Raw genomic sequence first — 57,671 nt, 5'->3', positions numbered from 1 at the left:
AAATCTACTCCATTGAGTTTGGCATTGCGCAAACTTGCCCCGGTTAAATTCGCTCCTTCTACACAAGCACCATCCAAATTAGTCCCCCACAAATAGGCGCCTTGAAGATTAGCTCCGGTTAAATTGGCGCCGGATAAATCGGCTAAATTCAGATTAGCTTTACTCAAATCTGCATTTCTCAAATCGGCATCCCGGAGGTCAGCTTTCATTAAATTGACCAGAACAAATTGCGCTCCTTTTAATACACTTTCATGCAAATCTGCCTGTTGTAAATTTGCCCCTTCCAGATTGGAAAATCGCATTTGAGCAGCCTGTAATGCTGTTCCCATGAAGTTTGCGCCAGACAATTTTGCCCCACTCAATTTAACATCATTCAGGTCTAACCCACTAAAATCAATTCCTTCTAAGTTTAATCCATTGAGAAACGCACTATTCAAGGTGACTCCATTTAACTGCGCCCCTCTTAAATTCGCCCCGCTTAATCTGGCTCCAGTTAAATTTGTCCAGTTTAAATTGGCTTTTTCTAGGTTGGCAGACCGGAGATTAATTCCCTTTAAGTTCGCCCCACATAAATTCACCCCGGTTAAATTGGCACGGAATAAATTTACACAAAATAGAATCGCACCACTCAGTTTTGCATTAGTCAAATCAACGCCATTTAATTGCGCTCCTTGGAGGTTGGCTTTAGTTAAATCTGCTTCAATTAAGTGGCTGCCTTTTAGTTTAGCATAGGTTAAATTGGTTCCATATAAAAAGGCTCCGTTCAGGTTAGCATTGAGTAAGAAACAACGTTCTAAATAGGCTCTTGCTAGGGAAGCATCTTTTAAATTTGAACTCGATAGATTGGCTTGATTGAGGGTAACTCCAATTAAATTTTCCGCCGTGAGATCTAACCCTCGAAAATCCCGTTCTCCCCTAAGATATCGGTCAACAATTTCACTACTTTTCATGGTATTATCCTCGAAATTCTAATTAAAAAATAATTCAGAGAAAACAACCTTTTTTCAGAAAACTTGCTGGGGATATTTTTTGACTTAATCAGGGTTCAATTTTAATTCGCTAAGTTTTGATTAAGATTTATGAAATACCCAATATTTTCTTAAAAAAAGTTAGTAGATTTAGGAATAATGCTGAGATTACTTGAACTCCGACTTTGATCGCTTCGACAGAGATCACCCTTGAAATTTTTATAAAAACCGATCTAGCTTTTGTTCAATGTCAGATTTATCTTGTCTCTATTATTCAGTATACAACAACAATTGTAACTTAATGCTTTATAAATTTTTGTAACCTTTTTGAAAGACTTAAACATCTCAATTCTTAGATTTTCCTCGGTTTGGGAAAGGGGGAAGTGGACAGTAGCCTATCTATCGTTAAAAATAGCATGGCTAGGTTCCACCCTAGAAATTATAGGTAACTTTACTATCTGTAGATCCAGAATTTGTTGTCTGGGAGATTTAGGAAATGAGAAAAATAAGATAGCGATCGCACCTTTTTTGGTACAATGGCGGTGATTTGTTTGGTGCAACTAACAGCCACTATTAACCGTGAGTAAAGATTTATTTGCCCGTGAAGCGTTAACTCAAATTCCTAAAATTTTAACATTATTGGATCGAAATCCCCATAGTCCAACCTATGGCTGTTTTGATCGAAATTTTTGGCATTATAAAACTAAAGATTTTGCCAATGGTAGAATGCAAGAATTAGTATTACCCCTGGCCTTAGTTTATGATCTGCCTATTTCTGATAATCCTTATTATCAACAACCTGCAATTAAAACCTGGGTAGAGGCGGGTATTATTTATACCACTGATAGTGTTCATACTGATAGTTTTTGTGATGAAAATGTACCCTTAGAACATTCTGCTAGGGCAACGGCTTTTTCCCTGTTTGCCAGTTTAGAAAGCTATCATTTATTGGGGTTAATGAATTATGAAGCCTTACAAGGTTTTGAACGTCAAGCCCATGGTTTAGCCCATTATAAATTTAGTCAGAGTGCGAGTCAGGAAGCTCTAATTCTTTTGTGTTTAGAACGTTTAGGTCAAATGTTACAAACCTCTAAATGGCATCGAATTAAAGCTTCTCGTTTAGAAAAATTATTATCTTTACAAAGTCAGGAGGGATGGTTTAAAGAAAGTGATACTTTTGATCCCGGTTATCATAGCTTAACTATTTCTTTTTTAGCTCAATTAGATGATTTGAGATCGGATTTACGGTTGAAAGAATCTTTAATAAAAGCGGTAGAATTAGTCACCTATTTTATTCATCCTGATGGGTCGTATGGCGGGGAATATGGGAGTTTAAATACCTATCAATTTTTCCCCTATGGGTTTGAATTAGTGGGGGAATGGCTACCGGATGCGTTGAGAATTAATGACCGATTTTTACTGGGAATTAAAAATGGTTTATCCGCTTGTTATGGGGATGATTATTCGTTAGGAAATCAGGTTTGGAATTATTTACTAGCTTGGCGAGATTTTATCCCTGGAAGACCCCAACCTGTGCCGCGAGACGTGGCAAGTATTTGGTTAAAAGAAGCGGAAATTTTAATTAAACGTCGTCCCCATGTGGAATTATATGTAGCTCTAAATAAAGGGGGAGTTTTTAAGTTATTTAGAGAAAATAAACTGATTTTATCGGATACTCATTTTTCCTTACAAGTTCGTCAGGGTCGTCAAATTAAAAATGCTGTAGCCCATCTCATGAGTGATTATACCATTCATGTCGAACAGGATGAAATTTTAATTGAAGGCGGATTAAGTTGGGTTAAATCGCATCCATTATCTTCGTTAAAATTGGTTTTTATGCGAGTTTTAATGTTAATATTGGGTAAGTTTTTCTCCAAGCAAATTCAGAGGTTAAATTCTGCTGAAATTGTTCTGGGAAAACAAGATACACCCTTTAGATTTACTCGGCGATTTCGTTGGGAAAAAAATCAATGGCAGATTATTGATGAATTATATGCTGATTCTTGGCGAGGGGTAATTTCCGCCGGAATAGGTTGTGATCAAACTTCGATGGATATTCCCCTAAGTCGCACGTTTCAACGGGGACAATTACAACCATGGTTAGATGTAACGGATGAGATTAGAAAGTTAACTCCAGGTCAATGTTTGAAATTAGAAAGACGGTTTTAGGGGATTATTTATTTTTATAATAGGGGTTTAAGCTGTTAATTATCTAAATTTTCGAGACGATCCAAGCCAGTAAGGGGTTTCAGCCTCTAAAATATACAGTTTAAATGCTCAACAGCTTACTATTTGTGAGGATTGTTTTCAGTGATTAAAATAACGAATAACCAATGGTTTCATCCAGGTTTACTATTATTTTGGGTAGGACTAGGGATTTTATTGCGCTTTCTGGGTTTAGGAAATAAGTCAGCATCCAGTATTGAAATTTCTACTTTGGTTTTTAGTTTGGGTCACGGTCTGAAAACTATTCCTTTAGATCAAATTATTTCAGCAGATATTTTATTATCGCCTTTGCGGTTTGAAACTGCTAGTCAACCATCGGATGTTATTTATCATTTGTTTACTGAAAGTAATCATCCGCCGTTATATTTTTTGCTGAATCATTTCTGGATGAATTTATTTTCTCAGGAGGGAGAATTAGTTTCTTTAACGGTGGCGCGCGCTCTCAGTTCTATTTTAGGGGTTTTATCGATTCCGGCTATTTTTAGTTTAAGTTATTTTGCCTTTAGATCGCTGATTTTTGCTCAAATTACAGCCGCATTAATGGCGGTTTCTCCCTACGGAATTTATTTGTCACAGGAAGCCAGGCACTATACAATAACCATACTTTTTATTATCGCATCTTTAGGCTATTTAGTCAAGGTAATTAGAAGTTTAGAGGGAGAAAAACCTTTATCTATTATTCAAGTCATGGGTTGGATTATTGTGAATGGATTAGGAATCGCTAGTCACTATTTTTTTATTGTGTTATTAGGGGCAGAAGGGTTGGTTATAGCCGGATTTTGGTTAAGGGATTGGCGAAATAAATTAGGACTTTTTAGCAGATCTTGGTTAAGGATTTATGCGGTAATATTCGGAACATTAATTAGTGGATTAGTTTGGATTCCAATTTTAAAAGCTCTCCCCAATGATCAACTCACAGACTGGATTGCAACCCAATTTAAGGGATTAGGATTTATAGAGCCTTTATTTCGTTTATTTGCCTGGTTAATGACCCAGATATTTCTATTACCCGTAGAAGGAACTCCTCCAATTATAACAGCAATTTCAGCATTGATTTTATTGACGGTTTTAGTTTGGATCAGTCCCGGGATAATTCAAGGCATTAGGTTAAATCTTCAATCATCTGAAACTCAACTTGAAACTAAAATTTTTGGCGGTATTTTAATTAGTATTTTGACCCTATTTTTGATTATAATTTATGGATTACAAAAGGACGTATCCCTGGCGGCGAGATATCAATTTGTTTACTTTCCTGTATTTATTTTAATTTTAGGCTCTGGATTAGGCGTTATTTGGAGACAACCCACAATTCCTAATTATTCTTGGGTTTCACTTCCGCCTATTTTACAAGCTAACGGAAAAAAAATTGTGATTTTCACCTTAATTATGGGATGTTTGGGTGCGTTAACAGTAGGAGGAAATTATGGGTTTCAAAAATCCCAAGGAGCGGATCGTTTAGCCAGTTATATTATTAATGAAGCGAAAACACCTGTGATCATTGCTACAACTCATCAAACTCATGCAGAAACTCGATCTTTGATGGGATTAGGATTAGAATTTAAGCGTCAGCAGGCTAAAAAGTTACCTGAATTTATGTTAGTGAAAAAAACAGATACTCCTTCCCCTACTTTTACAATGGTTTTAACTCAAGTTCAACGTCCCTTTGAATTATGGGCGGTGAATTTAAAAGATAATACGGATTTTAGTCAATTCCGGTGTCAACAAGATCCCCGTCCTCAACCTAAGTTGAATGGATATCGATATCGACGATATTATTGTCGATAGTTGGGTTATGATTTGAGTTTGATCAAATAGGATAAGTTCAAATGCAATTATATCTAACCCTTTCTCCGATAAAATTAGCTAAACGCCTAACGATGGGAGTAGGATTTTTTACTTTTACCAGTATTCTGATACAAATTGGTCGGTTTGGATTTAACTATCGAAAAGATTGGACAGCGATGTTTAATGTTGATCGAGAGATGAATTTACCCACTTGGTTTAGTGCGTTTATGTTGGCGTTTTGTGCTTGGTTATTGGGGGCGATCGCCTCGGCAAAACAAGCTGAACTTGAACAACAAAACTCCTTAACTGATCCCAATGATAATTCTTCGGTAAAATATCGTTATTTCCAACAATGGAAATGGTTATCGATTATTTTTTGGTTATTTGCTATTGACGAAGTAGCTACCATTCATGAAATTTTAATTATTCCTGATATTGCCAAAGGGTTGAATTTACCTCCCTTTTTACGTTCGATGTGGGTAATTCCGGGAATAATTTTAGTAATAGTTTTTCTGCGTAAATATTGGAAGTTTTGGTTACATCTTCCTAGAAAAACCCGTTATCACTTTATTTTAGCTGCCTGTTTATATATTGGCGGAGCGTTATTCATGGAAATGGTCGGGAGCGTTGTGGCGTTTTATAACCATCAACAAAGTCTAATTTATTCATTAGTAGCCATTGTCGAGGAAATCATGGAAATGATGGGAGTAATTGTGTTTATGTATGGATTGTTAGTTTATATTCGAGAATGGCAAGAAAAGATTAATCTTGAGATTAAAATTTTGCCACAATAGGCTATATAATAAAAGGATATGATCTAAGTAGGAGAATAATATGGTTATGCAAGTGAAACCACTCCTCTATTCTCCAGAGGAGTATTTTAAACTCGAAGAAACCGCAGAATTTAAACATGAATATCGAGACGGAAACATTATTCCTATGACGGGAGGTACGACGAATCATAATCAAATTGCTGGAAACGCTTACTTTCAAATCAAATTAGGATTAAGAGGTCAAAAATATAGATTATTTATTGGGGATGTCCACCTATGGATGCCTGATTATCGGTTATATACCTATCCCGATTTAATGGTAATTAAAGGGGATGTTATTTATCACGAAAATCGCACGGATACGGTTTTAAATCCCTTAGTCATTGTGGAAGTTTTATCTCAATCAACGGGAAGTTACGATCGCGGGGATAAATTTAAGTATTATCGTTCCATTTCTGAATTTCAAGAATATATTTTAATCGATCAATATCAATATTCCGTTGAACAATTTGTAAAAACAGAAACGGGAAAATGGCAAGTTAATTTTTATGAGTCGGCGGATTCTGTTTTAACATTGAGTACGATTGATTTTTCCATCAATTTAACCGATCTCTATGAACAAGTGAATTTTGAAACCTCAGAAGCATAAAATTCTAACGTCACATATTCCGTTTCAACTGTTCTAATTCTTCGTCCATTTCCCATTGTTTGAATTTTGCTTCCAAGGAATCATTAAAAGAATTAGAACTACCATAGGATTTACTCTGATTCCAACCCTGGGTTTCCCTAGAATTTTGAGAGTTTTGTTGCGCTTTCGATTTCGCGCGGTTAGCTTCCACTTCTGCGGCTTTGAGTTTAACTTCTTTGTGACGTTGTTGAACTTGATAATAGACTTCTTTAGATTTTTGAATCCGTTCTTTCACCCCTTGCATCTGTCCCCAAAGTTGATTCCCCTGACGCAAAAATCCCGCTTCCCGTTCTTGAGCCGCCGCTACTAAATCTAAACGATTAGCCACCTGTGCTTTTTGCACCCATTTATGCCATTTCTGGACATCCTGAGCCACTTCTAAAATTTCCGCTTGCAGCTTTTTTTCCTCTCGGTTCAACTCAGCAATTAACCTTAAGGTATCCTCCTCCTGTTCCCGTAATTGTTCTTCTAAAGCCTGCAATTCTAAATGGGGATTCTCCTTGAGAAACTCCTCTAACCGAGTCTCCAGAAATCGACTAAAATCTTCAAATAAACCCATAATTAAACATTAAATATAAGAGAACAGTAGAGACGTGCCACGGCGCGTCTCTCTCCCAAGATTAACTGGAGTAACCCATTTAGAATTGTTGTCCCACAAAGATTGTTCGCACTTCTCCATTCCGACGAATCACAGCCTCCTGGTTCACCACTTCCACCAGTGACCAACCACTCGCGCCAATAGTTTCACCCACATAGATCCGACGGGCTACCCCATTAATTTCAAACAGAGCCGCGGAACGATCACCCAATTCCAGAATTCCCACTAAGGTATGGGCCGTTATCGGGGCAGGGTTTGCTGCCGTTGGCTGTTGTGCGGGTGTTTCCGTCACCGCAGGTGAGGGGGGTAATGGCATCCCTTCCGTGACTCCCCCCCGAACTTGAGGAGTTGGGGGAGTGACTTGGGTTGGTGTTGCGGGTTTGGGTTGGGTTGTCGGTTTAGGGGCTGTTGCGGGGACAGAACTCGAACCCCGGCCACCGGGAACCGTAACCGGAGCAGGGGGTGGGGTTTGTTGTCCCTTGGCCAAGCTGTTCATCACCTGTTGAGACAGAGAGGCGGTTTGATTTGAGGCATCCTGGATCGCCCCGGCCACTCGGTTAATGGCGGCGACGAGGTTATTGGTATCCACCACGGGAGCCACGGTCGCCACGGGGGGAGTCCCAGGAACGGGCAGGGTCGGTAAGGGGGCGTTCGCCACGGGAGGGGGTAATAGGGGCAAACCTAGCCCTGTTTGTTGATTCTGTTGTTCAATATTGGTTAGCGATCGCTCAATATAATTGGAAAATTGAATATCCGCTTTTGTCTTGGCATCTAATACGGGTTCGGGGGACACCGCCACAGGTTCCGGGGCAAATAAACGCCCCAAACCTCCCCGGGTGGCTAACCATAATAATAGGGTGATAAATAACGATGAAAACGCCGCAATTAATAGAATCCGATCCAAGGAGGGAGAGGACTTTTTAACACTCGCATCGCGTAATTTGTCTGGGTCTTCTTCCTCCTGCCGTGGCATCGGAGGTAAAATAATTTGAGGGACTTTAATCGATTTGAGGGAGACAAATTCTGGTTTTACGGCTTCTTTGGGCAGCCGTGGTTCCCCTTGGATCACGCGATCAACATCGGAAAAAATGTCATCCATCAGTTCATCGGCATAGGCTTCTACCGATATCGGTGCTTTGGCGATCGGAACTTCTGAGAATTCTAATCGGGTTTTATTCATTGTTTCTTGAGGCATTGATCGCTCCTTGTATCCGTAAATCGTTAACCTCGATTTATTGATGATACAGCTATTTTATTGATATTTTTATATCATTTGTGGCGTGGAATCTGATCTCTATTGACAAGAAATTTTAGACAAATTTTAGAATAACTGAAAATCCCAACAAGTCTATCACATAATTTTAAATTTGTCAACACCTATCAGATAGAGGTGTCTGATTATGGAAAACTCTTGAGAAACCAATTGTTTTTTAGGCGATCGCTACAAGATTATTTTTTAAAATAGCTACAAAAATACTTTTCTAGGCTTTAAATATAACAGTCTGCGAAGCGTCAACCCCATTCAGCGACCATCCTAAAAAGGTGGCGTGGTGAGGAATCCCCGTCCGTTTACGGCGGGGCGGATGTCAATATCTTAAAATAAAAACCTTAAATCATCGTACTCGGAAAGTGATAAAAGAGGGATATATTGGGGAATGTGGACAGAAATTGGGTGTCTGAAGAAGTCTTGATTAGATTCCCCAGATACCCGGTTTCTTGATTAACGGGTTAATTCAATGGTTTGTGGGGCATCCAGATCGACCTTTTTTGGCGTAAATGTCGATCCTGTATGAGCTCCATCGCAATGGGGATAATTTTTAGATTGACCGCAGGTACACAGCCAATGGGTTCCAGCAGGTAAAGTGACCGTAACGGGGGTTTTCTCTGAGTTCGGGTTCATAGTAGTGTTCTCCAAGTTGAATCTTGCTCAATAGTTCTAACTAGAACTGTATGAATACAGAATAACATAGCCTGACGAGAAATGACAAGAGAAAATCTAAATTTTTGGCAAAAATCCTAGAAAACCTGACGAAGACGATTAAGTAAAACCCTTAGTAGTTCTAGTTCTGAGGCTTCAAGCTGTTCAAACCGTTGTTTGAGTTGGGCAATATGTTGAGGAAATACCCGTTCAAAAGTGGCTTCTCCCTCTGGAGTGAGCTTAACAATAACAGTTCGACGATTATCTGATGGGACTTCCCGCAGCACGAGATTTTTTTTCTCCAGGCGGTCAATCACCCCGGTCAAAGTTCCTTTCGTAATTAAAGTTTTCTCTCCAATTTCTCCCATACTCAAACCCGAGGTGTTTCCCAGAGTGGCAATGACATCAAACTGGGAGTGGGTTAGGTTATATTGTCGAATCAGAGTTTCATCATAATTATAAAAGGCTTGATAGGTGCGTACCAGTTCCCGCATGGTTTTCAGGAAGGGTTCATTGGTGGCGGTTTTAGAGGAATAGCTGGAAGAATCGAACATTTCTGGATTAATAAGACAGACTATCCTAATTAGAATATCTCATATTTGATCGGGAATTTTAAACACAACTCAAATAGGATTGCTATATATTCCCATTAATCTTTAAAAGATCTCTAAAAAATTACTCCGAGATGCTTTATCAGTTGCCAGTCATGTTCTCAAAAACAAAGCTGATATTAGGGTTTAAATCATTATCAATTAGTCAATTATTGCTCCAGGAAATTCTGGGAGTGATTGTAAAGTTTTAACAGAATCTAATATTTTCCTTAAATTTTTGATCATTGACCCAATTTCAGGAGTTTTGGTGTTTATATATTCTCAGGTTGTGGGATAATTCATTCCGATGTTGAATTGCTGGAACGACCGCATCCATGAGTTTAGGAGGGAATACCAATGAAAATTATAAAAACTCAAACCCTATCAGGGCCTAATTATTGGAGTATTGATGTTCACAATCTGATTATTATTCATCTCGATTTAGAAAAAGATAATCGCTACACCCATGAAATTCCCGATTTCTCCGATGGACTTTGTGAAATTTTACCCCATTTAACTCAACCAAAATATCAAGATTTCCTGACAAAGCTAAAAACAGGAATTTTGATCAGTGATGTCATTCTACAAATTGTCCTAGAATTGCAAAGATTAGCCGGAATGCCCGTGGATTTTGGCTGTACTCGTGGGAGTTCTCAACCCGGAATCCATAGAGTGATCTTTCAATATAAAATCCCGGAAGCGGGACGCTATGTGGCTAGGGCTGCTGTCAGATTATGCCATCGTTTAATTGATCATGGATTTTACCCTGAAACCGAACTGCGACACGATTTAGAAGACTTACAAGAAATTTTCTTAGGAGCTCAACTTGGCCCGACAACGGAGGCAATTGTTCAAGAAGCCGAAGCCCGTGGAATTCCCTGGAAAGAATTACCTGCCCGCCATGTAATTCAACTCGGTTATGGCAAAAAACAACGGCGAATTCAAGCCTCCCAAACCGACGGCACCAGTATTTTAGGTATTGAATTTGCCGGAGATAAGGAAGGTACTAAAACCCTCCTGGATGCAGCCCGTTTACCCGTACCCAAAGGAACCGTTATTGATAGTTTAGATGATTTAGAAAAAGCTATTGATGATATTGGTGGATTTCCCATTGTTTTAAAACCCCTAGACGGGAATCATGGTAGGGGCATTACCCTGGATATTCAAACTTGGAATGAGGCAGAAATAGCCTACAAAATGGCTAAAGTTGAGTCAAAAATCGGCACTATCATTGTTGAACGATACTATAAAGGAAATGATTATCGGGTATTAGTTGTGGGTGGAAAAGTAGTAGCGGTGGCGCAACGAATTCCAGCCCATGTTATGGGAGATGGGCGTTCAAATTTAGTAGAATTAGTGGAAGATACAAACCGTGATCCCCGTCGAGGTAGTGGTCACGAAAATATGTTAACTCGGATTGAAATTGATCGCCACAGTATTGATATTTTAAAACAACAGGGCTATCGCTTAGAAAGTATTCCCAGAAAAGGAGAAATTTGTTATCTCAAAGCAACTGCTAATTTAAGTACGGGTGGAATTGCTATTGATAAAACCGATGAAATTCACCCGGAAAATATTTGGATTGCTGAACGTGCAGCCCAAATTATTGGCTTAGATATTGCCGGAATTGATATTACCGCTCCCGATATTAGTCGCCCCCTGCGAGAAGTGGACGGGGTGATTGTGGAAGTTAACGCCGCCCCCGGGTTGCGGATGCACATTCACCCCAATCAAGGTAAACCCCGAAACGTGGCGGTTCCGATTGTGGATATGCTGTATCCCCCCGGAACTCCCAGTCAGATTCCGATTACCGCCATTACCGGAACTAATGGTAAAACCACAACCACCCGTTTAATCGCTCATATCTTTAAAGAAACTAAAAAAGTTGTAGGTTTTACCACTACTGATGGTACTTATATCGGAGACTTTTTGGCGGAAGCCGGAGATAATACCGGGCCTCAAAGTGCTGCCTTAATTTTAAGTGATCCCACCGTGGAAGTAGCAGTATTAGAAGCGGCTCGGGGGGGGATTCTCCGCTCAGGATTGGGGTTTGGTCGCTGTGATGTGGGGGTGGTGTTGAATGTTTCCGAAGACCATCTAGGGTTACAGGATATTAACACCGTGGAGGAGATGGCAGAGGTGAAAAGCGTTGTGGCAAAGGCGGCTAGTGAATATGCGGTATTAAATGCCGATGATCCTTTAGTGGTGGCTATGGCATCACAGGTAAAAGCGAAAATTGCTTATTTTTCACTGAATGCTGATAACCCAATTGTGAGTGAACACGTTGCTCAGGGGGGAGTAGCTGCGATTTATGAATCGGGTTATTTATCCTTTTTAAAAGCAGACCAAATGATTCGGGTGGAACAGATGGCGAATGTTCCCCTCACCTTACGGGGGTTAGCTCCGTTTATGATTGCTAATGCCCTCGCCGCCAGTTTAGCCGCCTATATCCAGGGAGTGACCATTGAGGAGATTAGTCAGGGGTTACGGACATTTCAAATGTCGGTGGAACAAACCCCTGGACGGATGAATTTAATTCCTTACCAGTCTTTCCACATTCTACTCGATTATGCCCATAACCGTGCCAGTTTTCAAGCAATTCTGGAATTTGTTCGCAATTGGCCCGACGGTAAACGCATTGGGGTGGTCTGCGCGCCCGGAGACCGTCGCCCAGAAGATTTTATCGAATTAGGACGATTAGCAGCCCAAATGTTCGAGCGGATTATTATTAAGGAAGATGAGGATAACCGCGGATCTCAACGGGGAGAAGTCGCTAAATATATTGAGATCGGAGTTAAGCAGGAAAATCCCGATTTTGACTATGAGATTATTCTCGAAGAAGCAACAGCGATTAAAACTGCTCTCAGGGAAGCGACCCCTGGTAGTTTGGTGGTGATTTTCCCCGAAGGAGTGAAGCAAGTTCTGGCTCTACTCCAGTCAATACCTGAGAATTAAAAGCGGTGCGTTGGCGTCAGCCCCGCGTGATTCTGCGCGTCCTCGCTCGCTGAAATCTATATCAATTCCCCCATTCCCCATTCCCCAAAAATGAAATTGAAGACAATTCCTGATAAAATGTTATAAAACTTAAAATTATTCACAACTCAAATTAGCGGGAGGGCAACATGGCATTATTTGGTTTGTTTGGCAAAAAAGGGAATTCTGAGTCCGGTGAAAAAACCGGAAGTGGTTTCTATCTCGAAGGTAATGTAGCCCAAGGTATGGGAGATATTGACAGATTCAAGGATTTACCTCCGGTGAAAAAAACCTTCCCCGTTGAAGTTGAAGCCCCTAAATCTACAACAGCAAAGGCACAGAATAATAGTTCAACAGTTTCTGATACTGTTGCTGAGGAATCATCCAGTAAGACTGAACGCCGTCGTGCGGATAAGAGCATGGATATGTATCGTAATCTTGCCCGGGAAATCAAGAAACCGTAACCTCCAGCCACCAGCAATTTAACTTTGAATAGGGTTTAGAACTTGTCTCCAGTTATAGTTCTAAACCCTATTTTAGTTTTATGGGAGAGAAATCTCCCCTAGATCAGTGTAATAATCGATACAAATAATAGATCAATAAGTTTAGACAATTGACATATAGGGAATCAGGATTAGTCTTTGTTTAGTTAATTCAAGGATGTAACCAATATGTTATCAAGTGAGGAACGGTTAGCTATGATTAAGCTTAATGATTATTTTAATCTCGATGAAATTCATGCTGTTCAAAATATTAGTGCGGCGGTAATTAATCTGAGTGGTCGTCAACGAATGTTATCCCAACGAATTGCTTTATTTTGTTTGCGGTTAGTCAATCATAAAAATTTAGCAGAAAGAGAGCAAGTTATCACGATTTTACAAGAGAATCTCCGAAGTTTTGAAGAATCTCATCAAATGTTGATCTTTGGTCAGTTTAATCACAGTTTACAATCTAATTTATCCTCTGCCATTCATAAAATATATTATCTACCTCCCTATAACTTAGATCAACAGGTTAGGAATTATATTGCTGCGGTTAAATCCCTTTTAAGTACGCCAGATCAGGAGTTGGAACTGGATAATTTAGATATGAAATTGATTATGATAGCAGCTTCGGGTAAATTATTAGATGCCTTAGATGCTGTTGTAAGTCAATATCAGTTTGAAAGTGAGGTAGAGCAATTAGAATTAGAAAAACAACAAATTTTATTATATAAAAAAAGCTGTGAAACCACGGCGATCGCCTATGCTCAAGCCCAAAAACTCTCTCATACCTTAAAACAACTCAAGGAAACACAAGCGCAGATGTTTCATCAGGAAAAAATGGCTTCTTTGGGTCAACTGATTGCCAGTTTAGCCCATGAAATTAATAATCCTGTTAACTGTATTTATGGAAATATCAATTGTATTGATAACTATATTCAAGATTTAATTTACATCCTGCAACTGTATCAAAAACAATGTCCTCAACCCATTGCAGAAATTCAAGCCTATATGCAAGGGGTGAGTTTGGAATTTCTAATTGAGGATTTACCTGAAGTTTTTAATTCCGTCAAAATATCTGCGGATCGAATTTTTGAAATTGCCCGATCCCTGAGAAATTTTTCGCGTAAAGATGAATTAACAATAAAACCAATTAATTTACATGAAGGGTTAGAAAGTACGTTATTAATTTTAAAAAGTCGTTTAAAAGAAAAATCTAATCGCCCGCAAATTATCATTCAAAAAGACTATGGGAATTTGCCTTTAGTTGAATGTTATAGTGGCAAAATCAATCAAGTGTTTATGAATCTTTTAGGTAATGCTATTGATGCTTTAGAAGAAGCGACACAAAAATGGGAAAATGGTCAGGAAACTCCTATAATTCATATTAAAACAGAGGTGATCCAACCCGATAGAGTTAGGGTGAAAATTACCGATAATGGGTTAGGAATGGATGCGGATGTAAAAATGAGGCTATTTGAACAGTTTTTTACAACAAAAGCCATCGGAAAAGGTACGGGACTCGGACTATTTATTAGCCGTGAAATTGTTGAAGATTATCACGAAGGAATGCTATCATTTCAATCTGAATTTGGCAAAGGAACCGAATTTATGATTACAATTCCGATTCAATTTAGTTCCTCAGCATCCCTAAATTGTTGCTTAGATTCTATGACCTGTTCTTAACTGAAATAGATATAATTGTTTAACGGATTTGCGATCGCCCAATTCCGCGACGTGGGTTTTGGGTTGACCGATGATCGGCTAAAGAAATCACCGGGGCTTGATTTTCTTCTCTAGCTACCCGAATTAATAACCCAGCTAAAGCTAAACTAGCAATCATGGAACTTCCCCCATAACTAAATAGGGGTAAAGGTAAACCTGTAGTTGGTAAAACGCCCGTTGCTACCGCAATATTTAATAAAGATTGTCCTACCATCACCACCATCACTCCCACCGCTACTAATTGATGTTCAATTTGTCTGGCTTTCATCGCCACTCGTAGGGCTAGGGTGGCATAAATTGTTAACAATAATAACAATAATATTCCCCCAATAAAGCCAAATTCTTCCGCATAAACCGAGAAAATAAAATCACTATATTGAATCGGTAAATAATATAATTTTTGGTGAGATAATCCTAATCCCGTTCCCCAAAATCCACCGGAACCCACCGCCAAAAGACTTTGAACTAACTGATATCCGTCTCCCATCGGATCAGACCAAGGATTTAAAAAAGATAAAATTCGTCGTCTTTGATATTCTTTAATAGTAACACTTAAAATAGCTAAAAATATCCCACCTAAAGCCGTTCCTCCTAAATAGGAAAAAGGCAGTCCCGCCGCTAAAGCAACTAACCAAAGAGTCATCCCACAAAGGGCGGTGGTACTGAGGTTTGGTTGGGTAAGAATAGATAATAAAACTATCCCAAAAATTCCTAACCAAATTAACCGAATTTGCCAATTTAAACGATACCAATTGGCAAAAAAACGAGCGCTTTGTAAGACTAAAAACGGCTTCATTAACTCCGAAGGTTGAATCGGAATTGGCCCAATTGAAATCCAGCGTGTGGCTCCATTAATAGTAGTTCCTAACCCCGGAACTAAAGTCAGAAATAATAGTCCCAGAACAATTAAAACCCCCCATTGGGCAATTTTCAACCAAAATCTCAGGGAAGATTGAACAATAAAACTAAATCCGACTAATCCTACGGCTGTCCAAATTAATTGACGTTTAAAATAATATAATCCATCTCCGGTGTTCGCGTAGGCAATGGGATAGGAAGCGGAAAACATCACAATTAAGCCCACAAATAACCAGAGAAAGGTTATCCAGTGTAACCATCGGGCTTCCACTGACCAATGGGTTACAGAAGATTCCAAAAAGGGGAAAATTTTCCTTAAGTTCATCCCAAAAGTATAACCGTAATAATTAACAATTAACAATTAACAATTATTAATTATTAATTATTAATTGTTAATTATTAATTAAAAAGGTAGGTCTAGCCCACCTTTTTAATCAGATTAAATTCCGATTTAACCTAATAACGCCTTCACTTTAGCCAAAACATTATCAACGGTGTAACCGAATTTCTCCATCAACACACCACCCGGAGCAGATGCCCCAAAGGTTTCAATGCTGATGGTGTCACCTTCGCTTCCGGTGTAACGTTGCCAACCGAAACTACAACCCGCTTCCACCGCCAGGCGTTTGGTCACAGCTTTAGGTAACACAGATTCTTTGTAAGCAGCATCTTGTTCTTCAAACAGTTCCCAACAAGGCATAGAAACCACCCGAACTTTTGTCCCTTGATGGGTTAATTTTTCGGCAGCTTCCACACACAGAGAGACTTCGCTTCCAGTTCCGATCAGAATTAAATCGGGAGTTCCGTTACTGTCGGACAGAATATAGGCCCCTTTGCTGACCGCATCAATCGAGCTACCGTTTAAATTCGGTAACGCTTGACGAGTTAAAGCCAACAAAGTCGGACGATGACGGTTTTCCACCGCGATTTTATACGCACCAGAGGTTTCGTTACCATCAGCCGGACGCATTACCAACAAGTTAGGAATCACCCGCAAGGAGGCAATGGTTTCCACAGGTTGGTGAGTGGGGCCATCTTCCCCAAGGGCGATCGAGTCATGGGTCATCACATAGATCACACCGACTTCCGATAACGCCGATAAACGAATCGCTGCCCGCATATAGTCAGCAAAGACTAAGAAGGTAGCACAATAGGGAATTAATCCCGAACCGTGCAAGCCAATCCCATTACAAATCGCCCCCATTCCGTGTTCCCGAACACCGAAACGCAGGTTACGATTTTGATATTGTCCTTTTTGGAAATTACCAAAACCCTTGATCTCCGTTAAGTTTGAGTGGGTTAAGTCCGCCGAACCCCCAATTAATTCAGGAATAGCCGGAGCTAAGGCATTCAGACAGCCTTCAGAATATTGACGAGTGGCTTTACCTTTTTCTGCGGGAGTGAATGTGGGTAGGGCTTTTTCCCAACCTTCGGGGAGTATTCCACTAGTGCGGCGTTCAAATTCCGCGGCTTCTTGGGGATATTTGGCTTTATAATCTTCCCAAGTTTTATTCCATTCGGTTTCCAGATTAGCCCCGCGTTCAACAGCTTTGCGGGTATGGGCTAAGGCATCTTCAGGAATTTCAAAGGGTTCATAGTTCCAACCCAGGTTTTTCCGAGTCGCGGCAACTTCATCCGTACCCAAGGCAGCACCGTGAACTCCGGCGGTATTTTGTTTATTAGGAGAACCGTAACCAATGATGGTGGTGACTTTAATGAAAGTGGGTTTATCTGTGACAGCCTTGGCTTGAGCAATGGCGTCAGCGATGCCATCTAAATCGGTATTCCCATTTTCAACGTGCAGAACGTGCCAGCCGTAGGCCTCGAACCGTTTGCTCACATCTTCGGTAAAGGAAATCTCGGTATTTCCATCAATGGAAATATGGTTATCGTCATAAAGGGCAATTAATTTACCCAGTCCCAGGTGTCCAGCTAAGGAACAGGCTTCACCAGAAACCCCTTCCATGTTGCAACCGTCACCCAGGATCACATAGGTATAGTGGTCTACCAGTGTAGAATCAGGTTTATTGAAGGTCGCCGCCATGTGAGCTTCAGCCATCGCTAACCCAACGCCATTGGCAATCCCTTGACCCAAGGGGCCAGTTGTGACTTCCACACCCAAGGTTTCAAAGTTCTCCGGGTGACCGGGAGTCACAGAACCCCACTGACGGAATTGTTTAATATCATCTAAAGTGACGCTATCATATCCCGTTAAATAAAGGAGGGCATACTGCAACATACAGCCATGACCTGCGGACAGGACGAAGCGATCGCGGTTATACCATTTAGGATTTTTGGGATTGAACCGCAGAAACCGATCCCACAACACAAAGGCCATCGGCGCGGCACCCATGGGAAGTCCGGGGTGGCCGGATTTAGCTTTTTCTACCGCATCAATAGCTAGGAAGCGAATCGAATTAATGCAAAGTTCTTCAAGTGATTGGGCTGCAACAACCATAATTATGTTATCTGTAGACTTTAGTGAGTGCGTGAGCGCGGATTGTATAGAATAGATTCTATGCCATAAGTCGCTCTGGAATTACCATTAGACCGCACCACAATCATCTCACCACTTGGGACACGCAAGCAACCCAATTCTTAATTTTCTGTCAAAGTTGATCATTTAGCTAACGCATAAGAGGTGAATTTTGTCAATACATCGACCCGTTAATTGTCATGCTCTCCCAAAAACTCTGACGTTGCAGTGGCAACAAACCGCTTAATTTTTGTCAATCTCCCAGGATTTTTCAGGGTTTCGACTATTATTTTTGTCCATCGTCACAACAATCCTCTGGGAGAGTTTTTTCTAGCATGGCTCAAAGCCTTCGGTTTCCTCAAGTAATTGCAATCTATTTTCAATAAAAAATTCGATTTTTCTCTAATTCTTTTAAAATTCAAAACAAATAGATATTATTTGTCGGTTTTATTGATTAAATGTTATCAAATTATCCGGCAAATAAGGTTTCTGAAAAAAGTCAGAAGTTAAAACAGAAACCCTATTTCTTTCAGCTAGGTGTTTGATGTTCTTTTTGTTTCTTCTGTAAATTGTGCCTGATTTCTTTGATCTCCCCTTTCCCGAATTCTTTTAAAAATGTTGCTCAATTAATCCTGAAATTTTGTGCGGTTCAACTTTACTATAATGGGTTTTATCGGGTAACATCACAATATTAGGGCCAGACTTACATTTTTTCAGACATCCTGTTTTTTGAATAGTCACTTGATCTTCTAATCCCCGTTGTACTAACTCTTTTTCTAAGATTGCACAAACCCGATCTCCCCCCCGTTTTCGACAATCTGATTTTTGACAAACTAAGATTTTTGCGGGTTTAACAGTAATAACTGAAGGCTCAGTTAAAGGAATTTCGCCGTCTTGATGAATTTGAGAATTAAAAGCAACTGATGGGGTTAGAGTTGATATCGGTTTTGAACTCGAAAGCACCCGCGTAGCTTTCAGCTTAATTTTTCCGGTTTTAAAATCTTGTTTTTTCTGACCTGTAACCTTTACTTGATAACCCGGGGCTAAATCAGAAATCCCGATAATTCTGGCTTGTTTGGAAATTTTAATTAACAATAATCCCAAAGAAGTCATCAGGGTAATTACTTTAGGTTTTCCATCTTTAATCCCAACATTTTGAATCGTCCCGGTGAGATTGAATTCCATATTTAATGAATGGGTTGACATGATTGAACTCTATTTTGAATCATGAGGACAAACCAGCCCACGGATCAAGCCCTAGACTCTGATCGGTGAACCTATGTTGACCAGGATACCTCAAATAAAAATTATTCTCAATAGGTTAAAGGAAATTTTTCTAAAAAGAGGGCGAGAAGACCTCACCCCTAAAGTTTTTTAATGTTCAAACTATTGAGACAACTGATTTAGACTTGCTATAGATTAATGACCATTAACAATAATCCGATGGTTAAAAAAAGAAATGCACCCTGAACTAAACTAGCAATTAATCTTGAATAAAACTGTTGATTTTAATTTAACTTCCGACCCGACAAACATAGACTAACATATCTTGAGTTGCTTGACTTTGGGGAGAATAAGTGGTATCATATCTCAGGACGTACCAAGTATTGTTATTACAGTTAGCCGCCGCCTGAAGGGTTTCATTACCGATACTGTAAACAAATCTGATTCCTTCTCGGGCTGAAGAAATACTATCCGCATCAACATAAATTTCTTCTCCAGTTGTTGCTTTCCCAATATATACCCAATTCTCGGCCCAGGCTGGATAAACAGCAGTAACTAGGCTGACCATTGCACCCATTAGAACACCGACCATGGATTTCTTCACGATTCTTCCTCTATAGATGAGTTTCGTTACAGATTAGCCGAGAATTGGAGATGGTGGGATAAAACTTTAGATAAAGTTAATCTTTTTATATATCAACTTGATACGGGGTTAGACATCAATGTTTCGACTTCTAACTTCTGTTTATCAATTAAATACAGTTGATCTAATTGTGTCCAAACTTCCTGCAATAAAGCATCTAAACCCATTCCAGCCACGGCGGAAATCATAAAAATAGGGCTTTGATTTAACTCTTGCAATTGAGAGGCAAGGGCTTGAATTTCTGAACTTTCAGTATCAACCGCATCCACTTTATTAAAAGCCACAATTTGAGGACGTTCTCCTAATCCTCTGCCATAGGCTTTCAATTCCTCTTGAATCGTATGATAATTGCCAATGGGGTCACTATCGGTAATATCAATTAAATGTAATAAAACCCGAGTTCGTTCAATATGTCGCAGGAATTCGTGACCTAGCCCCGCCCCTAAATGGGCACCTTCAATTAACCCCGGAATATCAGCAAAAACCGTCCCGTCTCCCGTGGGTTTTCTGACCACTCCCAAGTTAGGAATTAAGGTGGTAAACGGATAATCGGCAATTTTAGGACGGGCGGCGGATAAGGCAGAAATCAAGGTGGATTTTCCGGCATTAGGTAAACCAATAATTCCGACTTCTGCTAATAATTTTAATTCTAATCTTAACCGTCGGTTTTCCCCTTCTAATCCAGGTAAAGCATATTCGGGGGCGCGATTTCGGTTACTTAAAAAATATTTATTTCCTAAACCTCCTTTCCCTCCAGCTGCGACACAAAATTGTTGATTTTTTTCGATTAAATCCCCTAATATTTCATCGGTATTAGCATCATAAACCACTGTTCCCAAGGGCACTTCAATTATACAATCCTCTCCCTGTGCCCCGGTCATGTTTTTCGGGCCGCCTCGTTTGCCATCATCGGCTTTAAATTTATGGTTATATCGAAAATCTAAGAGGGTTTGGAGGTTTTCCACCGCGACTAAGATCACCGAACCGCCTTTCCCGCCATTGCCTCCGGCTGGCCCCCCGGCGGGAACATATTTTTCTCGTCGAAAAGCAACGACTCCATCGCCTCCTTTTCCGGCTTCGACTTCAACTTCAACCTGATCAATGAATTGCATTTTATTTTATTGTATTTGAGATGAGTAAGATATTTGAGTCTCCCATTATTCCTTAAAAAATGGGGAGTTTTACCTCCCTCCTGTTCCCCCCTTATTAAGGGGGTTAGGGGGGATCTGAACCATTGCTAAAAATATTGATTTTTAGCTCCGATTTGCCTGGAAATAATAATAAGTTGCCATCGGAACCACCGTCGCCACGATTAACAAGACCACTACTATAATTGTAGCACTGGCATCGTCAGTTTCTTCGGCGGATTTAAAGGTGCTTTCCACACTAATATTATCTTGTTCTATGGGGGGGCCGGGATCGGGTTCTCCCGATAAAACAGTAGAGATGCGATCGCTCGCTGCAATAAACGCCTCATTATATTTATCGCCTTTGCGAAGCGGATATTTTAGGGTTTTTTCCACCACACTTTCCGCTATTTCATCGGTTAATAAGGATTTAGTTTTTTCTCCGGTTTGGATCGCGGCATTATTGGTGAGTAAATCCAAAACTAATAGGGTTTGATTAGTTGCAACTTCAGGAGTCGGATACCATTTTTGAAAGACTTTTTCACTAAAAGTTTCAATGGTTTCTCCATAATCTAAACGGCGAATAGTTAAAAACCGAACTTCATATCCGGTTTTTTTAGCTAACTCAGATAAGCTATTATTTAAACGTCCTTCCGTACTGCGGCTAAGAACGCCATCGAGTTCCACAACCCAGGTTTGATCACCGGAGGATACGGTGGGAACTTGATAAACTCCCGTGGCTAAAGCAGGAGTTGCTGAAAATCCCAGAATTACTGTTAAAATCAAGGAAATTATGAATCCTGGTAATAAATTTCCCCGATTTAATATTGTTTTAAGCTGTTGTATCATGGTCGAAATTGATGATATAAGTACAGTCTTGGGTGATACTAACTATACAAGATCCTGGGGGTAAGTTGACGGTTGAGCGGTTGACGATTAAGACCGGTAAAAAATCCTATTTGCCAAAACCCAGATCCCTAACCTATTGTCAATCCCACCGCAACCATGAACAATGAACTTAGAACTGATCTCTCCCCTATCACCTTATGTCAAGTTTGTTTGATGTTGAACATCTGAGGGTCGCCTATCCCCACTCCCGATCTCCTCAAATTTGGGCGGTGGATGATGTCTGCTTTTCCCTACAACCGGGAGAACGTCTGGGACTGGTGGGGGAGTCCGGTTGCGGAAAATCCACCATTGGCCGGGCGGTGATGCGGTTGTTACCCACCACCAGCGCAATTGAAGGACAGGTGCGGTTTGAAGGACAACCGGTGTTTGGGATGGATGAAAAACGGTTGCAAAAGTTTCGCGGGGAGGCGGTGGCGCTGGTTTTTCAAGACCCCATGACTCGCCTTGACCCGTTGATGACTATTGGTGATCATTGTTTAGAAACTCTCAAAGCCCATCGCCCTCAATTATCCAATTCCCAAGCTAAAAATAAGGCTTTAGAAGTATTAGAATCGGTGAAAATTCCCGCTAACCGTTGGTCACAATATCCCCATGAATTTAGTGGGGGAATGCGTCAACGGGTGGCGATCGCTTTAGCTTTATTACTTGACCCGAAATTAATTGTAGCCGATGAACCGACCACCAGTTTAGATGTGACGGTTTCGGCTCAAATTTTACAGGAGTTAACTCGACTGTGTGAACAACGGGGAACGGCTATTTTATTAATTTCCCATGATTTAGCCATGGTGGGGGAATATTGCGATCGAATTGCGGTGATGTACCAAGGGAAAATGGTGGAAATGGGATCATCAGAAACGGTGTTTCAAAATCCCCAACATCCCTATACTCAATCCTTATTAAAGTCGGCTTTACATTTACAGGATATTGAAAATAAAGCGGTTAATCCTGGCTTGGAAACAAGTACATCTGCGACTAAACCCTTATTATCAATTAAAAATTTACAACAATATTATACCCTAGAAGCCGGATTTATTCAACAACTTTTTTCTAAGCAAAAAAAATCGGTGATTAAGGCAGTAGATGGGATTAATTTAGAGTTATATCCTGGGGAAATATTGGGTTTAGTGGGAGAATCCGGTTGTGGCAAAAGTACCCTCTCCCGAACAATTTTACAACTGATTCGGGCGACCCATGGAAGTGTAGAATTTTTGGGCACAGATTTAACTCAATTATCCTCCGAACAAGTCCGAAAATATCGCCGTCAAATGCAGATGGTCTTTCAAGATCCCAATGCTTGTTTGAATCCGATGATGACGGTGGGAGAAAGTATTGCTGATCCGCTTTTTATTCATAAATTAGCAACTCCAGAGCAGGCAAAAACCCAAGTTTTAGCCATGTTAGAACGGGTGGGATTAACGCCAGCAATGGAATATTATCAACGGTATGGGGGGGAATTATCGGGGGGACAACAACAACGGGTAGCGATCGCCAGAGCTTTAATGACTCGTCCTCAATTATTGATTTGTGATGAACCTGTAAGTATGTTAGATGCGAGTATTCAAGCCCAAGTTTTAGATTTAATGTTAGAATTAAAAGCAGAATTTAATTTAACCTATTTGTTTATTACCCATGATTTATGGGTAGCTCGGTTTTTATGCGATCGGATTGCGGTCATGAATGGTGGTAAAATTGTTGAATTAGGAGAAACAGAATCCATATTTACTAATCCCCAACATCCCTACACCCAAACCCTATTATCTGCTATTCCTTCCCTCGCCAAAACAATACAATAATCATTTGTAGTGAGGCGTTTACGCCTCTATTCTATCTTTGTTAACCACCTAAATTATTATGAAAAAATTAGTTTTAATCGGTGGAGGACATAGCCATGTGATCGCCTTAAAACAACTAGGGATTAACCCTTTATCAAATGTTGAATTAACCTTGATTTCCGATGTGATTCAAACCCCCTATTCAGGAATGTTACCCGGGTATATTGCCGGGTTTTATAGTTTCGATCAATGTCATATTGATTTACCGTCCTTAGCTGAATTTGCTCAAGCTAAACTTTATATTGATTCAGCAATTGGTTTGGATTTAGCAAAAAATCAGGTTATTTGTAAAAATAATTCTCCCATTCCCTTTGATATTTTATCTATTGATATTGGTAGCACTCCCAAAACCTCAACAATTCCTGGGGCGATCAAATATACAATTCCTGTTAAACCCATTTCTCAATTTTTGCAATACTGGGATCAATTAATTCAGGAAATTAAGCAAAATCCGCAAGAAAAAATGAGATTAGCGATTGTCGGTGGCGGTGCGGGAGGGGTAGAATTAGCTTTAAATATTCATAGCCACCTAACGCAAATTTATCAACAGTTTAATCAACCTTTAAATCAGTTAGAATTACATCTGATTCATAGCGGTAATCGGCTATTATCTGAACGTTTAAGTCAAAAGGTAGAAACTATTCTAAAAAATCGTAATATTCATGTACACTTAAATCAAACTGTTAATCAAATTGAGCAGAATCAGGTTAAAATAATTAGCTGTACATCGGGGTTAACCCTCGAATGCGATCGCATTTTTTGGGTAACACAAGCATCAGCGTCTCCCTGGATTCAAGAAACAGGACTAACAACGGATCAAAGAGGATTTATTCTCGTTAATCATTACTTACAATCTATTTCCCATCCCCAAGTTTTTGCCGCCGGAGATATCGCCACAATGGTTAATTATCCTCGACCTAAAGCGGGGGTTTTTGCCGTGCGTCAAGGTCAACCTTTATTTGAGAATTTAAAACGAAGTTTACAAGAAAAACCCCTAAAACCCTTTATCCCTCAAAAAGAATTTTTAATTTTAATTGGCACAGGAGATAAAAAAGCGATCGCATCGAAAGGAGGGTTGAATCTTGGGCCTAATTCTTTATTTTGGCGATGGAAAGATTATATTGATCAAAAGTTTATGAAGCAGTTTTGAAATTTAATATTAAAGATTAAACTTTTTTATAGAATAAAAAATTTAAAAATTAAATGATAATTCAGAAGTTGGCTATGCCATCGTATGTTATTTCTAACTGGAGAGTCCAGTATTGGCAGAAAAATCAAGCCCCGCTAAAACATCAGGTTCAGAATGATTTTCGACCCAGTTCAGAAAACTTTCTGGGGCTGTTTTAAACTGAACTAAGAGGCGTAGAGTCGCGGCGGGAATTTGATGTAGGAGTTGGGGAGAAGTTAAACATAAAGCTTGAAATTGAGGATTACTCAAAACAGGTTTAGGAAACTCATTAAGTAACTCAATTAAGGTTTCTTTAGGAGTATTCGGGTTGGTAGCCACCAAATGACGAGTGGCAACATCCGCACTAATTCCTAAGATTTTTAAGACCTCGGAAGGGGCGTTAGAATTATTAGCAACCAGTCGGGATAATTCCGTACTTCTTTGACTCAGTTGAACTAAACGTTCACAGGAAGTTGCCGGGTTGGCGGCTTCTTGTTGCAGAATAATGCACTCTGGTAAAATCATAATTTTCGACCAAGGTTGAGTTTATGACATTAAAGTTTTTTTATTCATCTGCGGGTAATTTGGATTTAATTTGTGCAACAAAATCTTTATGATCAACGACGGGTTTAGGAATATAACCATCGGCTCCACTACGCGCTAAAAAGTTTTCCCGATCGCCCGTGGTCGCATGGGCAGTCACTAAAATAACTGGAAGTTGAGCGGTGGCGGGGTTCGCTTTTAACATTTGGGTAATTTTAATCCCATCAACGGCTTTCCCTTCATAATAACTATTGGTTAAAGACACATCCATTAAGATCAGATCCGCTTGTTTGTTTGCCGCCATTTCCATGACGGTTTCCACATCTTCAGTATGTTTTGCCAGTAACCCGCCACGTCTGGTTAAAATCCGTTCAAAGACTTTCCAGTTAACGAGATTATCTTCAACAACTAAAATGGTTCTCATCATGGTCTTACCTCTTGGGGAAACCCTATGTCATCTATCTATAGTTCAAGTGTGTTCGATATCAGCTAAACTGTCGATAGGGATAAGTTCAGGAGTTCTGAAACCTTCTCTATGACTGAATAAAACCTGTTTGATGCCAGTTAGGATAAAAAAGGATGGAAAAGTTCAGTGTTGCGTAGTGAGTCCTTCAGGACTCAATCTTATTCCAAAAACTGGGGAAATAAAGAAAGCCCTGAAGGGCTTACTACGGGGAGGGACGACGGGGAATTGTATGGGTGAGGAAATCATAAGCCATGTCTGTATGGGGAAAAATGGCTCTAGCTTCCGTTAATAAATCCTCTAAAATAATTGAATTTCCGGGGGCATAACGGGGGCTAAAATGAGTCATAATTAATTGTTTGACCCCGGCAGCTAGTGCTACCTGTGCCGCCATGGTGGAGGTAGAATGTAATCTTTGAAAAGCCATTTCTGCATCTTGATGGGAGAAAGTGGCTTCATGAACTAACACATCTGCATTTTCCGCTAATTCTACCGCCCCATCACAAAATACCGTATCGGTACAATAGACGAATTTGCGACCCACTTGGGCTTCGCCACATAATTCCTTACCCCGAATTACTTGACCATTGGCCAGGGTTACAGCCTGTCCCTGTTTGAGTTGAGCATAAATTGGCCCGGGGGGAATCCCTAATTTTTGGGCTGTTTCCACATCAAATCGTCCGGGTTTATCCTTTTCAATAATTCGATAACCAAAGGCTGGGACTCGATGTTTCAACGGGCCACAAACCACTTGATATTCTTCATCTTCAAAAATCATCCCGGGTTGAATGGTATGGACTTTAACCGGATAAGAAAAATGGGTTTGGGAATAGCGAACACAACCCTGTAAATATTCGGATAATCCCGATGGCCCATAAATATCAATCCGTTTGGGATTTCCTGCTAACCCACAACTGGCTAATAACCCCATTAACCCAAAAATATGATCGCCGTGTAAATGGGTAATAAAAATTCGGCTAATTTGACTAATTTTTAAGTCGCTGCGGAGGAATTGATGCTGCGTCCCCTCTCCACAATCAAATAGCCAAATTTCAGCCCGTTGCGGTAGACGCAAAGCTATACTGGAAACATTACGCGATCGCGTGGGAACCCCCGAGCTAGTACCTAAAAATGTAATCTGCATTTACCTCTACCTATTGTCAACAAGCCTAATTTTGATATCCTCCCCATGGGTTAGCCACGACTCCTGGAGTAAGCCCTGAAGGGCTCACTACTAGAGGTTTATTCTTGATTCATTTGAGCATCTTTAACAGCAGCAAAAAATAGAAATATACTTAACGGAATACTCAATGCCAAAATCACACTGGTGGTTAAACTTCCCAGTTCTGGATCTCCCGAAGATAATTCAAAAACTGAACCAACAGAGGCGATCGCAGCTACACAAGAACCCAATAATAAAACCATGCTTTTTGGAGTACCGACCATCTTTAATTATCCTATATTATTTAACGAATTTAACAGCTTTGGGTGAGAATTTATGTTTGGCCAATTCTTCATTTAAAGCCAATTTATTCTCCACTCGATCCACAAATAAAACCCCATGCAAATGATCCATTTCATGTTGAATTGCCCGACCTAATAATTCCGTCGCTTTTAGGGTGCGCGGTCTGCCATTTTCATCTTTAAAAGACACTTCCACGACTTCCGGGCGAGTCACATCCATATAAACCCCCGGAATACTCAAACACCCTTCTTGAAACGGTGAAATTTCCGTACTGGATTTAATAATAGTCGGATTGATCAAGACTAAAGGGGGGTTAGCAGCATTATCCGGTTCGCAGTCAATCACAATCACCTGTTTATTCACGCCGACTTGAGGCGCGGCTAAACCAATACCGTCGGCACTATACATGGTTTGTAACATCTCCCGCACCAGTTGACGAATTTCATCATCAATGCGAGAAACTCGTTTTGCTGGGGTTCTCAAGGCGCGATCGCCTAAATAGTGAATCTCAAAGGGAGGTTTTTCTAACTTTTTCTTTTCAACTAAAACTTGTGAGGTCATAGAAGGGTTGCTCTTAACTTCTGAAACAATATTATCCTCCCTATATCTTAATGTATTTTAACAATTAACACCCATTTCTCCGGTGTTGAGGTGTTAACCAACAACCGATCACCAACAATTATCCCGAATCAACTTGACATTTAATAATTTTTATGGTAGAGCAAGTTAATCATTAGAATTGTCGATTACTACCAAAACCCATGACCGTTGAAATCAAAGTTACTTCTATAGTTTGTCAAGCCTGTGCCAATACTGTTACTAAGGCGATTAAATCTTTGGATGCTGAGGCTGATATTAGTATTGATTTAGAGACAAAAATAGTGAATATTAACGGTAAACCCTCGGAAACCGAGATTAAAGAAGCGATTATAGCCGTTGGTCATACCGTAGAATAGGGAATTTTGGGGTCATAAGTAGTAAGCCCTTCAGGGCTTTCTTCCCTAAACTTAGCCGCAAAACCTAACACCAATAACCACCAGATTAAATTTATTAGTGTTAGGTTTAGGGGATTAAGCCCAGCAAGGGCTTACTACAGGAAATTTCCGGTGTTAGGTTTAGGGGATTAAGCCCTGAAGGGCTTACTACTTTGCCTAATATTCGTTACCCTAGACTCAGGAGCAAAATAGTTACATTTCCGTCATAGATTTTTATGACTCAGGAATTCCATATTTCCGTGACCCCGGTTGGAGATAATGAATATTTGGTGCGCACCGAAAAAGTCGCATCCGGTGTTCCTTTAGCCGAAGAACAAGTTAAATGGCCTGTGGACGAATGGTTAGCCCAGGCTCGTCAATTAATGAATGATCCCCTGTTAGGTCTATTGGAGGGCCAAACAGTTCGTCGTTCTCGGGGTTTGGGCCAAACAATCGAAACTCAACCCACCAGTGATCCGCCTCTATTAAGTTTAGTCGAATTGGGTCAACAGCTTTATCATGGCTTATTTCAAGGAACTTTACATGATAGTTGGACTTGCGCCCAAGCGATCGCCCAAAATCGTCAAGAATTATTACAATTACGCTTAGGCTTAAAAGGCAAACGGTTATCGAGTTTACCTTGGGAAGTATTACACGCCGGAGATCGTCCGATGGCGACGGGAACAGATGTGGGATTTTCCCGTTACCAACCCGGGATAAATTCTATTCTTCAAACCCAAGTTAGAAAACCAAATCAACCCTTAAAAATTTTAATTGCTATTGCCGCACCCACCGACCAAGAAACGCTACAACTAAAGCGGGAAGTATTGCATTTACAAGAAGAATTGCGACGGGAAAATAGACGAAGTAACGGCAATTTTATAGAACCCATCACCCCCGATATTCAACTAACTATTTTAGAACAACCCGACCGAGAACAACTCACCCAAGCCCTGGAACAAGGAGAATATCAAGTCTTTCATTATGCCGGACATAGTAATTTAGGTGTATCTGGGGGAGAATTATATTTAGTCAGTCGTCGAACCGGATTAACGGAAACTCTAAATGGCGATGATTTAGCTGGATTATTAGTTAATAATGGCGTACAAATGGTGGTGTTAAATTCCTGTCGGGGAGCCTATGGAAACATACCAAATGTTGGCGATGAAACTGCCCCATTAAATTTAGCTGAATATGCCGTTAAGCGCGGTATTCCAGGGGTGTTAGCCATGGCGGAACGGATTCCTGATGATGTAGCACTGACCTTAACGCGATTATTATATAGAAATCTAAATCAGGGTTATCCGATTGATTTAAGTTTAAGTCGAGCCAGACAAGGATTAATTTCTGCCTATGGTTCCGATCAATTATATTGGGCATTGCCCATTTTATATTTACATCGGGAATTTAATGGGTATTTAACCGCCAGTCAAGCTAATAATTCGATTCTCGAAGAACAGGAATTTTTACCTTTGCCTTCTGCTTCAGCAGAACAAGATTTGAAGCCAAAATCTACCACTAAAACTCTATCATTATCCGAATTGGATAGCATGAATGATGATAATATCGAAGGTCTATTAGATGATATTGTTTATGAAGATAATTTAGATAATGATTCAGATGGTCTTGATTTTATTGGAGATTTTCTAAGTAAATCAAAGGTTGAAAATCCCCCAAAAAAAACCGAATCAATACCCAATTTAGAATCAGAAAAAACACCTTTTTTATCTTTAAACTCACCGTCAAAAACCATTACAAATAAGTCTTTAACCTCTGATTCTAAAACCTTTCTATCGGGTTTAAGTGCGGTTAATTTATTTAAGGGAAAACGATTATTCTGGGTTTTACCATTTTTGCTAATTCCCTTGGGTTTTGGGGCTTTGTGGTGGCAAAATATGGCTTTACAATCAAAGAAATTAGCCAGTGATAGACAAACTCCTTCAGTTACTGTTAACTCAAATCAACCTCAAGCTACGGATTTAAAAACAGCAAATACTGATTATGTTTTAGGAATTGCCGTTGAACAATTTTATCAGAGAAATCTATTATCGGCAGAAGAAGCAACTACAGAATTATTAGATAGAGGAGCCTTACAAAAAGCTAAAGCCGCCTTAGCTGCGGTGCAGGTTCAAGATTTGAATAATCCTATTGTTAATTTTCTTCATGGTCGGTTAGCTTGGCAATCTATTCAAAGGGGAAGTACGGAATATAAAATTGATGACGTGCGACGACATTGGGCAAAAGCAGTTCAACAAGATCCTAAATCTATGAAGTATAAAAACGCCTTGGGTTTTGCCTATTATACCGAAGGAAAGTTAGAAAATGCCTATCAAGTTTGGATGCAAGTTTTAGAGGTTGAGGAACCTACTTTATCAGGGAAAATTATACCAGGAACTGCTAATAATATCCAGTCTCAAGTTCAACAACAGGATAAGTTAACTGCTTATGCGGGAATTTCTTTGGTTTGGTGGAGATTTGCTCAAACTTTGCCTAGTAAAGAAAAAGAGTTTATGTTGAGTAAAGCGGTTAAATTTAGTAATAAGGTGATGAGTGAAGCACCTACTAAATTTGAACCTAATGAATTATCTCAAAATTGGATGTGGTCTAAGGAGTTAATTCGAGATTGGCAATTATTATTGAAAGAAGAAAAATAGACGATGAACCCTTCTTCTCAAGGTAAAAATGTAGATTAGTTTGTTAGGAAAATCAAGTTTTAGGGGTTTAGCAAATAGGAAGGGTGCGATCGCATTTTATCGCTTTTGTGGTCTGGCCAAAGCAGCAGAATTATTCCCATTTGAAGGTTGCGAAGATCCTGGATAGTTCTTTTTCTGATCGTCTTTCATCACTTGAGAAGGAGTTGGTAAAACTGGGCGATTTTTATATTCGTTAGCTTTACCATTTTTGCCTAACTCGCCAATACAAGGTTGTTCCTTACGCTCAATTTCCATGTATCGGCTTGAATTTTCTGCAACACCAGGCCAAGACAACATTTTTAAGAGGCTTTGAATTCGTGGCACATCATGTAAATGTTTAAATTGTACCCCAGTATGTTTGAGAATATAATCTTCAAACTTCTGTAAATAAGATTTTCTAACCTCATTAGGCTCGATTTCAAAATTATCTCCTGTTTCCCAATTACGCTCTTGGAATAGGTTAGTATATCGATGATGACGGACACTTAATGAAAATTGGGATGTAATAATCTGCACTGCTCCCATTCCTAAAGGTTTACCCATACCTAGCGATAAGCGGTAATTTTTGTTAGCAGCAATATTTAGAACCCACAACAAAGCACCTAATTCTACTTCGCTTAAATTTTCAAACCAAATGGTAAAATCAAAAGATACATTATCCTTTATAGGCTTAATGTCTGTGCGACTCGATTTTTGATCTTCAATTTTACTTTCTCCTACATTATTCTTATGCCAATAGAGTTTATGACCCCGAATTATTGTTTCTTCAGATGAACTGGCATAATGTTTTAATTCCTCTAGTTTATCACTATTTTGAACTAAGTAATGTTGAAATGTTGTAGGTTTAGGGTTATCCAATATTTTGAGAGCTATTGATTGATTAGAATTACCTGTAAGCCAGATGTATTCATCAGCAGAGTTCTGACACTTGGCATCGCTGACAAATACTCGTCCAGCTTGTGTCTGATTTTCTGTTTGTTTAGTGTCTTTAACAAATCCAAAAATAGCTTCTGTTAAATCGAGAGTTGGAGAATTGTAAGAATAATCTGGAAGAAATTTATAGTTAGGTTCGGAAATAAAGTTTTTGATCGATTCCTTGTAAGGTAAGCGAAACATCATTGTGTGTCCAAAAAATACCAACTTACCTTCCTCTATTAGATAGAAGACAGGGTGTATAGGTTTTAGAACACCATCTTTACCGAGAAGATTTTTCTGCTCTTTTGTTAGCTGTTCTTTATAACTCTGAATCATTGAATCTGGATAATCTGGAATATGGATTAGTTGAGCTTCATCATCAGGTAAACCAATTACACATTCCATTTTTTTCTTTCCTGGCATTCCATCTGTTTCTACCAAGACTCCTTGGCATTTAGACTGATGTCCAAAAGGTGGCACGGCTTTTGCATAGTACAGTTCGATAAATCCTCCTTTATGAGGATGCCAAGTCATTGACTCAACGTGAACAGTTACTTTACTAGCGTGTTTGATGTCATGCCAACGAGATTTCACTAAATTCTTAATTTGCGGTATATCTATCTTGACAAAAGATGTACCTTCAACCAGATTCTTAGCTGGTTGAATTGCCCACCCAGAACCTTCTTGAGTTTTAATTATATAACCAGCTTGCATTAGAAAAGAATACTGACGTTCGCCTTCTTCTTGTAGTAAGCGATCGCGGTAAAATTCACCTAAAGATGTAGTATCCGCAAAAGCTCTATAAATTAGTTGTTTATCAGTAACTTTGTCAATTTTGCTGTAGCTAACTATTTCCACTAAAGTCCTTAGCATACCCCGTAGACTGCTACCAGGGATAGTAGGGTAATGATTAGCAGGATTCTCAAAGAATGGGGCGAGAGTTTTACGCTTGTCCTTTTTTTCTTCATCACTTAAATCTTCATCCGATTTATCATTAAACTTAGCAAAGTCAGTTTGGGACATTCCACAGCGAATGTACAACGGTGAAGAAGTAGTCAAAGTACACTTGATTTTGCCAGTGTGAAGGTTGTCATGGTAGCAGTTATGCGTTGGTATTGGCTCTGCTGGAACTATTGTTTCAGGTAATTCTACAAAGTTATAAGGTGCAACTGCACGACGAGGAATATCGTTCCCTTTGTCATCTTTAATAAATTCTGGAACCTCAGAAATATGCTTAGGATTCATTTATTGCTCCTCCCAATATTTTTTAGATAAAAGTACATCAGTTTGAACATCAAATTGCCAAGTATCAGGAAACTCTGTTTGTTTATACTCAAATCGAACACTCTCTAGCGCATTAGCATAGACTTTAGCTAATATTTCTGCTAGATAAGGTTTGAGACTGGGAGAGTCTTCTAATAAATACCGAATTTGTCGCCGTTGTTCAAGAATAGTTACTTCCCAGCCATTGTAATTTTCTGTGCTATTGACATACATTCGTTTTAGAATATGAGCAAAGAGTACCATCAATCTATTTCTTAATTCTCGGCGATCGCTTCTTCCCAAACTCTCCACCTCCTCAATTAAATTATCAAAATCTAGGTAATCAAGATCCCGCTTTCTAAGTTTAGCCACAGTATCTTCACACCAGGCTACAAAATCTTGCTCATAAAGCGTGTCATTTTTTGGTATTATTTCAGCCATGCTTTTGCTCCTCAGTAACTAAATTAACTACTCTGATTTATTTCCTAATATAACCCCTTCATACAAACTTTCAATCGCGCAGTCAAACTCAATGCTTTCTAATCTGACCATCTCCCCATCCGTATAAGCATAATAAAGCCACATTTTTCCCTCCCCTCGATGATAAACTTCAACAGAAATGGATTCAGAATCTACTAAAATATATTCTTGTAAACTCGGAATCTGACAATAATACTTGAATTTGTCACCGCGATCATAACTTGCTGTACCCGGAGAAAGCACCTCAACAATAACTTTAGGATGTTGAATAAAGTCACGGGCTTTCAAATCTTCTGGGTCGCAAGTGACGACTAAATCAGGATAGAAATAACGACTTTTTTCACTAGCCTGAACTTTTGCATCTGACACATAGGCTTCACAACCCCTTTGACGTAAATGAGGATACAAAGCCCTGTATAAGTTGAGGTAAATTTTAGCATGGGAAAGAGTACCTCCAGTCATTGCCAAAATTTCGCCGTCAATATATTCATAGCGAAGCTCCTGCTTAGATTCCCATTCTAGGTATTCTTCCGCTGTCATTTTTTGAGGATATTGGGGTTCAGCAATCATAATTTTTTCCTCAATTTTTCACTTTCTATTTTAACGGATTCTAAATCTACCAATCGACTTAAATAAATTCTCGCCACTCCACTACTATTATCATAATTAATATAGTGGTGAACTTCCAAACGCACTCTATTTTTAAGTTTGCGATCGCTCTCTAACTCAATATCTGTAAATGGGACAGCGTGCCTCAAACCTTGCTGTCCGTCCCATAGTAAAGTAAACCCGTTTTCTTTATCTTTTTGACCATGAGTTCCCCAAAGTATTTGAGGTTCACAGATAAAGTCTGTACCTTCTGGTTCAATGATCAAACGGCTTTGGGGTTGACCATTTACTTTCCAAAGCATAATCTCAGAAGTTTTACTAAATATTCGACATTGCTGAAGCGTTAACCATCTGAGTTTAGCAAAATTATTTTGTGGAAATAAATGTTGTGGTTCAGTGTGAGTAATTAGTGTTCCATCGGTTTCAAATCTTCCCCAAATGACTCCATCATCAGCATGAGCCAGTAAGTATTGAAGATGATGATCTTTCGCTTTTTCTTCTAACCATCCTTTTAAATTGCTCTCAATTTTGCTAACATCATCGATATTCTGACAAATGGGTTTATTCATTGATCTACCTCATTAACTAAACAGTTGAATTAACCAGCGATTGACTTCACCATCATCAGAGGTTCTACTCCGCTCCAAAGCTTCTTCAACGACTGAAATTTGCAGGGGGGGTAAAACTTGAGAGACTCGTATTTCTCGACTTCCTCCATCAATCATTTTAAAAGCAGTAACACTAGCATTATTGGTGTTAATTACCCAATATTCACCAATCCCTAAGCGCTCATAAAGTAACCGTTTTTCTCCCAAATCATCACTCAGAGTTGTTGAGGAAATTTCTATCACTAAAGTTGGCGGTGTATATTGGTTTAAATCAATCGGCTCGTTACTGCGAGGGGGAGGGTTAGAAATTTCTCCCAGATAAAATGCTGAATCGGGTTGGCTTTCTTGTATAGGAGTTTTTCTTAGAGTAACATTCGTAAACTCGACCACTGGAATATTTTTCAAGGTGGCAAATAAACTAATTAATCGCGCCACTACTGAATTATCTCTGCTGTGATTAATACCAAGGGGACTCATTTCAATTTTCATGTAACCATGATCATAATAAAACCTAGCTTTTTCATATTCAGGTTGATTCTCTAACTGTTGAAAATCTTGCCAACCAATCGGTTGCCAAATTTCAGTTAAAATTTCAGGAGTTTTAAGAATTGCTTTGCTCATTATTATTGTTCTCCTTAATGTATTTTACCAGTTCTGATACATAATCTTTTAGTTTTTCTTTGTCACTTTCTGGAGTTATTTCAAGGGAATCATCACCATTTTGTTTAATCTCCCAGGTTGAATCTTTCCAAGTCATTTTAGCCTCTTTTCCCTTCAGTCGTCCTCTCCCAACACTACTAGAACCACCAACAGGTAAATCTTCTGTCCAGAGATCTTTAAGTAGTAGTAACAGTAAGCCTATTTCGTGTTCTATAGGGTTGCGTAATTCTATTTCTAATTTTAGCTCTGTTTTATCATTTGCAAAAATAGGTTGTTCCTGAAATAAAGCTCCGTGATAAGCACCACCAGTAAAACGATCAATCGCAATCCGAGTTTGTACTAAATCAGTTGTATGATTGATGGTACTCTCATGGACAATTAGACGGCTTGCTTGCGATCGCTTTTTATTGACATCCCCAAAAATACATTGGACAATTTCCGGTTCTTTGTCACATTTCGGGTTTTGACCTGATGAACACTGAAGCGTTTTGACAATCCGTTCAGCACGATGTCGCAATACTCCTGCTAAACTTGTACCAGAGAGAACAGATGTTAAGACTTTTGCTTTTAAAAGATTATGTGCAAAGAAGAATAATTCCAAATTTTCAGAACTCCATAAATCTATTTCTGATGGCAACTCACCTAGAATCTGGATAGCTCGGTCAAACAACCATTTAATTTGTTGATTAATTATTCGGTAAGATTTTAAATGCACAACATCAGGTGCGCGTCCTGTTTCAGCTTGACCAGAACGAATAAGTAAGGGACTGGCTAATTGAAAAGTAGCTTGGATGGTGAAGCGATCGCGTTTATCTTCTTTCTCTAATTCATCGAAATCTACTTTATTAATATTAGCTTGAGTAAATGCGTCTTTAATTGATGAATAACTAGGAAGTTCAGAAAATAAACCTGTGCGCCAATGCTCATATTTTAACCAATTTGTGCGATCGCCTGGAACAGTTAGATCAAAATTCCAAACCTGCCATTCTTTGACATGACAGCGACCAAAACCCCGGCGTTTTTTCATGCCAAGAGAAATTTCTCCACTTTTTGAACTATTATTAGGTTCTAAGCCTTGGAGTGCTAAAGCAAGAGCTTTAATTAATTGTTGTTCATTATCATTTTTCTCAATCAACAATTCAAAACCAAGAGGAAATTCAGTACCAGCTTGTAGTAACTCTAAATCATACTTAGCTTTATCAACAGCAGTCCGAGTAATGCTATTAATTTTTACTCCATCTCTGAGTTCTGATTGTATTGGTTTAGTGCCGATAGCATCATCAATAATCAAATTGCTTTGCTCACCATCATCATCTTTGCGAGTTCCACCAAATAAAACAGTTGCTAAATCATCAGATTTTTCATCTGTCAGATATCCATGTTCGCGTTCCCGTAAATAGTTTCGTAAAGCACCCGCAATAGATGAACCTGTTAATAAAACCTTATTTCTTTCCAGATTATCCCGTGACAATGGCATATCAGTAGGACTATCTGTATCTCCTGTACCTAAGCAAGTTGGTGCATCTAAAACTAGAGTTCCGCGTACAATCACACGGCGAATAATATGACGATGATCGGGTCTGTAAGGTAGTTCAAGCATTGTTTTTCTCCTTCATCATTTTTTTTGTAATTGCCAAAATCAGACGCAATGTATATTGTTGGCATAACTTAGAGTCTAAACCAACAGGCTGACTGGCAATTTTGATAGTTGGTTCTTCGTTTTCTGTGATAAAGTGTCTATATTCAGGTTTACTGCGCCAAGCTAATTTAATCCACTGATTTGAATCCTTCAGCCAGTCACAAATTTGCTTATCAAATGCCTCCCCATTCCTCATTTTAATTTTGCTAAACTGTTCTTTCCCAGCTTTGGTCATTTGGCTAGATTCTCGATCTTTCCCTAAAAAGATATCAAGTGCATGGGGTTGATTATCGGGTAAACCAGCCTGAACTTGATTTAAAGCATTTCTAGTAACAATCATTAACCGTGAAAGTTGATTATTTTGAACAGAATTTAACTGGTCTTTATGTGGTGTATTTTGGCTGACTTGCTCGATCAATAACTCATCTAGTTTCTGGAGCAAGATTCTTTCTGCAATGTCTTTAGCAATTTTTTCTTCTTGATCATTTAATGCTTGTGTATTGATATTTTGTTTAATATCTTCTTGTTCGGCACTAATTTCAATTTCTTCTGGTATCCAATTTAAAACTACTCGACCAAAACCATCAACTCGTCTTTCTCCTATTCCTTGAGTTTCTAAATTTATCACTGCTTGAGGATCAAGTGAATTTTTAGGACATTCAAAAACAAAAACGCTACCTGCTGCAATCGCTTGAAATTGTGGTAATGGTAAACCCCACTTTCGATTAAATCCACCAACAATTGTACTACTTGCGTAGGTATCAATTAGCTTGAGTTCAGTTTTTAGAAATCTTGAAATTAAATTAACAAATTCTTGAGGTTCAGTTGTAATTTGTCCACATTCATCTCGAATGATTGTATCGCTAAGGAGAGTAACCGTTAAATTATTTTGACGCTCACTTCTATCTTGCCAGTTAATTCCTATTTCATTCCAACTCTCTGTTGACTTAATTTCATTAATAGGAATAGTTGCATGACCATACCCTGCACTTTGAGAACCACCAAGCCAAACATTAATTTTGTCTCTATTTTTACTATTTTGTATTTCTTTTTCTGGTTTTAGTAAAGGTTTAATTATTTCGGCATCTTCGTCATAATCACAAAAGATCAACGCTTCAAAAGTTTGACAAGAGTCAATTGTTTCATAACGAAACACTTCTCCCGTAGCTTCAGTTCCTCTGCCTTTTTTACGATCTCGTTTGTTATGAATATTAATCCATCGCTTAGTTTCATAAAGAGAAAGATTTGAATATTCATCAATCCAACAAAATGGCTTTTCTAATCGTTTTGGAGATGCGGGTCGATCTTCTATATCTGTTTGGCTAGAATCAAAAACAGTTTTTAAGGTTTCATCTCCTTTTTCTTTATATAAACATAAAGGAGTTGGCAAAGTTCTCTGTTTTTTCTCTGAATTGAATAGATAAGCATTTAGGTAACGGGTGCTGTCTTCAAAAAATAGCGTTCTAATTGTTTGATCTAAAATATCCAATTCCTGAACTTGTTTCTGGCGACAATAGCGACCAATTATCATTCCCCGAATCATACTACCGGGAATATAGGGATAAGACACATCACTATTCGGATCACCTTGTAAGGAAGTCGCTAAAATAGGTTGTTCAGTATGTAATAAAAAGTGAATAACTTGCATTAATTTGCTCCTAAACAATTAAGATATTCAGCACTAATATTTTCCTCTTGACGGTACAAACTACATTGCACATGACCCCGCCCTCGATTACGATCGCTTCCAATGCGTCTAAGGGCTAAAACTCCTGCACCTAATAGCCCTAACATTTCCCGTGTGGGATCGATATCAAAATATAAGGCGACTGTGTAACTGGGTTGAGCATTCGGGCGATCGCGGATGATCACACGCGCATTTCGCAAACTATGGGGATCGGGTGCGCCTGTTTCTGAATAAATTGCCGTTTGCTGACGAATTCCAGTTAGAGAATTGAGAATATCTACAGGAGTCGGAAAACCATCTTCTTGTTGTTGTACGATCGCATTTCTTAAACCCAAAGGAAGACAAGCATCACCAACGTGCATCTGAGCCATTTTTTCCTGAGTGCTTCCCGCTTGTCCAAACAGTTGATATCTAACCTCAATCCATTTTTGTTGTTGGGATTTTGGTAAGAGTAGAATTAGATTATCACACTCCTCACTCAGCAGTCCTTTGAGAGTGCGTCCTCGCAAATAAGGGAAACCATAGCGATCGTGTTCAATTTCAGCATCAATTAATCCTGCAACACCATCTCCTCTTCCAAAAGTTGTATCACTCAGTAGTTTAATCTTGATTGAGTACATTATCTCCTCCTAGTGGGATATGAAATTTCATGCTTTCAATGGCATCAAAGTAATAACATTTATCATTTAGCCAACCTTGTTGTTTTAGTCTTGAATCTGCTCTTGGAAATTCTGGTAATTCATCCCCACAAGCAATTAAAAATTGCTCGGTTGCTTTATCTCCTTGCCTCAATACTTGACGCAAATTTATTACTTTATTTTGCTTATCTTTCCAAGTTTCCCCTTCCTTAAATTCTTGAATCACTTTTGCCAAATCTTCCCACATCAACCAACTACCTGCATATTCATGCGATCGCATTGGACGTACCGTTAACTTTCCACCCTGGTACTCTCGCTCTCGAACTTGACTAATGTTTCCAAGTACACCACTAGCTGCAATATGCCAGTCTATAGCTGAAAACATTGGTTTTTTATCTGAATAGTCTTCAGTTTCTTTTCGTAAAAACTTTTTAGCGTTACCACATAATGCCTCGCATAATTCATAAGCTCTTACAAATGGATAATGAGTTTTGACAATTGCAATACCCGCACAAACTGTTACCTTTCTTTTCTCATCTGGTAGATTTTCCGTATTCTTTTCAAATCGCTTTAAAAACTCAACTGCTAAGGAAATTCCAAGGCGACCATCACAAATAAATGTAATATCATCCCCACCATAAACAATGGGTCGAAATGGAAAATAGTTATCTTTGATACTTACAACTTTTCGTTCAATTGCATCTTTGAGAACTACACCAACTTCTTGTATGGTTTTCTTTCCGGCTCTATCTACAGACCAAGACAGATTTCGCATAGCCACAATATAGTTTTCATTTTTTTCTGAAATTGAAGAACCTTGATTACAGGAATTTTTGGCATATTCTTCAAACCGTTGACCCATTTTATTTCCATCAGCATGAACAATTGCTACATAACTACTTTCTCCTTCTGAACGTCCCATATCATCAACATCACGAGCGACTTGATAAGTATCTGTTAGAGACAGTAAATTTTCTAGTTCTTTATTTGCTATTTCTGCGGCTTTAAGTTTTGCCACAATTTCTCTAGAAGCTAGATATCCTTCTCCCTTTGGTATTCCGTATTTATCATCAGTATCTTCTACAGCAACTAACCCTGTTGAATTACAAGTTGCTGTTACACTTAAACCCAATAACGGAACTGATGCAATAGCTTTTCTTTTTTTTGCGTCTAGTTTCTCCTTAATTAATTTTTGATCAATAATGTCGCTTAGTAATTGAGTTTTCCAGTTAAAGTCTTGATGAGCAATAACAAGATTAAGTCCTGGTGCATCTTCAAGTATTTTTCGGGTAAGATATTTCGTAAATTCTTTTGCTTTTTCGTTTTCGTAATCTCTAAATAAAATAACTGTGTTTCCTCCTCCAGCATAAACTAATTCAGCAACAAAACTAGAGTCTTTATGGATTTTCGGTTCTAATTCATTTTGATCTTTGTTAGGGATATGAACATGACCTATTTTTTTGAGACAATCCTCAACCCATTTAGTAGTCGCCAACTTAACTAAATGAGAAGCACCGATATTTTCTCTTAATCGATTACTTCCGAAAATATATTTCTGAATACCAGTTGTATCAATGACCGTTGCTGTATAATGACTCATTATTTTTCTACCTCTTTAATCCAAGATTGAAGTTCTTGTCCAAGTTTAGGTAAATCTTGACTCCCAAATACTTTAACTTTTTCATCCTTAATTTGAGCTAAAAAATCATTGCGAATTTTTGAGGGATTATTGGAGCAACAAACTAATGCAACTCTTGCTTCATCTCCTCCCATCTGCTTTGCTCTCCGGTAAGCTTCAAATAGTTTTAACTTACAAAGTCCTGGGGTATCATCTGTCGTACAAGAAAGTGCAAACAGTTGATAACCTCGTAAGAAAGCCACATCAAACTCAAATTCAGCAATGTTAGCTTTTGGTGGAAAATTAAATGACATTCCAAATTCATCAATTATATTTTCGTCTTCTTGTTGGATTTGTTTGATTGCTTGTAAAACAAAATCTTCTAACCAAATACCATCTAGCCATTTACATATTTCCTCTGGATATTTTGAATTCTTACTAGGCTTTGGTATTTTTTCTTGTTCTATTAACTTACTGATTGATAGCTTTTTCCCATCTTCAGTAATTTCCAAACTAATTAAGATATTTTGAATATCTTCTGGCAGTTCTTGAATATCTAATAACATAGATTTGAGTTCATCTTTGTTTTTCCAATTTCCCAATTCAACTAGCTTTATTTCTTTATCATTACCATCGTTTAGGGTAGCTATTTCAGTTTGAACTTTTCCTTGAACTTGCAAGACTTTGCGACACCAAGATTTCCATGCTTTTAAGTTTTCTGTTTTAATTAAAACGCTTACAAGCTCAGGATAGACAACTTCAGTTTTTGGGTCTTTACTCAAAGAGAATCCGTGTAGCTGAAAAAGCTGCTTAAGAGAAATACTAGCTTTATCTTTGACAGAGACAGGAGCAATCGGATTATCGAACATCATTTGCATAGTTCGATAATCTAAATAGCTAAAAACAACAGCCTCTAAGCCTTTTAGCTCTAAAAAAGCCTGATAAGAATGAACAGCCATTGCTTTAGTTCCACCTGTATAATTCAATCCGAACCGCAATTTTGGTTCTTTCTGTTTGCTTTCTTCTTCTCGAATTTCTGTGATTTTCTTGTGAATACGCTGCCGAATTTCATGGGCATTAGATTCATAATTTTCTAATCCCACAGTTAATTTTTGTCTTTCTTCTTCAGGAACCTCCAACACTTCCTGTAAGCGTTCTACAGCTTTTTGAGTATGTTCTGTATAAACGAGATAAAGCTTACCCCCTTCTCCCAGTAGTGTCTTTGCCGCTACATAATTCGGCAAAGGATTCTCACCCACCAACAAAAATAGGTGATCAACTTGATAAGCTTCAAAATCATAATGATTTGTACTGGTCATAAATTCCTCTAAATTTAGGTTAACTGGTGAACATAATTTAAGTAGTAAAAAATGCGATCGCTATCCTTCACTCTCCAGGCAAATCCACCTTAAACATTGGAGGTTTCCTGACTCTCGGCAGAACTCTGGATATATTAATCGGGAATTGATCCCGATGTGCCAGATTAAACCCTGATTGATGGCTGATTGCTATAGGAATGAACCCCAGGGGTTTGAAGACCAAACCCCTACAGTTTTTATCACAACGGTTTCTCAATAGACCTTAGAAACCACCAGAGACTTACAAGTCGATAAGGGGTTCCGTATTATCAACAACGTTATTATCAGGAGGAGTTTCAACGGGTGGAGTTTCAACAACGTTGGTATCAGGAGGGATTTCAACGGGTGGAGTTTCAACAACGTTATTATCAGGAGGAGTTTCAACGGGTGGAGTTTCAACAACGTTGGTATCAGGAGGGATTTCAACGGGTGGAGTTTCAACGGGTTGGATAGAAATATTGTTCTCTTTTGGAGTTTCGATGGGCGACGTGGAAATATTATTATTCTTTGGTTCTTCAACGGGTTTAATTAATGCACTATTTGCCCGGACAAAACAGTTTGCAGGCGTGCCATCAAGTTTTTTCTTAACAAAAATCCAAGGTAAAAATTGATCATCTCTGGTGAAAACAAAGCCACTATAACTCACTTGCGCTCGAAAAATCTCATCGGGTTTAAATGTGGCGACCACTGGCCAATTACTAATACTCGGAAATCCAGGGTTATCAGGATTCCAAATTTCTTCAATGCTGGAATTTCCCATCCGACAATTCAATCCATTCGGATCGGCATCAACAACTTGCCAATATAGATGGGAAGATAGGCTCACATAGTTACCCTGAGCATTGGGTTCAGGGAGGGACTGAGCAGCCCAAGTAGGTGTGATTCCCAGTAGGAAAACCAACCCTAAACTCAAAATCACTATCCTATAAATCGCTTTGAATCGGTTTAGCATCATAGTCCTCATTGAATTAGGATTTTTTAGGTATCAGGAATTTACCCTTTGATTTGACTTGGGAGCAACCCCCGTCCGGTGTGATATGGCTATTCCTTGATTCTAACACTTCTTTAGAATATCCTTAAATACTATAAAATCATCAAACCTAAACGTAAAAATTATTCTTCTATTCCCTCAGTGACAATCACTTGCCCTATCCCCTGTTAAACTATATTTAAATCAAACGGTTCCTTATTTTCAAGGGATTTCTGGAACAATTTTAATCAAAGTTAAATGATTATTTAAGGAGCTTGGTGTCAATGGTAAGTGATCAATTTCCACTGGATTTTATCTGGGGAGCCGCTACCGCATCCTATCAGATTGAAGGGGCTGTTGGGGAGGGGGGTCGTCTACCGAGTGTCTGGGATACCTTCAGTCTCACCGACGGACGGGTTTTAAATGGAGACACAGGGGAAAACGCTTGCGACCATTATCATCGTTATGAAACCGATATTCAATTGATGGTGGAATTGGGGATTAAACATTATCGATTTAGTATCGCTTGGCCGCGAATTATTCCCAATGGTAGAGGCGCTGTTAATCAAGCGGGAATCGATTTTTATAAACGCTTAGTTGATGCTTTATTAAACCATGGAATTACCCCCCATGCTACTTTATTTCATTGGGATAGTCCCCAGGCTTTAGAGGATTTATACGGGTCATGGCGCAGTCGAGAAATGGCTCAGGATTTTGCTGATTATGTGGCGGTTGTGGTGGGTGAATTGGGCGATCGCATTACCCATTGGATGACGATTAATGAAATTCCCTGTTTTACCCATTTAGGCTATCAAGTCAATGCCATTCCGCCCCATGCACCCGGAACCGTTGTTTCCCGTCCAAAAGAAGTTTGGCAAACCTCCCATCATGCTTTATTAGCCCATGGATTGGGAGTACAAGCAATTAGAGCTAATTCTCCCGTTCCTTGTACTATTTCTCTAGTCGATAATTGTGCGGTAACGGTTCCGATTGCGGAAACCCCAGAACATATTTTAGCCGCCCAAAAAGCCTTTCATTTATGTGGTCAAAATGGTGGTATTACGGTTCCCGCCTTAACAGGTTCCTATAGTCCGGCTTTACTGGAATTATTAGGTAATGAAGCCCCGGATATATTACCCGGAGATTTAGAAATTATTCATCAACCTTTAGACCAATTAGGATTAAATATTTACTCGGCTACCTATGTCCGCGCTTCCGACAATCCTATGGGGTTTGAATTTCTCGGATTACCTAAAGGATATCCCCGAATGAATATGCCTTGGTTGAATATTGTTCCTGAATGTATTTATTGGGGAATTCGTCATATTAGCGAAACCTTAAACCGAGCAGATTTACCTATTCTAATTACAGAAAGTGGCTGTGCTGCTGAAGATGAATTAAACCAAAAGGTCGAGGTAATTGATACTGATCGGATTATGTATTTACGTCAGCATTTTCACTCAGCACATCGGGCTATTGTTGAAGGATATCCCCTAAAAGGATATTTTGTTTGGAGCTTAATGGATAACTTTGAATGGGCTTGGGGATATCAGCGCCGTTTTGGATTAATTTATGTGGATTATCCCACACAAAAACGGATTCCGAAAGCCAGTTTTCAATGGTATGCTGAATGTATTCGGCAAAATCGGGTCGTTTAACCTCATCTTTAAGCCTAGGGAAAGTCTGGAAAAACTTAAAGAATAATGTATATTCAAAAACAGAGCCAACGAAATCCAAGATTTGTTTAATTTTGTGATAGTTTGTTCTAAGTTGGGGTGATTTTTGATTGGCGAAGTTGATCAATCCGGTCTAAATAAATTTTTTAAGGATGCAGAAATTAAAGGGTTTCCGTTGAGAATTGTCCGTTTAAACGCACCGATACTAATGCGACAGTCCACCTGCGTTAATAAGCTGGGGGCGAACATCGATTTAAACCGCACGGGTTGAGGGGACAAATTCGGATATTCGGTTAAAGGGAGGGTATCCGCATCCAAAATCCGTATCCCGTCCCCTAAAATTTGATCCATCCCATGACGACGAACAATTTCACCCAGAGACATCGGAGAACAAACCCCTTCTACTTCATGACGGGGTTTTAAACCCAATTTTTCGATAAATTCTGCTGTTTTGACGCCCTGAACGATAGAATTTCTCATAAATGCCACAAGAATCGTTACATTTCAACAATTAATCAAATTTGGGAATTTTTAATATTTTTTTAATGAATTGATTTTTATTCAACAGTTTTCAGCAAAGATACCCTAACTTCTATAGTACCATCAAAAAGCGATGTTCAGCCAAAAAGTGATAGCATTGTCTCAATTCAACCCCCAAAATAAAATCTTGTAGAAACTGAGTGTAGTTATTGTTTGCCATGTGATGATGATCACATAATTAGCTAGATTTAATCACAGGGTTCATCGGATATCTGTCACTGAGTAGCCCTTGATTTTCGGTACAATTAATACTGTAGAACTTAATTTCTACGCCCGATATAACTTTTTTATTCCCTATTTGTAGGAACCCCAAAATGATTTCACCCAAACAAGCACAACTGATTCAATTTTTACGCTGGGAGTTAGCGATCCCCGCGTCCTCAATTGCCACGGCTTTGCGCCACCCCGAACAGGATTCAGGTCAGTTACCGATGATCCTATGGCAGTATGGATTAATTACACTTGAACAACTGGATCGAATTTTTGATTGGTTAGAACGATTTGGCAGCATTATGGAAGCGAAATCAGTCATGTATTCTTATCCTGATTATTCCCAGTCTGTGGATGAAACTATACATATCTCTGTTTCGCTGGTAGCGTAGTTTCCTCTCTTGTTAAACCATTTTGAGAAAATGTCTTAAATCCAATTTTTTAAATTTTGTCTATGTCAGAATGTTTAATTAGAAGATTTCAACAGCCACAATCTAAATTCAACAATCACTAAGTCAGCTTTTGCAAAAGGCTGACTTTAAATTTTATTTAAGAATAATAAACTCCTCAAAAAAGAACAATTGTAAGGTTCAGCCATGCCCACTGGTATAACATCTTCTCCACAAAAAACTCAATTATGACCTTGAGAATATCAAAGATGGGTACCGATACGACGGCTTTCTGTTACAATTTCTGCGATGGTATAGAAAGGTGCAAGATAAACAGCAAAAACCAACTTGGCTGCATCTGTTAGTTATGATGAAATTTGAACAGGCGCTCGCAATTACCGATACATTGGTTTTTGAAAAAACCGGAAAACACTTGACTGACGCACAAACCGCCGTTCTTCAAGGAACTTGGTACTGTCAGAAATACCATGAAATTGCTTTAGAATATCGCTGCACTCCCGAATATCTGAAGCAGGATGTGGGGCCAAAGTTATGGAAATTATTATCGGATGAGTTAGGGGAAAAAGTTGGGAAAAAGAATTTTCGGAGCGTAATTGAACGTCTTTCTTCTCCCACTCCCCCCTCTGACCCCCATCCAACCCCCGATCCTCCGGTTTCCTCAACCCCCGCAAAAAAAAATATAGACTGGGGAGAAGCACCGGATGTCTCTCAGTTTTATGGCCGTCTTCAAGAACTTACTCAACTTGAACAGTGGACTTTACAAGAAGATTGTCGAGTCATTGCCGTATTGGGTATGGGGGGAATGGGAAAAACTTCTTTATCGGTGAAATTTATTCAAAAAATTCATCCTCATTTTGAATTTGTGATCTGGCGATCGCTACGAAACGCACCTCCATTAACTGATATTTTAATTGATTTAATTCATTTTTTTGCTGATAAAACCGAATGTAATTTATCTGCCGACCCCGTCCGTCAAATCTCTCAATTAATCGAATTTTTAAGAACATCTCGCTGCTTAATTATTTTAGATAACTTAGAATCAATTTTACAAGAAGGAAATCTGGTGGGGCGTTACTATCCAGGGTATGAAAATTACGGTGATTTATTTAAACGTTTAGGAGAAACTCAACACCAAAGTTGTTTGTTGATGACCAGTCGAGAAAAACCCAGAGAAATTGCGGCTTTAGAAGGTCAAACGCTGAAAATTCGTTGCTTACCCCTACTGGGTTTAGACATTAAAAATTGTCAAGCAATTATTCATGCTAAAGGAGATTATAGCTCCTTAGAACAATGGCAAGAATTAATTGAACGCTATGCAGGAAATCCCCTGGCATTAAAAATTGTTACCACGACTATTTATGATTTATTTGCCGGGAATGTGGGTGAATTTTTACAACAAATTCAACAGGGAACGGCAATATTTGGGGATATCAGGGATTTATTAGAACAACAATTAGGACGAATTTCCAAACTAGAATTAGAAACCATGTATTGGTTAGCAATTAATCGAGAACCCTGTACGATGGTAGATTTAAGAAAAGATTTATTATCAATTACTTCCTCAGTTGAACTGATCGAAGCCTTAGAATCCTTGAGTCGGCGATCACTAATTGAAAAAGGTGGCGGGAGCTTCACTCAACAACCCGTAGTGATGGAATATATCATTGAAAAATTGATTGAAAAAGTTCTCCAAGAAATTGAAACAGAAACCATTAATATTCTCAATCAATATCCCTTAATAAAATCCCAAGCTAAAGATTATATTAGAGAAAGTCAAACCCGTTTAATTCTACAGCCAATTGTCCAAAAACTCCTCAACCGTTATCGAATTTCAGGAGAACTCAATCAAAAATTTAAAACTCTCATTCAAAGGTTAAAACAACACCGTCATGCCTCCGGCTATGGGGGCGGGAATCTACTAAATCTTTGCCATCACTTAGACCTCGATTTAGCAGAGTATGACTTTTCTCAATTAACACTCTGGCAGGCTTATTTACAAGATGCCAACTTACAAAACGTTAATTTTTCCGGTTCCGATTTATCTCGATCGGTGTTTGCCAAAACCCTAGGAAATTCTCTCACCGTCGCCCTGGGAAGCAACGGAATTTTAGCCACAGGAGATGCAGAAGGCAAAATTATTTTATGGACAGTTGAAGACGGTCAACAATTATTAGTCTGTCAAGGCCAAACCGTGGGGGTGAAGTCCCTCACTTTTAATAGCGATGGCACCTTACTCGCCAGTGGCAGTGAGGATCAAACCGTGCGACTATGGAAAGTCTCAACCGGAGAATGCTTGAACCGTTGGTCAGAGCATCAAGGAACGGTAAATTGCGTGGGTTTTCGTCCCCAAGGAGATTGGTTAGCCAGTGGTAGCGATGACCAAAGTATTAGGGTTTGGGATATTCGCTCAGGACAATGTGTGCATCAGTTCACAGGTCACACCGAAAGTCTATCCACCCTGACCTGGAATCCCAATGGTCAACAGATTGTCAGTAGCAGCGAAGATCAGACGATCAAACTCTGGGATGTTCAAACCCGAACCTGTTTACACACCTTCTATGGAAATGACGCTTGGAACTGGGCTGTTACCTTCGTCCCTTCGGGATCAACTCCGGGCAAAATCCATTTGATCGCCAGCAGTACCCAGGAAAAAACAGTTCGCCTATGGGATGTGAATACTGGTCAAAGTTTTCATACCTTTGAAGGTCATCAAGATTCGGTTTGGATCGTGGTTTTTAGTCCCGATGGAGAACTATTAGCCAGTAGCAGCGATGACCAAACGGTGAAACTCTGGAATATCCGAACGGGGGTCTGTTTAAAGACTTTAACCGGACTGGAAAGTCAGGTTTGTTCCTTGGCTTTTAGTCCCGATAGCCAAACCCTCGCCACCGGAAGTGTAGATCAGATAGTGCAGTTATGGGATGTGCAAACTGGGCAACGATTGCGAACCTTACGCGGTCATCGTCATCAGGTGTGGTCGTTTGTTTTGAGTCCCGATGGTCGGCGTTTGGCTAGTGGCAGTGATGACAATAAGGTGCGACTGTGGGATGTGGGGACGGGTCGTTGTCTCAAACAGTTACCCGGTCATCGGGATTGGGTGTGGTCAGTGGCTTTTAGTCCCGATGGCGGGTTAATTGCCACGGGGAGTTATGACCAAACGGTAAAACTTTGGGATGCCCAGACCGGAGAATGTCTCAAAACCCTACATGGTCATAGTGATCGGATTCAAGCCGTGACCTTTAGTTCCGAGGGTGTGCTACTGGCAAGTGCCAGTGATGACCAAACGGTGAAACTTTGGGATGTACAGACCGGAGAACTGTTACAAACCTTAGAAGGTCATCAGCGTTGGGTGGGTGCGGTGGCTTTTAGTCCCCGGGATCAGATTCTAGCCAGTGGGAGTAATGACCACCAGATCCGAGTTTGGAATATAGTAACGGGCGAATGTTTGGCGGTTCTCGCAGGCCACAGTGATCGGGTTCATGTCCTGGGGTTTACGGACAAGGGTTCTATTTTAGTTAGTGGGAGTTATGATCGTTCGGTGAAATGTTGGAATATTAAAACCGGTGAATGTCTGCAAACCTGGAGGGGTGAAATCGAACGAGTCCAAGGAATTTTATTCTACCCCCACAGAGAAGTTTGGGTGAGTGGCAGCTATGATTATCAGGTGAAGTTATGGGATATTGCCACTGGGGAATGTGTGAAAAATCTAAGGGGTCATGATCACCCCGTTTGGTCAGTTCATGGTGATCCTCATGGCAATTTTTTAGCGAGTGGAAGTCATGATCAAGGGATTAAGATTTGGGACTTACATACTAATGAATGTTTAAAAACCTTACGCGCTGATAAACCCTATAATGGCTTAAATATTACGGGTGTGACCGGAATCACAACGGCTCAAAAAGTTACACTTAAAGCTCTAGGAGCTATCGATCTTAACCGGGATCAAAGTTAATAAGAAATAGCTTTACTGAATCTTTACAATTTCTCATTGATTTTTGCTGAATCTTTATAGAAGTTGTAATGATTTATCAATAGAATATATGTATTCATACAGAAGCCACACTCTGCCTAAAGTTTTCAGTCATCCTTGGTTGGTTCTTACCCCAATATCTGGTGTGATCACAGAGGAAGTGGGTTACGGATAACCGGACGTTGTACTCGCCTCGATACCAGTAGGAGCATACTCCGAAAGAGACGGGAGGGAAAATCGAAATCTCACTTGCTCCACCATCGGGACGGGTAGGAAAACGGACTCAAGGAGGTTATGATGTTGGGTAACAGTGTGGGGTTGTGATCGTTTTCTTGTTGTGTTCGATCTGTCCCTAGAAAAAGAGGGGTTATACCGTGAATAGTTCGGGGTTCAGCCAGTATTACCATTCGTCAGATGAGCAAGTCATTTATGCTCATCTGCAATACTGTGTTGATTTTGAATTGCCCCGACAACTGATTCAGCGTTTCTTTAATCTGTTTATCCAAGGTGGGGAATACCCAGATTTAGCGGTCAATTTAGCGGTCGGTCGGATTGTCGATTCGGATTTAGCCAATATAGAATTTCAGTATGTTCTTAACCGCAGTTGCTATATTTTAATTAACCGGTGGCGCAAAAATCCCCGGGATCAGTGGGCGATTCCTGAACTGATTCATAGTTTTGAACAAACACCCTCGGGTTTGCCCTCCTGTTGGACGGCAAAACGCCTACGTTCATTAGTTAAACGATTTACTGAAACCGAACAATACCAGGCTCTGCGCCGTTTGAGTAAAGTTTTTGAAGAAAAAATCAAAGCGGAAGAAGATAAAAAAAGTGATAGTGTTGAAGGTTTAATTAGTCGTTATCCCTATTTATATGATCATTGTTTCTTAACCGATGATAGTCCCGATGAACAACGCCAGGAAATTCGGGAGATGCGGATGCAGGCTCAGGAAACCTTTGAACAGGATTTATCTCAATATCTCACCTTTAAAAATACTCCTCGGGAACAACGGCTAATCTTACCGTCGGTGGAAAACCCTACCCTATTAACGGACAAAAAATTGAATTTTGCCGTCAAACATTTCACTGGAAGAATTGACAGTTATCACACCTATGATGATTTAGCCAAAATTTTTGTAAATCAAAGTCAAAACGCTCGTACTTATCGGACATTTAAAGAGGAATTGTATGAATATTTAACGGATGCAGTTGATACTAAATATGCAAAAAAACATTTTAATAATCGCTTGTACCGAGAACTTCAAGGGACGCTCTCACACAATGATAGTCAGAAAGTGAATGATACCCTCGTGGCGGGAACCTGTCGCAAGTTATTAAATTTCCTGGTAGTGGAAAGTCCTCAACAACCCCATCACTTTGTGTTTTTAGATTTAAGCAGTAACTTGGGTGTGACTCGTTCAATTGGGTTACTCTTGAAAATTGTCTTAATTTGCCGGAGGGTTAAGTCGGATTTAGAAAAACGGTTCTCGATTTTATTTAACCACTATGCAACTTTCCCCCGAGATAAAGTATTTTGGCTGGTGGAATCTTTAGAAAACCTCAATCTTGCTTTTGGCTTTAACTGGGGAAAGTTAAAATTTCAACAACCTCCGGTTAAATTAGGGATAGGGTAGGGATCTTTCAACCCGAAATTGTTGATCAAAAAACTAGCACCAATGGAGTCAAGTGAACGATTCCTTGGCGCGACTGCTTCAATCACGTTCCCTCAAAAATGGTTTTTCCGTTTGAGACGTTCTGAGAGTGGGTTCAATGACTTTGTTGTTTCTCGACTCGACTCAACATCGCTTCTTGGAGATGGTCGTCATGCAGACGATCTTCAGCCAACAACTCCCGCGCTTGTTCTTGAGTTTGTTCCACCGCTTGTGCTTCTTTGGCTACTCGGTCGAGCATATTTTCGCCGATGTGTTCTTGGTGCTGGCGATCTTGTACCAAGAGTTCCCGAGCTTTATCTTCCAGATTCATATTGGACGTGCTATGGCACGTCTGTATATTCTAGGGAGCGAGGACGCTCCCACTACATACAGTCTATATTTTTTAAATTCACCGTAGCCAGTTGTGAAACTGGTCTAGGGATAATATCGACAACCCTGGGGAAAACTCGCTGTGATCAGGGTAAATAAAATAGGGTTGTAATACTGATTAAATAAGGCTTTTAGGGTGATGTACAAGGGCTGAATGTAGATGATAAACCCACCGCATCTAATTAGTTACATCAGAGAGTGGAACATTGATGTCACTACTCCAAAGGGGCTGCTTCTACTATTCAAAGTGTAGAGAGTTGAATCAGGAAATACCAAACCGCCTTTGACTCTCGCCTTCTGTACACAGTGCTTTACCCAAGGAAACCCATCATGTTTGCACAAGATATTTCAATTCAAGATTCTGAAGTTACTCTTAATTATATTGATCCTCAAGCCTTAGCTCAACTTTTATTACAAGAATTGCAAACAACAGTTAAAGCCCTCCCCGCCAGTGGTCGGACAGTGACGCTACGGATGGCCCTGGAAGTAGAACGCATTTGTGAAAAAAGCAACCGCATTCAAACCTCTGGCGATGTGCAAACCTGGCAATTAAGTTTAGCCCGTCATCGGTTGCAAAAGTGCTTAGAGTATTACAAACTCGGCTCTCGTCAAGGTCGGGTAGAACTCCACTCCCACCTCGCGGCCATGGTCTACCGTCACGTTGCTTCCTTTGAGTCTCAGTTGAGTTTCCAAGCCCGTTACAACTTAATTGAAGACTTTTTACAAGGATTTTATGTCGAGTCTCTGCGGGCTTTTCGTCGGGAACACGCCCTGGAAGCTAACTATACCCCCCATACCCGTTTAGAATTAGCGGAATATATGGCTTTTACCGAACAGTATGCCAAACGCCAGATCGGTTTACCCGGTCGTAACCGTCAACGGTTAATTGTGTTACGCGCCCAAGGGTTTGCTAAAGGTCAACCCCCTGAAACCTCTATGGATATTGAATTAGCCGTTGAAGGTGGCAAAACCGAAGAAGCCGAAGCCCAAAGCCGGACATCCGCGATGCAGCAAATTCGGGAAAAAATGGTGTCTGAAACCGTTGACCCCGCAGAAAGTGTTTTACGCGATCGCGTGATTAATGAACTGATGCAATATTTAGAATCCCAAGGACAAACCGATTGTGTTAAATATTTAAAACTCAAAATGCAAGATCTGCAAGCCTGCGATATTGATAAAGCCCTGGGGTTAACCGCCCGTGAACGGGACTATCTGCAACAACGGTTTAAATACCACGTCGAAAAATTTGCCCGGTCTAACAACTGGAAACTCGTCCATGAATGGTTAGGGGCTGATATTAACCAAAAATTGGGGATGAATAGCGAACAATGGCAAGCCTTCCAAGCACAATTATCTGTCGATCAGCAACAGTTATTACAACTCAAAGACCAAGAAGAAAGTGATAAAGCGATCGCCTCTATCCTCAAATGCACCCCCAAACAAGTCCAAAAACGTTGGGCTAAAATCCTCGACCTGGCTTTCAACTACCGTAACAGCGAAGCCTCAGCCCAGATTTCGCCTGACAAAATGTAATATATTATGAGTTAAGGACGTTCACAAGAGAGAAATTTTTGAATAATAATCTATTACATTTTATCGTGCAGAATATGGGTTTTATTAATGTCTAAATCTCCAAACAATAAGGGCGAGTTTTCCTCTCCCGAACAGAGAGGCTTTCTCGCCCCTATCTTTATATAGTTTCGCACAGTCCAATCGTTTATTCTTCGTCGCCTTCTTCTTGGTCGTCAGTGGGATAGTAAAATCCTGTAGAACGACCTGTGAGAACGGACTTACCGAGAGATAACGCTTTTTCAGCTTGCAGTCTTGCTTTCCGTTTCCAAGTCGCCTTCCGCATATCGCGTCTCGACCTGGACATTTTCTTCTTGGGTACAGCCATGAGCCTAGATTAATGAAGATTTTGCACAAACTACTATAATACCCTATTTGTACCCATTGCTGAAGATTTTTTTCCAGAAAGTTTACAACGATTTCAAAAAGCGGACTAACGCATCTCGATTTTCCTGGGTCATGCTTCTAAACGCTTTTTTAGCAGTTTCGGCTTCTCCCCCATGCCATAATATCGCTTCTTCGAGGGTTCGCGCTCGACCATCATGCAAATATCCAGAATAGGGAGATACGGTTTGGGTTAACCCAATACCCCATAAAGCAGGAGTTCGCCATTCTGTTCCCGATGCTTGAAATTCCGGGCGATGATCGGCTAATCCGGCTCCTAAATCATGTAACAATAAATCCGTATAGGGATGAATGGTTTGATTCGCTAATTTTTTAACGGGATGATTTCCTGTTTTTAAGGTGGGTAAATGACAGGAAACACAATTAGCTTGAGCAAATAACGTTTCGCCTCGTTTGACTTGCGGGTCATCTAATAAAGTTCGGGCGGGAACGGCTAAAGTCTGTACATAGAATGTCGTTAAATCTAAGGTTTTTTGATCAATATCCGTTAGTTTTTCCCCATCGGTAAATAACGGGTTGGTGATTCCCATATCATTCGCATAAGCACCTGCATTTTGTTGAATTAATGTCGGATTTCCAGCTTTCCAACCAAATCGTCCTAATGCTTCCGATTTTTTTTGAGCATCCCAAACTTGATTCGCTTTTCCTGAAATTCCATCCTGATTTTGATCATCGGGATCGGCGAGATTTAAAATCGTTTTTTCAGGAACTGCTTCTAATAAACCTAGGCCAAAAACTGGGGGTGGAACTCTCAAGGATTTTTGAATTTCTGGTAAAATTGGTTGACCATTTGGCAGGGTAATTTTAGGTTGAGGCGATCGCAATTTATAAGACGTTCCATCGCTATATTGACCCGTTTGTTCTTGCCATTCTACATTAACTGTGGCTTCGGGTTTTTGTCCGTAAATTGCAAAATCTTGAATCTGGCTTCCCAGTCCCAAAACAGGCGGTAGATTATCAATTTTAACCGATCCTTCTAAATGATAATTACCTGGTTTAACAGGATTAACTTTCGGCGCACTGACTCTGACTAATAATTGTCCGGGTTCGGGTAAACCCCGACCATTTTTCAGGTGACATCCTGCACAGGAAGCGTTATTAAAAAAAGGCCCTAACCCGGGATGAATGGGTGCAGGTTTAGTAACAAAATTAGCCTCAAAAGCGGTATTAGATTCTGTATGTTTTTTCTTTTCCGTTTCATCTAAATTGGCTAACGGTTGTTCAAAGCTACTGGAACTGCGGTTAAATACGGTGGTTTCTCCTCCCGCTAAAGGGATTTCGGGTTGCAACCTATTTTGAAAATGCCAAAAACTGGATAGGGTAATTCCTCCTAAAATTGCGATTACGAAAATGATTAAAAACTTAATAGGTTTTCTGGGAGGATATTTTAAGGATAAAGTTTGCATTGAATTAATGAAGTGAAGGATCTTGTTTTGATGGTTTGCTTGGATATAGGAAGATGGGCTATGCTAATCCTATATTTTGACGAGGGGAAGCAGTTGTGTTTCTAGGGTAGAAAATAAGGTTGAAATAGCGGTTTTAGCTGATGTTAATTTAGCGGTAGTTTCGGGATTTTTAATTGTGTTTTCAATGGGACTAGAAATTGCATTAACGGCTTCTATGGCTGCTTTTAATTCCTGTTTTATTTTTTGATCTAATTCAGGATTTTTTTGAGCGACTAAAGCACTAATACTATTACTTTGAGCCTCAGTTCCTGAAATTCGCCCTAAATAAACATTCTCAACACTTTTGAGATTATTCTGAAAATCAGTTAGAGAATTTTGGCTAAATCGACTTTCAAAGGTTAAATAATCTTTCGTTTCCAACGGTTTACCGATTTTTTCATTCGCCACTTCATCCAAACAGCCTAACATCCCCTGTAGAATTTCCTCGACGGCGGCTTGTGGGGTGGGATAGGCAGGATTATTCTGAATTCCTGCTGTTGCTAAAACTTCCCGATACGCTGGATTACCATTGACTCCTTCTGCCCAACTTTTGGTTAAATTATTAGCAGATTCATTAAAGGCTACAGTTAGATTCTGTAATAACTTTAACTCTCGTTTTGAGAAATTTTGAGCCGTTTTTTGAGAATCTAAACCAAATAATAAATACTCAATGGTATGGAATCCTTTTTGTGTTGTTTGCAGTTTTTTTACCGACTCTAAGGTAATTTCATCCTGACTATTAATAATAGCAACAACATCCGTTTCATTCACCGGCCAATCATCTAAATCCCCATCATAGCCTAAAGATTCCGCCGGGCCAAAGGCAAAGGCTTCGCTTTGTTCCCAAGGAGAACGAGTCGCTACCCAAGCCTTTTGTGTGGCTTTTAGGGTTTTCTGAGTCGGGTTTTCTACAAACTCATTCACGGCTTTTGAGAGTTCCCCCGCCTCTTTTACTAACTGTTGATAAGTAGGAATCACAACTTGATCTGCAAAATGACTTACCACTAAGGTTGTTCTGTCTGGTGATAAGGTTTGTGAGGATAGATTACTATTAGTTGATGCTGTATTATTGCAACTACTAGTTAATAAGAGTAAACTGGCGATCACACCTGTTCTAAAACAATTGAAAATAGAGTAAGTCATTGATGGAATTGGTAGAGTTTTGTTCATTAAATTGACCCAATGGAGAGTCGGGTTTTAACGCTGTCTCAACTTGAGATAAGGGAACCAAAGCCATGTATTGTTCCTAAACTGCGTTGCCAAGGACTCGGATGCAGTAAATTTACGAAGGGTGAAAACAGAAATAAACCTGCGGATAAAATACTGAGTCCGTAGATACACAGTGTTGCTAAATCTAGAGAACGCGGGAAATTTGAGATATTGGTTTGCATTGGAGGTTCTATCAATTAGGATTAATTCTCAATTATTTGAGAAAACGATAATAATTGTTAACTTCTCTGACAATTGACTTGACAGAAAATCGCCAAAAAACCTACAATGAAACTATCCCGTCTCAATTGAGCGATCGCTTTCCAGGGTTATCGCTAAATCAAGACATCAGGATGTTTCAAAGTGAATAGTTATGGTTTTTGAGTTTAGGCACTAGGCTGATTTGTTCAAATTTTCAGTCTAGTGCCTTTTCTCGTGTTTTTGCAAGCTCTCAATTAGTCTAAATTTTTAAAAGATTAGTTGATAAAGCTTCTCAATTAAGGTACAACAACTTTCAGCATAATGCAAGAGGGGTGAATTACTTGGGCTCCTCCGTCTCCAGACTGGTCAGGTCTAGGGTTAAAATGACGGGGGTGTGGTCGCTGGGTTGTTCCCAAGTTCTGGGGGTTTTATCGATGATGGAATGAGT

General features: G+C 39.6%; 50 protein-coding genes (2 of these 50 cut by a window edge). 16 read left to right on the top strand and 34 right to left on the bottom strand.

Annotated features, from left to right (window positions below; all coding sequences use genetic code 11):
* A protein-coding gene (locus AC2D3N_RS09345) for a pentapeptide repeat-containing protein (RefSeq protein WP_484693443.1) crosses the window boundary here: on the bottom strand, positions 1-950 show its 5' portion. Its footprint begins 52 nt before the window's first position; the window shows 950 of its 1,002 coding nt (coding positions 1-950); it begins with the start codon at positions 948-950; its stop codon lies off the left edge, out of view.
* Positions 951-1,547: 597 nt separating this feature from the next.
* On the opposite strand from AC2D3N_RS09345, the gene AC2D3N_RS09340 reads away from it, so the two are divergent.
* From AC2D3N_RS09340 to AC2D3N_RS09325, 4 genes are all read left to right on the top strand, one after another.
* Positions 1,548-3,137, top strand: coding sequence for a hypothetical protein (locus AC2D3N_RS09340; protein ID WP_079677584.1), 1,590 nt, complete (start codon positions 1,548-1,550; stop codon positions 3,135-3,137).
* 141 nt (positions 3,138-3,278) lie between these two features.
* Positions 3,279-4,979, top strand: coding sequence for a glycosyltransferase family 39 protein (locus AC2D3N_RS09335; protein WP_484693442.1), 1,701 nt, complete (start codon positions 3,279-3,281; stop codon positions 4,977-4,979).
* 41 nt (positions 4,980-5,020) lie between these two features.
* Positions 5,021-5,773 (top strand): hypothetical protein, encoded by a 753-nt coding sequence (locus AC2D3N_RS09330; RefSeq protein WP_484693441.1) that lies wholly within the window; start codon positions 5,021-5,023, stop codon positions 5,771-5,773.
* 40 nt (positions 5,774-5,813) lie between these two features.
* A complete protein-coding gene (locus AC2D3N_RS09325) occupies positions 5,814-6,401 on the top strand; it encodes a Uma2 family endonuclease (RefSeq protein WP_200816707.1) in 588 nt (195 codons plus the stop codon).
* 10 nt (positions 6,402-6,411) lie between these two features.
* On the opposite strand, the gene AC2D3N_RS09320 is transcribed toward AC2D3N_RS09325, so the two are convergent.
* From AC2D3N_RS09320 to AC2D3N_RS09305, 4 genes are all read right to left on the bottom strand, one after another.
* Positions 6,412-6,999: a TIGR04376 family protein gene (locus AC2D3N_RS09320; protein WP_079677581.1), complete on the bottom strand. Its 588-nt coding sequence runs from the start codon at positions 6,997-6,999 to the stop codon at positions 6,412-6,414.
* A gap of 79 nt (positions 7,000-7,078) precedes the next feature.
* Positions 7,079-8,233: a hypothetical protein gene (locus tag AC2D3N_RS09315; protein WP_079677580.1), complete on the bottom strand. Its 1,155-nt coding sequence runs from the start codon at positions 8,231-8,233 to the stop codon at positions 7,079-7,081.
* Between the two features lie 525 nt (positions 8,234-8,758).
* Positions 8,759-8,938: a CDGSH iron-sulfur domain-containing protein gene (locus tag AC2D3N_RS09310; RefSeq protein ID WP_079677579.1), complete on the bottom strand. Its 180-nt coding sequence runs from the start codon at positions 8,936-8,938 to the stop codon at positions 8,759-8,761.
* A gap of 116 nt (positions 8,939-9,054) precedes the next feature.
* A complete protein-coding gene (locus AC2D3N_RS09305) occupies positions 9,055-9,510 on the bottom strand; it encodes a MarR family winged helix-turn-helix transcriptional regulator (protein WP_079677578.1) in 456 nt (151 codons plus the stop codon).
* A 393-nt stretch (positions 9,511-9,903) separates the two neighbouring features.
* Between AC2D3N_RS09305 and cphA the strand changes: the two genes are divergently transcribed.
* The 3 genes from cphA (at position 9,904) to AC2D3N_RS09290 (ending at position 14,687) form a co-directional block, all read left to right on the top strand.
* Positions 9,904-12,501, top strand: coding sequence for a cyanophycin synthetase (cphA, locus tag AC2D3N_RS09300; protein WP_484693440.1), 2,598 nt, complete (start codon positions 9,904-9,906; stop codon positions 12,499-12,501).
* 167 nt (positions 12,502-12,668) lie between these two features.
* Positions 12,669-12,983, top strand: a complete 315-nt coding sequence (locus tag AC2D3N_RS09295) for a hypothetical protein (RefSeq protein WP_079677576.1) — start codon at positions 12,669-12,671, stop codon at positions 12,981-12,983.
* 207 nt (positions 12,984-13,190) lie between these two features.
* Positions 13,191-14,687: an ATP-binding protein gene (locus tag AC2D3N_RS09290; RefSeq protein ID WP_484693439.1), complete on the top strand. Its 1,497-nt coding sequence runs from the start codon at positions 13,191-13,193 to the stop codon at positions 14,685-14,687.
* Between the two features lie 19 nt (positions 14,688-14,706).
* Here the strand turns inward: AC2D3N_RS09290 and ftsW are convergent, their stop codons facing one another.
* The 6 genes from ftsW to psb32 form a co-directional block, all read right to left on the bottom strand.
* Positions 14,707-15,909, bottom strand: a complete 1,203-nt coding sequence (gene ftsW, locus AC2D3N_RS09285) for a putative lipid II flippase FtsW (RefSeq protein ID WP_484693438.1) — start codon at positions 15,907-15,909, stop codon at positions 14,707-14,709.
* A gap of 126 nt (positions 15,910-16,035) precedes the next feature.
* Positions 16,036-18,042, bottom strand: a complete 2,007-nt coding sequence (tkt, locus tag AC2D3N_RS09280; RefSeq protein WP_484693437.1) for a transketolase — start codon at positions 18,040-18,042, stop codon at positions 16,036-16,038.
* Positions 18,043-18,669: 627 nt separating this feature from the next.
* Positions 18,670-19,266, bottom strand: coding sequence for a (2Fe-2S) ferredoxin domain-containing protein (locus AC2D3N_RS09275; RefSeq protein ID WP_484693436.1), 597 nt, complete (start codon positions 19,264-19,266; stop codon positions 18,670-18,672).
* 307 nt (positions 19,267-19,573) lie between these two features.
* Positions 19,574-19,888 (bottom strand): hypothetical protein, encoded by a 315-nt coding sequence (locus tag AC2D3N_RS09270; RefSeq protein ID WP_484693435.1) that lies wholly within the window; start codon positions 19,886-19,888, stop codon positions 19,574-19,576.
* Between the two features lie 92 nt (positions 19,889-19,980).
* Positions 19,981-21,039 (bottom strand): GTPase ObgE, encoded by a 1,059-nt coding sequence (gene obgE, locus AC2D3N_RS09265; protein WP_079677572.1) that lies wholly within the window; start codon positions 21,037-21,039, stop codon positions 19,981-19,983.
* A 141-nt stretch (positions 21,040-21,180) separates the two neighbouring features.
* Positions 21,181-21,903, bottom strand: a complete 723-nt coding sequence (gene psb32 / locus AC2D3N_RS09260) for a photosystem II repair protein Psb32 (RefSeq protein ID WP_484693434.1) — start codon at positions 21,901-21,903, stop codon at positions 21,181-21,183.
* Between the two features lie 197 nt (positions 21,904-22,100).
* Here psb32 and AC2D3N_RS09255 point away from each other — a divergent pair, with 197 nt between their 5' ends.
* Complete coding sequence (locus AC2D3N_RS09255; protein WP_484693433.1) at positions 22,101-23,756, top strand: ABC transporter ATP-binding protein; 1,656 nt, start codon at positions 22,101-22,103, stop codon at positions 23,754-23,756.
* Positions 23,757-23,814: 58 nt separating this feature from the next.
* Positions 23,815-24,945 carry an FAD-dependent oxidoreductase gene (locus AC2D3N_RS09250; RefSeq protein WP_484693432.1) on the top strand — a complete coding sequence of 377 codons (1,131 nt, stop codon included), beginning with the start codon at positions 23,815-23,817 and terminating at the stop codon, positions 24,943-24,945.
* A 93-nt stretch (positions 24,946-25,038) separates the two neighbouring features.
* Here AC2D3N_RS09250 and AC2D3N_RS09245 read toward each other — a convergent pair whose 3' ends face one another.
* The 5 genes from AC2D3N_RS09245 to def form a co-directional block, all read right to left on the bottom strand.
* On the bottom strand, positions 25,039-25,488 hold the full coding sequence (locus tag AC2D3N_RS09245; RefSeq protein WP_484693431.1) for a hypothetical protein: 450 nt from the start codon (positions 25,486-25,488) through the stop codon (positions 25,039-25,041).
* 40 nt (positions 25,489-25,528) lie between these two features.
* Positions 25,529-25,930 (bottom strand): response regulator, encoded by a 402-nt coding sequence (locus AC2D3N_RS09240; RefSeq protein ID WP_079677965.1) that lies wholly within the window; start codon positions 25,928-25,930, stop codon positions 25,529-25,531.
* Between the two features lie 244 nt (positions 25,931-26,174).
* A complete protein-coding gene (locus AC2D3N_RS09235) occupies positions 26,175-27,113 on the bottom strand; it encodes a ribonuclease Z (protein ID WP_079677567.1) in 939 nt (312 codons plus the stop codon).
* Positions 27,114-27,211: 98 nt separating this feature from the next.
* Positions 27,212-27,415 carry a hypothetical protein gene (locus AC2D3N_RS09230; RefSeq protein WP_079677566.1) on the bottom strand — a complete coding sequence of 68 codons (204 nt, stop codon included), beginning with the start codon at positions 27,413-27,415 and terminating at the stop codon, positions 27,212-27,214.
* Positions 27,416-27,431: 16 nt separating this feature from the next.
* The gene (def, locus tag AC2D3N_RS09225; protein WP_079677565.1) at positions 27,432-27,995 is read right to left on the bottom strand and encodes a peptide deformylase; all 564 of its coding nucleotides are present in this window, start codon (positions 27,993-27,995) and stop codon (positions 27,432-27,434) included.
* A 200-nt stretch (positions 27,996-28,195) separates the two neighbouring features.
* Between def and AC2D3N_RS09220 the strand changes: the two genes are divergently transcribed.
* Together AC2D3N_RS09220 and AC2D3N_RS09215 are read left to right on the top strand one after the other, a co-directional pair.
* Positions 28,196-28,390, top strand: coding sequence for a heavy-metal-associated domain-containing protein (locus tag AC2D3N_RS09220; RefSeq protein WP_484693430.1), 195 nt, complete (start codon positions 28,196-28,198; stop codon positions 28,388-28,390).
* Between the two features lie 254 nt (positions 28,391-28,644).
* Positions 28,645-31,062: a CHAT domain-containing protein gene (locus tag AC2D3N_RS09215; RefSeq protein ID WP_484693429.1), complete on the top strand. Its 2,418-nt coding sequence runs from the start codon at positions 28,645-28,647 to the stop codon at positions 31,060-31,062.
* Between the two features lie 96 nt (positions 31,063-31,158).
* Here the strand turns inward: AC2D3N_RS09215 and AC2D3N_RS09210 are convergent, their stop codons facing one another.
* The 11 genes from AC2D3N_RS09210 to AC2D3N_RS09160 form a co-directional block, all read right to left on the bottom strand.
* A complete protein-coding gene (locus tag AC2D3N_RS09210) occupies positions 31,159-33,261 on the bottom strand; it encodes a TIGR03986 family type III CRISPR-associated RAMP protein (protein ID WP_484693428.1) in 2,103 nt (700 codons plus the stop codon).
* Entirely contained in the window at positions 33,262-33,720 is a 459-nt protein-coding gene (locus AC2D3N_RS09205) for a DUF29 domain-containing protein (RefSeq protein WP_484693427.1), read from the bottom strand.
* Positions 33,721-33,747: 27 nt separating this feature from the next.
* The gene (locus tag AC2D3N_RS09200) at positions 33,748-34,329 is read right to left on the bottom strand and encodes a Uma2 family endonuclease (protein WP_484693426.1); all 582 of its coding nucleotides are present in this window, start codon (positions 34,327-34,329) and stop codon (positions 33,748-33,750) included.
* Positions 34,326-34,937, bottom strand: coding sequence for a type III-D CRISPR-associated protein Csx19 (csx19, locus tag AC2D3N_RS09195; RefSeq protein ID WP_484693425.1), 612 nt, complete (start codon positions 34,935-34,937; stop codon positions 34,326-34,328). The genes AC2D3N_RS09200 and csx19 overlap by 4 nt, the downstream gene beginning before the upstream one ends.
* Positions 34,938-34,949: 12 nt before the next feature.
* Entirely contained in the window at positions 34,950-35,597 is a 648-nt protein-coding gene (locus AC2D3N_RS09190) for a Uma2 family endonuclease (RefSeq protein ID WP_484693424.1), read from the bottom strand.
* Positions 35,578-37,236 carry an RAMP superfamily CRISPR-associated protein gene (locus AC2D3N_RS09185; protein WP_484693423.1) on the bottom strand — a complete coding sequence of 553 codons (1,659 nt, stop codon included), beginning with the start codon at positions 37,234-37,236 and terminating at the stop codon, positions 35,578-35,580. Before AC2D3N_RS09185 ends, AC2D3N_RS09190 begins: the two co-directional genes overlap by 20 nt.
* Positions 37,229-38,923, bottom strand: a complete 1,695-nt coding sequence (locus AC2D3N_RS09180; protein WP_484693422.1) for an RAMP superfamily CRISPR-associated protein — start codon at positions 38,921-38,923, stop codon at positions 37,229-37,231. Before AC2D3N_RS09180 ends, AC2D3N_RS09185 begins: the two co-directional genes overlap by 8 nt.
* On the bottom strand, positions 38,923-39,582 hold the full coding sequence (locus tag AC2D3N_RS09175) for an RAMP superfamily CRISPR-associated protein (RefSeq protein WP_484693421.1): 660 nt from the start codon (positions 39,580-39,582) through the stop codon (positions 38,923-38,925). The genes AC2D3N_RS09180 and AC2D3N_RS09175 overlap by 1 nt, the downstream gene beginning before the upstream one ends.
* Complete coding sequence (locus AC2D3N_RS09170; RefSeq protein ID WP_484693420.1) at positions 39,563-41,200, bottom strand: Cas10/Cmr2 second palm domain-containing protein; 1,638 nt, start codon at positions 41,198-41,200, stop codon at positions 39,563-39,565. The genes AC2D3N_RS09175 and AC2D3N_RS09170 overlap by 20 nt, the downstream gene beginning before the upstream one ends.
* Positions 41,200-42,537, bottom strand: a complete 1,338-nt coding sequence (locus AC2D3N_RS09165; protein ID WP_484693419.1) for a PDDEXK family nuclease — start codon at positions 42,535-42,537, stop codon at positions 41,200-41,202. The genes AC2D3N_RS09170 and AC2D3N_RS09165 overlap by 1 nt, the downstream gene beginning before the upstream one ends.
* Before the next feature lie 280 nt (positions 42,538-42,817).
* Positions 42,818-43,531, bottom strand: coding sequence for a hypothetical protein (locus tag AC2D3N_RS09160; protein ID WP_484693418.1), 714 nt, complete (start codon positions 43,529-43,531; stop codon positions 42,818-42,820).
* A gap of 299 nt (positions 43,532-43,830) precedes the next feature.
* Here AC2D3N_RS09160 and AC2D3N_RS09155 point away from each other — a divergent pair, with 299 nt between their 5' ends.
* Positions 43,831-45,204, top strand: coding sequence for a GH1 family beta-glucosidase (locus AC2D3N_RS09155; protein WP_484693417.1), 1,374 nt, complete (start codon positions 43,831-43,833; stop codon positions 45,202-45,204).
* 141 nt (positions 45,205-45,345) lie between these two features.
* Here the strand turns inward: AC2D3N_RS09155 and AC2D3N_RS09150 are convergent, their stop codons facing one another.
* On the bottom strand, positions 45,346-45,702 hold the full coding sequence (locus AC2D3N_RS09150; RefSeq protein ID WP_079677551.1) for a DUF362 domain-containing protein: 357 nt from the start codon (positions 45,700-45,702) through the stop codon (positions 45,346-45,348).
* Between the two features lie 374 nt (positions 45,703-46,076).
* Between AC2D3N_RS09150 and AC2D3N_RS09145 the strand changes: the two genes are divergently transcribed.
* From AC2D3N_RS09145 to AC2D3N_RS09135, 3 genes are all read left to right on the top strand, one after another.
* Positions 46,077-46,364 (top strand): DUF2949 domain-containing protein, encoded by a 288-nt coding sequence (locus AC2D3N_RS09145; RefSeq protein WP_079677550.1) that lies wholly within the window; start codon positions 46,077-46,079, stop codon positions 46,362-46,364.
* A 319-nt stretch (positions 46,365-46,683) separates the two neighbouring features.
* On the top strand, positions 46,684-50,334 hold the full coding sequence (locus AC2D3N_RS09140) for a WD40 domain-containing protein (RefSeq protein ID WP_484693416.1): 3,651 nt from the start codon (positions 46,684-46,686) through the stop codon (positions 50,332-50,334).
* 392 nt (positions 50,335-50,726) lie between these two features.
* Entirely contained in the window at positions 50,727-51,986 is a 1,260-nt protein-coding gene (locus AC2D3N_RS09135) for a hypothetical protein (RefSeq protein ID WP_079677548.1), read from the top strand.
* A 133-nt stretch (positions 51,987-52,119) separates the two neighbouring features.
* Here AC2D3N_RS09135 and AC2D3N_RS09130 read toward each other — a convergent pair whose 3' ends face one another.
* Positions 52,120-52,335 (bottom strand): hypothetical protein, encoded by a 216-nt coding sequence (locus tag AC2D3N_RS09130; RefSeq protein ID WP_484693415.1) that lies wholly within the window; start codon positions 52,333-52,335, stop codon positions 52,120-52,122.
* A gap of 389 nt (positions 52,336-52,724) precedes the next feature.
* On the opposite strand from AC2D3N_RS09130, the gene AC2D3N_RS09125 reads away from it, so the two are divergent.
* Entirely contained in the window at positions 52,725-53,927 is a 1,203-nt protein-coding gene (locus AC2D3N_RS09125) for a HetZ-related protein (RefSeq protein WP_079677546.1), read from the top strand.
* Between the two features lie 184 nt (positions 53,928-54,111).
* On the opposite strand, the gene rpmF is transcribed toward AC2D3N_RS09125, so the two are convergent.
* The 5 genes from rpmF to xth form a co-directional block, all read right to left on the bottom strand.
* Positions 54,112-54,291 (bottom strand): 50S ribosomal protein L32, encoded by a 180-nt coding sequence (rpmF, locus tag AC2D3N_RS09120; RefSeq protein ID WP_079677545.1) that lies wholly within the window; start codon positions 54,289-54,291, stop codon positions 54,112-54,114.
* A gap of 82 nt (positions 54,292-54,373) precedes the next feature.
* Positions 54,374-55,774 carry a di-heme oxidoreductase family protein gene (locus AC2D3N_RS09115; protein ID WP_484693414.1) on the bottom strand — a complete coding sequence of 467 codons (1,401 nt, stop codon included), beginning with the start codon at positions 55,772-55,774 and terminating at the stop codon, positions 54,374-54,376.
* Positions 55,775-55,843: 69 nt separating this feature from the next.
* Positions 55,844-56,956, bottom strand: coding sequence for an imelysin family protein (locus AC2D3N_RS09110; RefSeq protein WP_484693413.1), 1,113 nt, complete (start codon positions 56,954-56,956; stop codon positions 55,844-55,846).
* Entirely contained in the window at positions 56,928-57,050 is a 123-nt protein-coding gene (locus tag AC2D3N_RS09105; protein WP_484693412.1) for a hypothetical protein, read from the bottom strand. The genes AC2D3N_RS09110 and AC2D3N_RS09105 overlap by 29 nt, the downstream gene beginning before the upstream one ends.
* Positions 57,051-57,560: 510 nt before the next feature.
* A protein-coding gene (gene xth / locus AC2D3N_RS09100) for an exodeoxyribonuclease III (protein ID WP_079677541.1) crosses the window boundary here: on the bottom strand, positions 57,561-57,671 show its final stretch. The gene runs 708 nt beyond the window's last position; the window shows 111 of its 819 coding nt (coding positions 709-819); the start codon falls outside the window, past its right edge; its stop codon occupies positions 57,561-57,563.

The sequence above is a fragment of the Planktothrix sp. PLAVEN19ND genome (assembly GCF_057220675.1).
This window is presented reverse-complemented; position numbering and strand designations above follow the sequence as displayed.

Bases quoted from the DNA above. Each gene is read 5' to 3' on its own strand.
- AC2D3N_RS09330 (WP_484693441.1), top strand. From the start codon at position 5,021: ATGCAATTATATCTAACCCTTTCTCCGATAAAATTAGCTAAACGCCTA.
- AC2D3N_RS09325 (WP_200816707.1), top strand. From the start codon at position 5,814: ATGGTTATGCAAGTGAAACCACTCCTCTATTCTCCAGAGGAGTATTTT.
- AC2D3N_RS09320 (WP_079677581.1), bottom strand. From the start codon at position 6,999: ATGGGTTTATTTGAAGATTTTAGTCGATTTCTGGAGACTCGGTTAGAG.
- AC2D3N_RS09315 (WP_079677580.1), bottom strand. From the start codon at position 8,233: ATGCCTCAAGAAACAATGAATAAAACCCGATTAGAATTCTCAGAAGTT.
- AC2D3N_RS09310 (WP_079677579.1), bottom strand. From the start codon at position 8,938: ATGAACCCGAACTCAGAGAAAACCCCCGTTACGGTCACTTTACCTGCT.
- AC2D3N_RS09305 (WP_079677578.1), bottom strand. From the start codon at position 9,510: ATGTTCGATTCTTCCAGCTATTCCTCTAAAACCGCCACCAATGAACCC.
- cphA (WP_484693440.1), top strand. From the start codon at position 9,904: ATGAAAATTATAAAAACTCAAACCCTATCAGGGCCTAATTATTGGAGT.
- AC2D3N_RS09295 (WP_079677576.1), top strand. From the start codon at position 12,669: ATGGCATTATTTGGTTTGTTTGGCAAAAAAGGGAATTCTGAGTCCGGT.
- AC2D3N_RS09290 (WP_484693439.1), top strand. From the start codon at position 13,191: ATGTTATCAAGTGAGGAACGGTTAGCTATGATTAAGCTTAATGATTAT.
- ftsW (WP_484693438.1), bottom strand. From the start codon at position 15,909: ATGAACTTAAGGAAAATTTTCCCCTTTTTGGAATCTTCTGTAACCCAT.
- tkt (WP_484693437.1), bottom strand. From the start codon at position 18,042: ATGGTTGTTGCAGCCCAATCACTTGAAGAACTTTGCATTAATTCGATT.
- AC2D3N_RS09275 (WP_484693436.1), bottom strand. From the start codon at position 19,266: ATGTCAACCCATTCATTAAATATGGAATTCAATCTCACCGGGACGATT.
- obgE (WP_079677572.1), bottom strand. From the start codon at position 21,039: ATGCAATTCATTGATCAGGTTGAAGTTGAAGTCGAAGCCGGAAAAGGA.
- psb32 (WP_484693434.1), bottom strand. From the start codon at position 21,903: ATGATACAACAGCTTAAAACAATATTAAATCGGGGAAATTTATTACCA.
- AC2D3N_RS09255 (WP_484693433.1), top strand. From the start codon at position 22,101: ATGTCAAGTTTGTTTGATGTTGAACATCTGAGGGTCGCCTATCCCCAC.
- AC2D3N_RS09250 (WP_484693432.1), top strand. From the start codon at position 23,815: ATGAAAAAATTAGTTTTAATCGGTGGAGGACATAGCCATGTGATCGCC.
- AC2D3N_RS09245 (WP_484693431.1), bottom strand. From the start codon at position 25,488: ATGATTTTACCAGAGTGCATTATTCTGCAACAAGAAGCCGCCAACCCG.
- AC2D3N_RS09240 (WP_079677965.1), bottom strand. From the start codon at position 25,930: ATGAGAACCATTTTAGTTGTTGAAGATAATCTCGTTAACTGGAAAGTC.
- AC2D3N_RS09235 (WP_079677567.1), bottom strand. From the start codon at position 27,113: ATGCAGATTACATTTTTAGGTACTAGCTCGGGGGTTCCCACGCGATCG.
- AC2D3N_RS09230 (WP_079677566.1), bottom strand. From the start codon at position 27,415: ATGGTCGGTACTCCAAAAAGCATGGTTTTATTATTGGGTTCTTGTGTA.
- def (WP_079677565.1), bottom strand. From the start codon at position 27,995: ATGACCTCACAAGTTTTAGTTGAAAAGAAAAAGTTAGAAAAACCTCCC.
- AC2D3N_RS09220 (WP_484693430.1), top strand. From the start codon at position 28,196: ATGACCGTTGAAATCAAAGTTACTTCTATAGTTTGTCAAGCCTGTGCC.
- AC2D3N_RS09215 (WP_484693429.1), top strand. From the start codon at position 28,645: ATGACTCAGGAATTCCATATTTCCGTGACCCCGGTTGGAGATAATGAA.
- AC2D3N_RS09210 (WP_484693428.1), bottom strand. From the start codon at position 33,261: ATGAATCCTAAGCATATTTCTGAGGTTCCAGAATTTATTAAAGATGAC.
- AC2D3N_RS09205 (WP_484693427.1), bottom strand. From the start codon at position 33,720: ATGGCTGAAATAATACCAAAAAATGACACGCTTTATGAGCAAGATTTT.
- AC2D3N_RS09200 (WP_484693426.1), bottom strand. From the start codon at position 34,329: ATGATTGCTGAACCCCAATATCCTCAAAAAATGACAGCGGAAGAATAC.
- csx19 (WP_484693425.1), bottom strand. From the start codon at position 34,937: ATGAATAAACCCATTTGTCAGAATATCGATGATGTTAGCAAAATTGAG.
- AC2D3N_RS09190 (WP_484693424.1), bottom strand. From the start codon at position 35,597: ATGAGCAAAGCAATTCTTAAAACTCCTGAAATTTTAACTGAAATTTGG.
- AC2D3N_RS09185 (WP_484693423.1), bottom strand. From the start codon at position 37,236: ATGCTTGAACTACCTTACAGACCCGATCATCGTCATATTATTCGCCGT.
- AC2D3N_RS09180 (WP_484693422.1), bottom strand. From the start codon at position 38,923: ATGCAAGTTATTCACTTTTTATTACATACTGAACAACCTATTTTAGCG.
- AC2D3N_RS09175 (WP_484693421.1), bottom strand. From the start codon at position 39,582: ATGTACTCAATCAAGATTAAACTACTGAGTGATACAACTTTTGGAAGA.
- AC2D3N_RS09170 (WP_484693420.1), bottom strand. From the start codon at position 41,200: ATGAGTCATTATACAGCAACGGTCATTGATACAACTGGTATTCAGAAA.
- AC2D3N_RS09165 (WP_484693419.1), bottom strand. From the start codon at position 42,537: ATGACCAGTACAAATCATTATGATTTTGAAGCTTATCAAGTTGATCAC.
- AC2D3N_RS09160 (WP_484693418.1), bottom strand. From the start codon at position 43,531: ATGATGCTAAACCGATTCAAAGCGATTTATAGGATAGTGATTTTGAGT.
- AC2D3N_RS09155 (WP_484693417.1), top strand. From the start codon at position 43,831: ATGGTAAGTGATCAATTTCCACTGGATTTTATCTGGGGAGCCGCTACC.
- AC2D3N_RS09150 (WP_079677551.1), bottom strand. From the start codon at position 45,702: ATGAGAAATTCTATCGTTCAGGGCGTCAAAACAGCAGAATTTATCGAA.
- AC2D3N_RS09145 (WP_079677550.1), top strand. From the start codon at position 46,077: ATGATTTCACCCAAACAAGCACAACTGATTCAATTTTTACGCTGGGAG.
- AC2D3N_RS09130 (WP_484693415.1), bottom strand. From the start codon at position 52,335: ATGAATCTGGAAGATAAAGCTCGGGAACTCTTGGTACAAGATCGCCAG.
- AC2D3N_RS09125 (WP_079677546.1), top strand. From the start codon at position 52,725: ATGTTTGCACAAGATATTTCAATTCAAGATTCTGAAGTTACTCTTAAT.
- rpmF (WP_079677545.1), bottom strand. From the start codon at position 54,291: ATGGCTGTACCCAAGAAGAAAATGTCCAGGTCGAGACGCGATATGCGG.
- AC2D3N_RS09115 (WP_484693414.1), bottom strand. From the start codon at position 55,774: ATGCAAACTTTATCCTTAAAATATCCTCCCAGAAAACCTATTAAGTTT.
- AC2D3N_RS09110 (WP_484693413.1), bottom strand. From the start codon at position 56,956: ATGACTTACTCTATTTTCAATTGTTTTAGAACAGGTGTGATCGCCAGT.
- AC2D3N_RS09105 (WP_484693412.1), bottom strand. From the start codon at position 57,050: ATGGCTTTGGTTCCCTTATCTCAAGTTGAGACAGCGTTAAAACCCGAC.